The sequence below is a fragment of the Bacillus cereus group sp. MYBK139-1 genome, assembly GCF_051916915.1.
In the GTDB taxonomy this organism is placed as follows: domain Bacteria; phylum Bacillota; class Bacilli; order Bacillales; family Bacillaceae_G; genus Bacillus_A; species Bacillus_A pacificus.
The window spans coordinates 113,933-171,603 of sequence record NZ_JBQAHO010000004.1 but is presented as its reverse complement, the minus strand read 5'-3'; the positions used below and the strand labels follow the sequence as shown (position 1 = coordinate 171,603).

Below are 57,671 nucleotides of genomic sequence, written 5' to 3'. Positions count from 1 at the left end.
CATAAATCTAAAACCATAACGTCTTACTTATTATTTATGAACTGTCCGATATATGGCTTGTCCGCATAATGGAAAAGCTCCGTTACCGGAAAGTGTATATAATATATATCCTATATTATATACTATATACACCTATGTTAACATAAAAATGATTCCTAATTATTTGATATTGAGCGTATAACGTAGTACTGACAAGGTATGGAAGCGTATAAAATATTTTGTTCCAGTTAGAAATGTACATATATATAAACAAAAAAAGGAAAAAACGAACAAATTCATGTTCGTTTTTTCCTTTTTCCTTTTATTCACTTTCTGCAATTAGCATCGATGTCTTGCCTTCTTTTTCAAGATGGCATTCGCCCCAAGTACAAAGGGAATCAAGAATGGATTCTAAAGACCAACCGTAGTCTGTAAGGGAATATTCTACTTTCGGTGGTACTTGATTGTATACCTTTCTTTGAATAACGCCGTCGTCTTCTAGTTCGCGTAATTGCTGCGTTAACATTTTTTGTGTAATACCAGGCATGAGACGTTTTAATTCACTCGTTCTCTTTGTACCTTTCGTTAAGTGGCAAAGAATAACGACTTTCCATTTTCCACCGATAACTTCTAAAGTCGCTTCAACGGGAATGTTATATTTCTTCATATAAAAATCTCCTTTGATGAATCTAGATTGCATTTCTCCAACAAAAGAAGCTAAATCATTTAAATGTTACTAAAAAGTACCTATAGCACTTTAAAGTACGTACTTTTTATCATGTTGAATATGTTCCATAATAGCATACGTAAGAGGGAAATGAGTAGTACGGTACTAAAAAGTGCCTATGTTACTTTTTGGTACCTATCGTACTTTTAAGTGCGTTCTTCAAAAAAAGAGCGAAGCCATTCATAATAGCATATATGAGCAATAAAGTTATTTTTGTAGAAGAAAAAAGGCCTTTTTTCACACTATTATGATTGGATTTCTCGTATTAAGGAGGGGTTCAATTGAATTCATATACAGTATCTTCTTCGGCTATGCAGACGAATCGAAGAAGTATGTTTGCTTTATTAGCACTAGCCATTAGTGCGTTTGGAATTGGTACAACCGAATTTATTAGTGTCGGTTTATTACCATCTATTTCAGAGGATTTACATGTTTCTGTTACAACAGCGGGTTTAACCGTTTCTTTATATGCGTTAGGAGTAGCGTTCGGTGCCCCGGTATTAACGTCAGTAACAGCTAGTATGTCGCGAAAGACATTATTAATGTGGATTATGATTATTTTCATTATTGGTAATGGAATTGCGGCAGTGGCAACAAGCTTTACTGTGTTACTTATCGCAAGGGTTGTATCTGCGTTTGCACACGGCGTTTTTATGTCGATAGGATCCACAATTGCGGCTGCGCTTGTACCTGAGAATAAACGTGCGAGTGCAATTGCATTTATGTTTACTGGTTTAACGGTTGCGACCATTACAGGTGTGCCAATTGGAACATTTATCGGTCAGCAATTTGGATGGAGAGCATCGTTTATGGTAATTGTGGCAATTGGAATCGTTGCCTTAATCGCCAACAGTATGCTCATTCCTTCTAACTTAAAAAAAGGTACGTCTGTATCATTTCGCGATCAATTCAAGCTGATTACGAATGGAAGACTATTACTTGTATTTATCATTACTGCATTAGGGTACGGGGGAACATTCGTAACATTTACGTATTTATCGCCGCTATTACAAGAAGTAACAGGATTTAAAGCAAGTACCGTTACAATTATTTTGTTAGTGTACGGAATTGCAATTGCGATTGGGAATATGGTTGGCGGGAAATTATCAAATCATAATCCGATTCGAGCGTTATTTTACATGTTCTTTATTCAAGCAATTGTATTATTTGTTTTAACATTTACAGCGCCGTTTCAAGTCGCTGGATTCATCACAATTATTTTTATGGGGCTATTCGCATTTATGAATGTTCCAGGACTACAAGTGTATGTCGTTATATTGGCTGAACGATTTGTACCTAGCGCTGTTGATGTGGCATCCGCGATTAACATTGCGGCATTTAACGCTGGAATCGCTCTCGGTGCTTATTTAGGTGGTATTGTAACGAATTCGTTAGGATTAATTCATACAGCTTGGGTAGGCGGTGTGATGGTAGTAGGTGCTGTTATTTTAACGGCGTGGAGTATGACTTTAGAAAAAAGAGATCAAGTGAAATAGAAGGAGAGAAAATATAATGAAAAATTTACAAAGTACAACAACATTGCATAACGGTGTAGAAATGCCTTGGTTCGGTTTAGGCGTATTTAAAGTAGAAGATGGGCCAGAACTTGTAGAAGCTGTAAAATCAGCGATTAAAGCAGGATACCGCAGCATCGATACAGCTGCAATTTATGGAAATGAAAAAGCTGTAGGTGAAGGAATTCGTGCAGGTATCGAAGCAACTGGTATTTCAAGAGAAGATTTATTCATCACTTCAAAAGTATGGAACGCAGATCAAGGATATGAAGAAACAATTGCTGCATACGAAGAGAGCTTAAAGAAATTAGAACTAGATTATTTAGATCTATATCTTGTTCACTGGCCTGTAGAAGGAAAGTATAAAGATACATGGAGAGCGCTAGAAACACTTTATAAAGAAGAGCGCGTACGTGCAATTGGCGTAAGTAACTTCCAAATCCATCACTTACAAGATGTAATGAAAGATGCAGAAATTAAACCAATGATTAACCAAGTAGAATACCACCCTCGTTTAACACAAAAAGAACTACAAGCTTTCTGTAAAGAGCAAGGTATTCAAATGGAAGCATGGTCACCATTAATGCAAGGTCAATTATTAGATAATGAAACATTACAAGCAATTGCGGAGAAACACGGTAAAACGACAGCTCAAGTGATTTTACGTTGGGATCTTCAAAATGGAGTAATTACAATTCCAAAATCAACGAAAGAACACCGTATTATTGCAAACGCTGATGTGTTTAACTTTGAATTAACGAAAGAAGATATGGAAAAAATCGATGCATTAAACCAAAATCACCGTGTTGGTCCAGATCCTGATAACTTTGATTTCTAAGATTAAGGTGAGAAAAAAGAGTGCGTAAAAGCACTCTTTTTTTATGCATAAAAATAGTTTCTAAATAAATACTACTTAGTATTAAGTTTGTTATTAAGGGGCTGTAAACATGAATATAAAGCAATCGTTCAAAATTTTAGCTATGTTTTTAAGTGTTTTATTTGTGTTATTCCCACTTCAAAAAGCATTCGCAGAAGTTATGGACCATACAAAGTATCAAATGGATTGGAGTTATAGTAAGTCCAAGAAGAAACCAATCCGAACAGAGCTTATTAAAACGGCAGATGGCAAAATTGCTTTTTGCTTAAATGTAGATTTGAAATCTCCAAGCGGTCAGGATTTACCGGAAATGGGGAAAGTGGATATTAATGTGTACCGTGTACTATTGAATGGATATCCACAAAAGAGCCCGCAAGAATTAGGTGTTTCTGATTGGAGAGAAGCACATTATGCAACGCAGCTTGCAGTGTGGAATGCATTAAAACAAATCGATATTAACGATTTAGATTTTCGTAATAAAAATGTAGAAAAGGTAACGAAAGATATCGTTGCCAAGGCAAATGCTAGTGAAGAATTACAAGAAATTACGATGAGTGTAACTCCTACAGAAGAACAAGAAGCAGTATTGAAAAATGATTTCTTTGAAACAGGCTTATATACGGTAGAAACAAATGCCAAAAGTGGAACGTATAAAGTGCAAGCAACAGGTGCACCAGCGGGAGCCAAATTTGTAAATGAAAAAGGCGAAGCAAAAACGGAATTTAATGTAGGAGAAAAGTTCCGCATTTTAATTCCAAAACAAACACCAGCTGGTGGATTCAGCTTTAAAGTAATAGGAAATTTAACGAAACTACAAGGCATTGCGCATAAAGGTACACCGACAATTCAAAATGCAGTCGTATTACTTGAGCGTAGTGAGGAAAAAACAAGTCCTGAGTTATCGGTGAGCTGGAAAAAAGGAAATGGTCATGATAATAATAAACCACATACTCCAAACGAACCGCATAAACCGAATCAAAAGAGATAATGAAAAAGCATTGGCGTGTGCCAGTGCTTTTTTATATTTCTTGCATCGCCAGTACTAACGATTGGATGAGTTACGATATAATGAGGATGATAAATTAGAAAGAGAGATAAAAGATGAACCTTCGTATTTGTGAAATAACAAAAGAAAACTGGCATGAAATTGCTAATTTAAAAGTAACAGAGGAACAGCATAAATTCATTGAAAGTACAGTTGCGCATTGTTTAGTACAAGCTGAAACAGAATACAAAGAAGAAGCGGTTTCAGTAGGTTTATATGAGGGTGATATGCCTATTGGATATGCGATGTATGGATGGTTTGATGAAAAAGAAAAGGCTGTATATTTAAATCAATTTGTCATCGATAGTGCATGCCAAGGAAAAGGTTATGCAAAACCATTATTACGTTTGTTAATAGAGCATTTTAAAAAAGAATATAATCGTAAAGTTATGTATTTAAGCATACATCCAGAAAACAAGCTTGCCCAAAAATTATATGAGTCAATTGGGTTCCATTTAACCGGTGAAATGGAAGATGAGTGGCTGCACGGAAAAGGATTTGTAATGAAACGTATACTGGACTAATAAAAAAACTGTCATAAAAGAGTAGCATCTTTTTTTGCAGTTTTTTTATTTTAAAATAATATTAAATTCCTTTAATCGCAACGTTAAGATTAATGAATTTTATTCACAAAATTGTAACATTATTCTGATTGGAAGTGCTATCAAACAAAGTGTAAAGCGTGTACAATTCAGTTGGAAAAACTACCTATAGATGGTCGTGTATGAAGAAAATGTAAATTCCTATTGCTATTTTTATTATTAGATGTATAGATGACAAGACTAAAATATATTTTTTACTATTCTCTTATTATGTATGAAGAGAGCTCATCACAAGTGGAGGGAAGTGAGGAGGACGTAATACATAAAAAATTTACAATGTAAGAAAGCGAATACATTAAGAGAAATGCGGTAGTAATTGATATAGGTGAGCGAGGTATTAGTCTATTCATTAAATGTTTTTATAAAAATAATAGGATCTTTAATTAAATGAATGTATAGGATAGTTTGTCTAAAAACAGGACAGGGGACACAGATTATGTCAAAGAAGAAAAAGAGTAGGGTATTAGTAGCTGGAGTTTGTTTAGCTGCGTTATTAACTCCGTATGGACTCGAAGTGCCTAAAGCATATGCAGAGATGACGATTGAAGATAAGGAGAAAAAGCAAGAAGAGCGCGTGTATCAATTGCTGCCAAAAGGTAATGTAGAAGAGATGCGTGAGTTGCATCAGCGTCGAATGAGTTTTTCTCCTTATGAACCAACGGGCATTTATGTAAAGCCAGGTGAAGAGGTAGTTATTCAAGTAGAAGGGACTCAACAGATTAAAGCTTATATTGGTACATATTCTTATGAAAAAGAAGAACCTAAACAATTCAATTTAAATCCTGGTGAGAATAAAATTTCTTCTTTAAATGGGGGACTATTATACTTTTATAATTATCACAGCAAAGGAGAAGTAGTTGCTAAAGTGAAAAAAGGTGGTACACCAAATCCTTTATTTATTTTAGGAAAGCATACGACAAAAGATTGGAAGCGTATGTTGGCAGAGAACCCTAATCCATATGCAATAGAAATGAAGGGAGAAAATAGTTTATTAACTATGCATCCTGAAACTGTGGCGGAACATTTGAAGCAAGAAGATCCAGCTGAGTTATTAAAGAAGCACGATGAAATAATTAATATAGAACATAAGATATCAGGTTTATCAAAAGATGGTGCGGGTGTTGCGAATCAAGGTAAACATTCTATTCATTTTGTTGAAGACTGGTATACGGACAATTATATGTATGCGACTTATTATCGAACAGCTTATAGTAAAGGGAATTTGGAGCCGGTACTAAATCTAGAAGAGTTAACTAATGATGGATGGGGGCCTTGGCATGAAGTGGGACATCAACATCAACAGGATACTTGGTTATGGGATGGACTTGGAGAAGTAACCGTTAATATTTATTCTTTGGCAGTTCAAACTACATTCGGGCATAAAACAAGGTTAGAGCAAGAGGGGCGCTATGAAGCTGCATTTGCTTATTTAGGTAAACCGGATGCACAAGAGAAGATGAATGTATTTGAGAAATTAGTTATGTTTTGGCAGTTACATTTAGCTTATGGGGATCAATTCTATCCGAATTTACATCAAATGTATCGTTTGTTACATGATACAGAACTGCCTAAATCTGATGAAGAGAAAAAGCAGATGTTTATGTATATGACGTCAAAAGTGGCAGGACAAAATTTAATTCCTTTCTTTGATAAATGGGGATTATTTGCAAATGATGCTACGAAAGAAAAGATTGAAAAATTAAATTTACCAAAATTAGAAAAAGAAATTTGGTTATCTACAGATAGCAATCCAATTCGTGAAAAACAAATTGAGTTATATGAAGTTCCATATGGTGAGCCAAATAATGAAAAAATACAAAATGTAGTAATCGGTACTACATATGATGAGAAAAAAGCAAAGGAACTTGTACAGAATTTAGGAGAAGGTGTAAAGACAACAGGTGTGATTATGCAAGATAAGCCTGGAGTTGGAGAAAAAACTGTAAAAGTAGAAATTGTAGATGAAAAAGGAAATAAGAACTTCATTCCAGTTGTAGTGAATGTTGGATATGGAGATAGCCTACTTGTATATGGATTGAACTATACCGGTGAGGGAGACTTGAAGTCAACCGTAACTCTACATCATGGTACGAAAAAATTTAGTGCAACAGATACAAAAAATTTAATTCACGATTACTTTAAAGATGAAAAGTATTTTGAGTTCACACTGTACGATAAAGAAGGAAGAGAGAAGAAAAATGTAGCGGTAAAGGGCTTGGAGAATACGAAAGCTTTTGCTAAGGAAGTAAATGGACTTTCATTTGAGTACGGAGATGTGGTGAAAGTATACCATGCGGAATCTTCTCGCTTACATTGGTACCAAAAAGACGTATATGTGGGAGAAGGGAAAAATAAAGAAATAAAGGAACTGTTCTTCAAAGTTACTGAAAATGGATTTGAAAGATTAGAAGCCCTGCAAGAAGTAAAAGCAAAACCACAACAAGTAGTAATCGGAACAGACGTTGAAAAGTTAGATCCAAAAGCTTTTGTGGAGGTAAAAGATGGAGAAGTAATTGGATTTGTGGAAAAACCAACTACATTAAAAGTCGGAAAACAAACAGTAAAAGTAGAAACGAAAGATCGTTTTGGAAATAAGCAAGTAACAAAAGTACCATTAGAAGTGGTTTATGGAGATAGTATTGCATATGCAGGATATGGCGATGATATTGCTTCAATTGTAACTTTAAAGCACGAAGAGAAGAGATTCCATGCAACTGATATGGATAGCGAAATTCATGAGTATTTTAATAAAGAGTTATACATGGGAATTACGTTATATGATAGAGAAGGAAAAGAGAAAAAACATGTGACGGCAGAAGGGCAAGAAACTCCAAAGAACTTTGCAGAGCAAGTGAATGGTATGCAGTTCGAGTATGGAGATGTAGTGAAAGTATTCCATGCAGAACCAAATCGCTTGAAATGGTATCAAAATAATAATCTTACTGGTCAAGGTGAGAAAAAAGGAACAAAAGAACTATTCTTCAAAGTAACAGAAAAAGGTTTTGAGAGAATGGACATGTTGCAAGAAGTAATAGCGAAACCGCAACAAGTAGTAGTAGGAACAGAAGTTGAAAAGTTAGATCCAAAAGCTTTTGTTGAAGTGAAAGATGGAGAAGTAATTGGTTTTGTAGAGAAACCAAATACAACAAAAATCGGTGCACAAAAAGTAAAAGTAGAAACGAAAGATCGTTTTGGAAATAGGCAAGTGACAGAAGTTCCTCTAACGGTAACATATGGAGATAGCCTACTTGTATATGGATTGAGTTATGGTGCTGACGATATGAAATCAATTATAACGCTGCATCATGATACGAAAAAACTGAGTGCGACAGACACAAAGAATTTGATTCACGATTACTTTAAAGACGAGAAGTATTTTGAATTCACACTGTACGATAAAGAAGGAAAAGTGAAGAAAAATGTAGCAGTAAAAGGCTTGGAGAATACGAAAGCTTTTGCTAAGGAAGTAAATGGACTTACGTTTGAGTATGGAGATGTGTTGAAAGTATACCATGCAGAATCTTCACGATTACATTGGTACCAAAAAGATGTATATGTGGGAGAAGGAAAAACTAAAGAAATAAAGGAATTATTCTTCAAGGTTACTGAAAACGGATTTGAAAGATTAGAAGCCCTGCAAGAAGTAACAGCGAAACCACAACAAGTAGTAGTCGGAACAGAAGTTGAAAAGCTAGAAGCGAGAAACTTTGTTCAATTGAAAGATGGAGAAGTAATTGGATTTGTGGAGAAACCAGATACAACAAAAATTGGTGAACAGAAAGTAAAAGTAGAAACGAAAGATCGTTTCGGAAATAAGCAAGTGACGGAAGTTTTGATGGAAGTGATTTACGGAGATAGCATTATGTTCTTTGGTACTCATGGTGCTGGTGAAAGTAATGTCAAATCAGTTGTAACATTGAACCATGATGAGCAAAAGTTGAGTGTAACATCGACAAATGGTGAAACGCATTATGTATTTCAAAATGAAAAGTATATGGGAATGACATTATACGATAAAAATGGTACAGAAAAGAAAGAGGCATCAGCAAAAGGGTCTGAAAATACGAAAGTATTTGCAGAGCAATTTAATGGAGTGGCTTTCGAATATGGTGATGTAGTAAAAGTGTATCAAAGAGAAGATGATAGATTTAAAGTATATAAAAAGAACGTTTTAGTAAATCCAGGACCGTTATATATAGGTAAAGAAGTATTCTTTAAAATTACAGAGCAAGGTTTTGAAAAAATAGAAGGTATAAAAGAAGTGGAAGCTTAAAGAAATAAAAAAGCTCGTAAAACATTATGTTTTACGAGCTTTTCTTTATTATTCAGCTTCAGAAACAACTGTGAAGCGTTCGTTTACGTGTTTCGGATTTTCGATTTCATCAAGTGCTGCTACTGCGAAGTCTTCGTAACTTACGTAGCTATCACCTTTTGCGTTCACAAGGAGGTTGTCTTTACCAGCTTTGTAAGAACCAGTGCGTTTTCCTAATGCGAATAGTGCAGAAGGGCTGATGAATGTCCAAGTGATGTCATTTGTTTGTTGTAAGATTTCTAAGTTTTTGCCTTGGTTTTGAGCAGTTGCAAGGTATTCTTTCGGGAAACCTGGTGTATCAAATACACGTGTTGTTTTCTCTTCGTCTACAAATAAGCTTCCAGCGCCGCCAACTACAAGTAATTTTGTGTTAGGTGCACCTTTCATAGCTTCAATTAGTACATTTCCTGCATCTACGTGAAGGTGTTCTTCGCCTGCTGGAGCACCGAATGCATTTACAACTACGTCAAATGCCTGCAGGTCGTTAGATGTAAGAGAGAATACATCTTTCTCTAAAACTTTTACATTTTCTTCTGTAATTTTTGCAGCGTTTCTTACGATTGCAGTTACTTCATGTCCGCGATCTAATGCTTCTTTTAAAATGCGACTTCCTGCTTTACCAGTTGCTCCGATAATTCCGATTTTCATAATAAATCCCTCCAAAGTGTGTTTTGTTAAAGTGTATATCTGAAAGTAAATGAATTTGTTGTAATTAGATTTGTTACAACCTGTTGTAATCATTATAGTTACAGGTTAGTGTTTTTGTCAATAGGGTTGTTTGTGAATTATTTTTTGTTTTAGTATGCACAGTTAGAGGGAGGGTAGTCATAAAGATATTTTTACTGCGAGCCTGGCTAATATTTGGAAATTGCAAATTGTCGAAAAATGTTGATTTTTGAATGTTTTTTAAATATAATTCGTTTTATGGAGAAAAGGAGGGGTTAATTGTATGAATATTTTAGAGCAATTTATTTCATCAACAAATACAATTCTTTGGTCATATATTCTTATTGCGATGTTAATTGGTTTAGGTCTTTATTTTTCTATTAAATTGAAATTCGTACAAATCACTCATTTAGGGGAAATGGTTCGATTAATGAGTGATGGATTAACTGGAAAGACGCGTAAAAAAGGTAGTGTATCTTCTTTCCAAGCGTTTTGTATGAGTTCAGCAGCTCGTATTGGTATCGGTAACTTAGCTGGTGTAGCATTAGCTATATCTATGGGAGGACCTGGTGCAGTATTTTGGATGTGGGTGATTGCGATTATCGGAGCGTCTTCAAGTTTTGTAGAAAGTACGCTTGCCCAAATTTATAAAGTAAAAGATGGCAGTGGCTTCCGTGGTGGTCCTGCTTATTATATGGAAAAAGGTTTAAATAAACGTTGGATGGGAATTTGGTTCTCTATCCTTATTACAATTAGTTACGGTTTAATTTTTAACTCAGTACAAGCAAATACAGTTACATTAGCATTTAAAAATGCTTTTGGTATTGAGCGTTATATTGTTGGGGTTGTATTAGCTGCATTAGTTGCGGTTATTATTTTTGGTGGTGTAAAAAGTATTGCACGTATGTCGGAAATGATTGTTCCGCCAATGGCGCTTATTTATATTGCAGTAGCGATTTTCGTTGTCATTAAAAACTTCTATTTAATACCAGATGTGTTTACGGAAATCTTTAAAGGTGCATTCGGTTTAGATTCAGCTGTAGGTGGCGGTATTGGTGCTGCGATGAAATATGGTATTCAACGCGGATTATTTGCGAACGAAGCAGGTATGGGTAGTGCTCCGAATGCGGCAGCAACAGCTGATGTAACGCATCCGGCAAAGCAAGGTTTTATTCAAACAATTGGAGTGCTAGTAGATACATTCTTAGTATGTACATCAACAGCATTTATCGTACTATGTTCTGGTGCATATAAAGCAACGAATTTAGAAGGTATTGAACTAACACAAAATGCATTAAGTTCACAAATTGGCCCATGGGCAAGTAGCTTCTTAGCGATTATTATTTTCTTATTTGCGTTTAGTTCACTTTTAGGAAACTACTATTATGGTGAAACGAATATTGAATTCATTAAACAAAGTAAAACTTGGTTAACAATTTACCGTATTGCGGTAGTGGGAATGGTATTATTCGGTTCTGTTGCGACGCTTCAAGTTGTATGGAATATGGCGGACTTATTTATGGGACTAATGGTAATCACGAACTTAATTGCGATTACACTTCTTGGACGATTTGCGTATGCTGCATTGGCAGACTATGTAAGGCAAAAGAAACAAGGAAAAGATCCAGTCTTCAATGCAGATTCTATTCCTGGTTTAACGAACACAGAGTGTTGGGATAAGTCAGCGGTAACGGATAAAGAAAAAGCAGTATAATGAAAAGGCGAGCATCGAGATGAATTCGGTGCTCGTTTTTTATTGTAGTAAATGATGAAAAGAGTGAGAGGTAATAATTAATATAATTTTTGTTTGTTCATTTCTCATGTTATTTGTAGGGAACGTACTGTCTTAAAGATATGACTGGTCGCATAGGGCGAGTGATTTAGTATTGGATAAATGCGCGTACTAGTTATAATTTCACGTAAAAAAACATGTGTGTTAGATAAGTTAACTTACCTGTGTTAGAAAACCTAACATAAAGTTCTTGATTACTAAGAGTTTTTAGAATATAATTTTCTTATTGTGAAGAAGAGGGGGCAATGCAATTATGGATTTTTTAGCTAAGGTAATTGGGGATATAAATAATGTCCTTTGGTCATATATCATTATTGCGATGTTAATTGGGTTAGGACTTTACTTTTCATTCCGTGTGAAATTTGTTCAAGTTCGTTACTTCGGTGAAATGATTCGATTGCTTGGGGATGGGGCGAGTTCGAAAACGAGGAAAGCACAAAAAGAGAAGAGTGGTGTATCATCATTCCAGGCTTTTTGTATGAGTACAGCTTCTCGCGTAGGTACTGGTAACTTAGCTGGTGTAGCTATTGCAATTTCAGCAGGTGGACCAGGAGCAGTATTTTGGATGTGGTTAATCGCGGTAATTGGGGGTGCTTCTGCATTTGTAGAGAGCACATTAGCGCAAATTTATAAAGTGAAAGATGGGAATACGTTCCGTGGTGGTCCAGCGTATTATATGGAAAAGGGTTTAAATAAGCGCTGGCTTGGAGCTATTTTCTCTGTATTAATAACAGTAAGTTTCGGATTAATTTTTAACGCTGTACAATCTAATACTGTAGCAGCTGCTTTTGATGGGGCATTCAAAACAGATAGTAGATTAGTAGGTCTTGTAATGGCTGGTTTACTTGCAGTTATTATTTTTGGCGGAGTAAAGCGAATTGCACGCGCAGTTGAAATGATTGTTCCAGTAATGGCGATTATTTATGTAGCAGTAGCATTATTCGTTGTTGTAACAAACATTACGGCAATTCCGTATGTATTTAAAGAGATTTTCTTACATGCTTTCGGAATTAAAGAAGTAGTAGGCGGAGGATTAGGAGCTGCGATTTTATTAGGGGTAAAACGCGGATTATTCTCAAATGAAGCAGGTATGGGTAGTGCGCCGAACGCAGCTGCGACTGCAAACGTAACGCACCCAGTTAAACAAGGTTTCATTCAAACTTTAGGGGTATTTACAGATACATTATTAATTTGTAGTTGTACAGCATTTATCATTCTTTTATCAGATGTGCATAATGCAGCTGATTTAAATGGTATTCAATTAACGCAACAAGCATTAAGTCAACATATCGGACCGTGGGCATCTATATTTGTAGCAGTTGCAATCTTCTTGTTTGCATTTAGTTCATTAGTAGGTAACTACTACTACGGTGAAACGAATATTGAATTCTTAAATGGAAGTAAAGTGTTATTAACAGCGTACCGCATTGCTGTACTTGGTATGGTTATGTTAGGGTCTGTAGCAACAATTCAAATCGTTTGGGATGTAGCTGATCTATTCATGGGTATTATGGCTGTTATTAACTTAGTTGCAATCGTATTCCTTTCTAAGTATGCTTTTGCAGCGTTATCAGATTACGTAAAGCAAAAGAAACAAGGAAAAGATCCAGTCTTCTATGCGAATTCAATTCCAGGTCTGAAAAATACAGAGTGCTGGGAAGAGCAAGTAGCAGATAAAGAAAAAGCGGTATAATGAGGTGAGCATCAAGTGAAACTTGATGCTCATTTTTTTTGTTTTATCCAGATATTTATTGGTAGTAAAAGACGAACATTAATGAGTGTTTTATAATAAAATGTAATTTTTTAAAGAAAAGTGCGGATATGAGTTGTGATTTATGTTAGAATGGAAAATGCCTTTGAAACAAGAGGTTTTATGATTTTTCTTATCCGATTGAAGATTTTGGAGGAGAAATGGAAAGTTCGGATTATTTCTTGTTTTGAGTGGTCAGACGTTCAACGTTAATGAAGAGTTAAATGGAGGATTTTATTAATGAAGTTTGTTATGTTTCTTGTAGGATTACTCGTTGTATTTGTACTCGGTTTTCTTATAAGCTCCGATCGAAAGAAGATTAAGTATAAACCAATCGCAATTATGCTTATTATTCAGCTAGCATTATCTTATTTCTTATTAAATACGCAAATTGGTTATATTTTAGTAAAAGGAATTTCAGATGGATTTGGCGCACTTCTTGGATATGCGGAAGCTGGAATCGTTTTCGTATTTGGTGGTCTTGTTAATAAAGGAGAGGTTTCATTCTTCTTAACAGCGTTATTGCCAATCGTATTCTTTGCTGTTTTAATTGGAATTCTGCAGCACTTTAAAATTTTACCGATATTTATTCGTGCTATTGGTACTTTGTTAAGTAAAGTAAATGGTTTAGGAAAATTAGAATCATATAACGCAGTAGCAGCTGCCATCGTTGGGCAAGCAGAAGTATTTATTACAGTAAAAGATCAATTAAGTAAAATCCCAAAACACCGTTTATATACATTATGTGCATCTTCTATGTCAACAGTATCGATGTCAATCGTCGGTTCTTACATGAAAATGATCGAACCAAAATATGTAGTGACAGCACTTGTGTTAAATTTATTTAGTGGTTTCATTATTATTCATATTATTAACCCGTACGATATTACAGAAGAAGAAGATACACTGAAATTAGAAAATAAGAAAAAACAGTCATTCTTTGAAATGTTAAGTGAATATATTATGCTTGGTTTCACAATCGCGATTACAGTAGCAGCGATGTTACTTGGTTTCGTAGCATTAATTACAGCAATCAATAGCTTGTTTGATTCAGTTTTCGGTATTACATTCCAAGCTATTTTAGGATACATTTTCTCACCATTAGCATTCGTAATGGGGATTCCGCAAGCAGAGATGGTAACAGCGGGACAAATTATGGCAACAAAATTAGTATCAAACGAGTTTGTTGCGATGCTTGATCTTGGAAAAGTAGCTGGTGATTTATCAGCTCGTACAGTAGGTATTCTTTCTGTATTCCTTGTATCATTTGCGAACTTCTCATCTATCGGAATTATTGCAGGTGCAACGAAAGGTATCGATGAAAATCAATCAAATGTTGTATCATCATTCGGTTTACGCCTTGTGTACGGTGCGACATTAGTAAGTATTCTATCAGCGATTATCGTTGGTGTTATGTTATAAAAAAGATGGTCCTAGCTCATAGCTAGGGCTATTTTTTATGGTAAATTTGCATAGAAAAACCAATTAATTAGGAATATATTAACATATAAAAATCTTTTTAAATTTATATTGCTTTTCAGTTAGATAACGCTTACAATTTGATTTGTAGGTGGTATCAATTTCAGACTTTCAAGTATGGTAGGAGAGAAGAGGCTACCTTTAATAAATTGCAATTTATGTAAACGCTTACTGATTTTAGATAACAGTTGAATAGTATTTAGGGGTTTTAAATTTTTTTAACATCAATGGTCAGACGTCATTCGTTATACGTTATACGACCAATAACTCGTGGGAGAAGTGGAGGATTCACATATGAAAATAGTAATGTTTCTAGTCGGTTTACTTGTAGTATTTGTACTAGGTTTCCTTATCAGTTCAGATCGTAAGAAAATTAAATATAAACCAATTGCACTTATGCTTGTCATTCAATTGGTACTTGCATATTTCTTACTAAATACAAAGGTCGGATTTGTATTAGTAAAAGGGATTGCAGATGGGTTTGGCGCTATTTTAAAATTTGCGGAAGCAGGGGTTAATTTCGTATTTGGTGGTCTAGCAAATGATGGACAAGCACCATTCTTCTTAACGGTATTATTACCAATCATTTTCTTAGCAGTATTAATTGGGATCTTACAACATATTAAAATTTTACCGATTATCATTCGTGCAGTCGGTTTCCTATTAAGTAAAGTGAATGGTTTAGGGAAACTAGAATCATATAATGCAGTAGCAGCTGCGATTGTTGGTCAAGGGGAAGTATTCATTACAGTAAAAGATCAATTAAGCAAATTACCGAAAAATCGTTTATACACACTTTGTGCATCTTCCATGTCAACAGTATCGATGTCAATTGTCGGTTCTTATATGAAAATGATTGATCCAAAATATGTAGTAACGGCACTTGTATTAAACTTATTTAGTGGATTCATTATCGTTCATATTATTAATCCATATGACGTGAAAGAAGAAGACGACATTTTAGAATTACAAGAAGATAAAAAGCAAACATTCTTTGAAATGTTAGGCGAATATATTATGCTTGGTTTCTCTATCGCTGTAACAGTAGCGGCGATGTTAATCGGTTTCGTAGCATTAATTACAGCAATTAATGGTGTTTTCGATTCAATTTTCGGAATCACATTCCAAAGCATTTTAGGATACATTTTCTCACCATTAGCATTCGTAATGGGTATCCCAACATCAGAGATGCTAACAGCAGGACAAATTATGGCAACGAAATTAGTAACGAACGAATTCGTTGCAATGCTTGATCTTGGTAAAGTAGCTGGTGATTTATCAGCTCGTACAGTAGGTATTTTATCCATCTTCCTTGTATCATTTGCGAACTTCTCATCAATTGGAATTATCGCAGGTGCAACGAAGAGTATCGATGGTAAACAAGCAAACGTTGTATCATCATTCGGATTAAAACTTGTATACGGTGCAACGTTAGTAAGTATATTATCAGCGGTTATCGTTGGGGTTATGCTTTAATAAATAGTAAAGAAGTCGTTTATCTCTCGCTTAGAGGGATGAACGACTTTTTTGTTTTGGTATGATAAATAATACAGAGAGGGGGAATTAGGTTGGAAGAACAGGATATCTTAAAGGAGTTTGACGAGATTATAGATAACATTGATCAATTAACTGGAGAAGATGCTAGAGCGTTTTTGAAATTGATACATGGATATTTGAGCATAGTAGAAGAAGGCGATGGGACTTTTACTCATAGTGATTTTGTTGAAAAGGTTTCTAGGTTTTATAAGAAAGATGTGGCGAGGGTTATTCAGCTGAGAGAAGAAATAAAAAAATCACCTTAATCCATTTATTAAGGTGATTGAAATACTACTCAGCTGGAGGCGTAAATGTACGTTTCTCTAATTCAGCATCTAACATAAATAATGCGTTTGAATCGCTTGTAATACGTTTTAATTTTTGGATGATGCTATCGAATGAAGCTTCTTCTTCTACTTGCTCATCGACGAACCATTTTAAGAATGTAATTGTTGCGTGTTCACGCTCATCCCAAGCGATATCAGATAAGTTGTAAATACGCTTCGTTACTTCACGCTCGTGCTCAAGTGCTACTTCAAAAGCGTTCAGTACAGAGTCATATTCGTTATTTGGATTATCAAATCCAGTAATAATAGCACGCTCACCGCGGTCATTAATGTAGTTGTAAAGCTTCATTGCGTGGAAACGTTCTTCTTCAGCTTGTACAAGGAAAAAGTTAGCGAATCCATCATAGCTTTCGGCTGTACAGTAAGCAGCCATTGCCATATAAGCGTGGGCAGAGTAAAACTCAAAGTTCATTTGATCGTTTAGTGCATCGTGCAATTTTTTAGATAACATAAAATCCCCCTTAGTATTGTGACAAGAATATTATATCATAATTGATAATATTCTCATTTGGATGTTTCAAACCTTTTCGAAAGCTTTGTGACGTGTGCGTCCATAATGTCTTGCAAATCTAAATCATATTTTTGTGAAAGAATAATAAGATTAGATAGTACATCACCAAGTTCTTCTTTTAGTTCTTGTTTTAGCTCTTCTTCTGTCTTAGCGTCTTCATCAGGACGATCGCGACCGATTTCGATTGCGCGAACAACGCGTGAAACTTCCCCAACTTCCTCTGTTAAGAAATTTAAGCGAATAAAGGCATTATACTGTGACCAGCTTCGTTTTTCGTAAAATTCCTCAACCCATCTTTGAAATGCAACGATATCCATTTCTTTCTCATCCCCTCAATATGTTGTACAATGTTCATTGTATCATAACAATATATAGTTTCGGGGTGTAAGGATGAGAAAGATTTGTGTGTTTGCAGGTTCCAACTTAGGGGAGAGACCAGAATTTAAAGAGCAGGCAATAGCGTTAGGAAAAATGTTTGTTGAGAACGACTATGAGCTTGTATACGGTGGTTCTTGCGTTGGATTAATGGGAGAAGTAGCAAATGAAGTACTTCGTTTAGGAGGGCGTGTAACAGGTGTTATGCCGCGCGGTCTATTCCGAGGAGAGATCGTTCATACAGGGTTAACAGAATTAATTGAAGTAGAAACGATGCATGAACGTAAAGCGAAAATGGCAGAGCTTTCGGATGCTTTCATCGCACTGCCAGGCGGATATGGAACGTTTGAAGAGCTATTTGAAGTAGTATGTTGGTCACAAATTGGTATACATAATAAGCCAGTTGGTTTATTGAACATAAAAGATTTTTATGGACCAATTTTGCAAATGGTTGAACGCGCAGCGGAAGAAGGATTTATGAATCCGTCAAATAAAGAGTTAATCGTTTCAGCTGAGACAGCTGATAAATTAATTCATGAAATACAAAATTACGAGCGTCCTGTTTTAGGAACGAAGTGGAAGCAATTATCATAATACAATTTTATAGAGATTATTGGAAACACATGTCATTTTATCTTCAAAAGGCATGTGTTTTTAATTTGGTTAAATATGTTAATGTTGAGATATAATGTTTTGGGAAAAGGAGAAATAGATGGAGGAGTTTGTGTATTTAAGGCCGGTTTTTAAAAGTATTTTAGCAGCATCTATTCTTGTTATGTTAATTGTTTCAATACAGAAGAAAGAGCTAATTAATGAATTTTCTCTTTGGTTTATTTCGATATTGTGTATCGGTGTTTCGGCGATTACGTTGTTTATGTCTGGGTTTATTGTTGATGAGTATAATTTAGGTGGAGATTCGGTGTCGTTTGATATGTTTATTGGGATAGTTTGTATTAGCGGTTTGAATTTCATTATTTATTATAGGCGGAAATAAAAAGAAGGCATTCCGTATTACTTTGGAATGCCTTTATCATTTTGATTACTTTGTTTTTTATACAAGTACCAGCCACCCCAGCCGCCACCAATTGCTACTACAACGAGGAAAGCGTAGTCTTTCACCTCGATACGTATGTTGAAAATATTAGCTATAAGTAAGACAATCCCAACTGTTATTAACGCAAAAAATGCTCTAATTAAGTAGTCTTTCAACTGAACCACTCCCGCCATTTAAATAGTAAATGATGAATATGGAAAAGCTTTTTTGAATCTATGTTACTATATTTTAACATAAAAGAGATTGTAATATATTGATGAGAGTAGGGGAGAGGGATGCAGATCTTGTCGTGATTTGTCGGTAAGTCGATATCCTATGTCGAATCGTCGATATAATGAAAAAATCGTTGATATATTTGAAAAATCGTCGATATATAGGGAAAATCGTTGATATAAATTTCATGTACTGATACGCGCGACCATTCCATAGAAAAAAGCGACTCTGAACGAGCCGCTTCCGCTTTTAAATAATATCCAGCTCCAGCGGCTAGAATCTCCGGTCATTTCGCTCTCTCGCTCGAAGCAAAAAGCGCTTCAAGGTCGAGAGCTCCAATGCCCTGCGATTCTGAGCAAGCCGCTTCCGCTTTTAAATAATATCCAGCTCCGGTGACTAGAACAGTCGGTCATTTCGCGCCTTCCTGTGAGGCAAAAAACGCCTCTTCGTCAGGAGCTCCAATGCCCTCCAGTTCTGAGCAAGTCACCTCCGCTTTAAAGTCTATTATTGATTTAAGAACGCACGTAGCATCCAAGCGTGTTTTTCTAGTTCTGTGTAGATGCCTAGTAGTAGGTCAGATGTCATTTCGTCGTCAGAGTTTTGAGCGATTTCCATGCCTTTTTTCAGTTCGACTAGCATCATTTCGTAGTCTTTCATGATTGCTTCGACCATCCCTTCTGCAGTTTCTCCGTATGCAGCTTCTTGAATAGTAGAGATTTCTAGGTATTCTTTCATTGTTGCTACTGGTTTACCACCAATTGCTAAAATGCGTTCTGCAATTTCGTCGATGTGAGTAGCTGATTCTGTGTAAAGTTCTTCAAATTTCTCGTGTAATGTGAAGAATTGAGGTCCTTTTACGTACCAATGGAAGTTGTGTAGTTTCGTGAATAAAACGCTCCAGTCTGCTACTTGTTTGTTTAATACTTCGATTACTTGTTTGTTCATTATGATCAATCTCCTTTTGAGTTGTTATGTGATATCAATTACTAATTTATAATAATTATAATATAGTAATTCGTATAAATCAACCCTTTTGCTGGAATTAATTTGAACAAATTATGAACTGTTGTAAATAAAAATCCCTATTACCGTGGAGTAATAGGGATTTGCTTTGATATATAATTTTTTGTTCTAAACGAGCCGCTTTCGCTTTTAGTGATATCCAGCTCCAGCGGCTAGAATCTCCGGTCATTTCGCTCTCTCGCTCGAAGTAAAAAGCGCTTCAAGGTCGAGAGCTCCAAATAGCCTGCGATTCTGGACGAGCCGCCTCCGCTTTTAATTATTACACAGCCTTCTGTTTTTCTTCTATATCCTGTCCATCCCAGCACTCTGTATTCTGTAAGCCAGGGATAGAACTTGCAACGAAAACAGGATCTTTTCCTTGTTTCTTTTGCTTCAAATAGTCTACTAGTGCTGCGTAGGCGAATTTGCTTAGGAATGAGATGGCAATTAAGTTCGTGAATACCATTAGTCCCATGAATAAATCAGCTAAGCTCCAAACTGTTTGAAGGGCAGCGATTGATCCGAAGAATACCATTCCGACAACTGCAACGCGATAAATCATTAACCATGTTTTACTTTCTTTAATGAATGCGATGTTTGTTTCACCATAATAGTAGTTTCCTAGAAGCGAACTGAAAGCGAATAGGAAAATAATAATCGCTAAGAAAGTGCTTGCCCACGGTCCGATTTGTGAACTTAATGCATTTTGTGTTAATTCGATACCTTTTAAATTTGTTCCTTTGTAAAGTCCAGAACATAATACGATAAATGCTGTTGATGTACATACTAAGAATGTGTCTACGAACACTCCTAATGCTTGAACAAGTCCTTGTTTTACAGGGTGAGATACATCTGATGTTGCGGCTGCGTTAGGCGAGCTACCCATACCTGCTTCTGTCGCGAATAGACCGCGCTGAATCCCGAACTTGATTGCTGCTCCAATACCACCAGCGATAGCTTGGTCTAAGCCGAATGCACCATTAAATATTTCCATAAAAATGCTTGGTAACATAGTAAAGTTGTTAATCACGACAAAAATAGCCACACCAATATAAATGATTGCCATTGGAGGAACAATCATTTCCGTAATACGTGAAATGCTCTTAATACCACCAAAAATAATAACTGCAACTAATAAAGCTAATAGAGCCCCTACGATCGTTCGCTCTAGTCCAAAAGCATTTTCAAATGCTATTGTTACTGTGTTTGCTTGTACAGAATTGAAAATTAATCCGTACGCAACTGTAATAAGAAGTGAGAACCAAACACCCATCCAGCGTTTGTTTAATCCTTTTTCCATGTAATATGCTGGCCCACCACGGAACCTGCTGCCATCTTTTACTTTATAAATTTGAGCGAGCGTACATTCTACGAAACTAGTAGCTGCTCCGATAATTGCGATAAACCACATCCAAAATATTGCGCCAGGTCCACCCATTGAAATGGCTAATGCTACACCAGCTAAGTTTCCGATACCAATGCGCGCTGCTGCACTTAAGCAAAATGCTTGAAACGGGGAGATGCTATCTTTCTTTTTTTCTTTTCGATTAAATCCTTTACTAATTAAACTGACCATCTCACCGAAATGAGTAATTTGGACAAATTTTAATTTAAAAGAAAAATAAAGACCGAAGCCGATTAGCATTGCAATAAGAATATATGACCATAAAATATTATTCGTTACCTCAAGGAATCTGCTAAAGATATCAACCATATAATACACTTCCTTTTTTCCGTAATAAGAAAATTATATGCAAAAAATATACGAGAATCAATTTTTCTAAAAAATTATGTTACTTAAACTAATTTTATGTTATGATTATGTTACATCATAATATTTTTAGAATTATTTACATTTTAAAAAACTAAATGTAACGCAAGAAAGAGGGGATAATTTGAAAGAAGAAACTTTATGGAAAGTAAGCCTTAAAAGTTTGAAAATGAGAAGTAATATATTTTTTATCGTTACATCTTTAAGTATCTTTTTAGGAGCCACTTATTATTACAATAAAAGATTTCCAAGTCACAGGTATCCTGAATGGTTAGAGTTTCTAAAGTTGATTGGATGAATAAAAGACAGAAAAACAGAAAATTCAAATAAAAAGTTGTGGAGGAGCTAAATATGAATATTAGAGAAAGTGAACTTCCGGGTATTGGTTATAAGTTTCAAATCGTTACGAAAGGTAACGAGAAGATGGTGATTGTTATTCATGATGACGGGCGTAGAGAAATGTATCATTTTGATTCAGACCATGAAGAAAGTATCTCAAGTATTTCATTACGTGACTCAGAGGCAAGACAAATTGCAGCCATACTAGGTGGAATGGTATATAAGCCGAGAGCATTAGAAAATGTTGAAATGGTTTTTGAAGGGTTGGCAATTGAGTGGTTTAAAGTAGAGAATGCTGCTCCAGCGCTTGGAAAAACAATCGGCGATCTTGAAATAAGAAAAACATATAGCGTAACGATTATTGCAGTTATGAAAAAGAATATGAAAAAGCTATTTAATCCAGGACCAGAAACAGTAATTGAGGAAGGCGATATGCTTGTAGTTTCAGGCGAGAGAGAAGAAATTAAAAAAATTATTAATGAGTTACTTTCGAATAGGGGGACTGACTAGATGGATACGTTAATTTTTGAAGTTGGTACAGCGTTAGTATTAGTTGCAATTGCGGCAGTAATTGCTGGAAAGTTTAAATTCTCAGTCATTCCATTTTTAATTGTTCTTGGAATGTTAGTGGGGCCACACGCGCTGACGATAGGTGTGATCGATTTCAAGTTTATTGAAAGTGCAAGTGTCATTTCTTTCCTTGGACGGATTGGAGTTCTGTTCCTTCTGTTCTATCTAGGACTAGAGTTTTCGATGAAAAAACTAATTAAATCTGGACGTTCTATTGCGATTGGCGGAACGATCTATATTTTAATTAACTTTTCACTTGGATTATTGTACGGATTTATCATGGGATTCCCTTTACTAGAAATCTTAATTATTGCGGGTATTATTACGATTTCTTCTAGCGCTATCGTTGCAAAGGTGTTAGTAGATTTAAGAAGAACTGGTAATAATGAGACCGAATTAATTTTAGGAATTATCATGTTCGAAGATATATTCCTTGCTGTATATTTATCAGTCGTTTCAGGTTTAGTTCTAGGAGATCATGCTTCCTTCCTAGGTGCTCTTACTTCAATTGGAATTGCTTTAGGATATATGCTTCTATTCTTTATTGTAGCTAGAAAAGCGACTCCATTATTAAATAAATTGCTCAATATTAGTTCGGATGAAATTTTCATTATTGTAGTATTTGCTTCATTATTCTTTATTGCAGGATTCTCGGAAACGATTCATGTTGCTGAAGCAATTGGAGCACTTCTTTTAGGATTAGTTTTCTCTGAGACAGAGCATAGTGACAGAATTGAACATCTCGTTGTTCCATTTAGAGACTTTTTCGGAGCTATTTTCTTCTTCAGTTTCGGATTAAGTATTGATCCGTTCTCATTGGGCGGAGCGATATGGTTAACGTTAGGTGCGGTTCTTCTTACAATCATCGGGAACTTTGTAGCGGGGATGATTGCAGGACGACAAGCTGGATTATCTCATAAAGCGTCAACAAATATTGGATTAACAATCGTTTCAAGAGGAGAATTCTCCATCATTATGGCCAATATCGGTATCGCCGGTGGTTTAATGTCAGTCTTGAAACCATTCTCAGCACTATACGTGCTTATACTATCTATCTTAGGTCCACTTCTGACAAAAGAGTCAAAGAATGTATATAAATTTTTAAATAAAGTCTTTAAGTGGGATACGAAGACTAACTAAATAAAAAGATAAAAGTACAAGATATGTATGAAAAAGTGATTACGGAAAAGGAATCTATGTCGGCATAGGTTCCTTTTTTATTGGTATTTTTTCAAGGATGAAAGAATACGTTTAATATTTACCATATTGTGGCATACATATAGAAAAAGGGTGCTTGGAAAGGGGAATAAAGAGAAATGGAACTCCAGTTTCAAAATGTATATCAACAGGTGGAGAATTGGTATGTGTTGGATTCGGAGCTTCCTTGGGATGTCAAAAGGCTTAGAGACGATTTATTTTCACTGATTGAAGTATGTAAAACACCGGTTATTTTTTGTGATACGTGTGATGCGAATCATGTCCTTTTATCACTAGGAGAAGAAGAAGAGGAATTTTTATTCCCGGTAGGTGGTTTTTATCATAAAGAAAAACAATTAATTTTTGTTTGTATGTGGGAAGAGTATGAGCAAGTCCTTAAAACACTACTGCATGAATTTCGTCATGCGATGCAGCATAAGAGCGAAGTATTGTATGTTGGAAGTGAATTGTACGAAGATAGATGGATTGAGAAAGATGCGAGAAAGTTCGCGGAGAGGAAGTTAGATGAATATAAAAATAGAAAGTTAATGTAAAGCATAGTGGAGAAATAGCGCTGTGTTTTCTTTGTTTCTTACTAAAAATAAGTAATTGACTTTTATAAAGTTTAGTTCTAAACTAATGGTATGAAACGAGCGAGGTGATGAAATGAAAACAGAAGATAGACTAGGTTTACTATTATGGTTTCGTTTATCACGTTTTTATAACAAAAGTATTCGTGAGACGAATCAGCATTTGAAAGAATGGAAAGTATCTGCCGCTCAGTTTGATGTACTAGCTCAAGTTGGAGGGCATGATCGTTTAACGCAGCAAGAGCTTGGAAATAAGCTATTTGTTACGAAGGGAAATATTACGCAGCTTTTAAATAAAATGGAGCAGCTCGAGTGGATTCGTCGTGAACAAGAAGGTACTGCGAAATATATTTCGTTAACAGAAAAGGGAAGAGCTTTATATGAAGAAATCGTCCCGCCTCAAGAAACATTCCAAGCGAAGCAGTTTCAAAATTTAAATGTAGAGGAACAACATCAATTACTACAATTACTAAAAAAGTTACAGTGAGAAAAAATTTAAAATAAATCTTGAATTCGAGATAATATGAGGTGAAGGATATGTTTAGAAAAGTTGATCATAAAAATATGGGAAGAGCAAATCACGGTTGGCTAAATACACATTTTCATTTTTCATTTGCAAATTATTATAATCCTAATAACATGAACTTCGGTGCATTACGTGTAATTAATGATGACTTAGTAGCACCGCAAACTGGTTTTGATATGCATCCCCACCGCGATATGGAAATTATTTCGTACGTTGTAGACGGTGCTTTAACACATGAAGATAGCATGGGTAACCGCGGAACAATTGAGCGTGGACATGTTCAATATATGAGTGCGGGTACGGGTGTATTTCATAGTGAGCATAATTTAGGAAATGAAACATTACGTTTACTACAAATTTGGATTTTACCAGATCGCGCGGACCATAAACCAAACTATGGTGAGTTTAAATTTGATTGGAGCAAGCGTGAAAATGAATGGTTTCATATGGTATCTCAAGTAGAAGGCGGGGCACCAATTCAAATTCACCAAGATGCGAATTTATATGCTTTATCGTTACATGCTGGAAAAGAAATTCATTTTCCAGTGAAAGAAGGCCGTCAATTGTATCTTGTACAAATTGAAGGTAGTAGCGTAATAAATGGTGAGACACTTGTTATGCGTGATGCGGCAGAAGCGGTGGAGGAAGATATTCATATTGTAGCGAAAGAGCAATCTCACTATTTAGCAATTGAATTGAAAAAACAATAAAAGGTTTGAAAAGAGGACATCCGATAGATGTCCTCTTTTTTTGAGTGGAATTGTCAGAAAAAACTTTCTCAAATTTTAGGGAAAGGTATCAACTTGAAAAACAAGAATTGTATAAAAGTGTCAAAAATCTTTATGGGAATGGGGAATGTTATAGTGAAAAAGCAAGTCATTTCATCAGCATTAGCGTTAACTGTTATCGCCGGGGGATTTGGAACATTTGGAGCAACGACAACGAAAGCGGAAGAACAAAAAATTCAATACCATCAAGAATTTAAAACGCCTGCATACATAGGTGAAGAATGGAAAGCGCCGGAAGGACTAGATAAAAAAGAGACGGTCTTTCAATATTTAGAGAGTAAGAAAGATATGTTCAAATTAGCAGGAAATATTGATAAACACTTTAATGTCGTTGGGGAAGAAAAAGATGCTGAATCCGGTACAACACACGTGAAGCTAGTTGAGAAACATAATAACATTCCTGTGTACGGTTCAGATCAAACAGTTACACTAGATAAAGAGAATAATGTAAAAGCATTCTTCGGACAAGTTATTCCGAATTTAGAGGATAAAAATATTCCTGCATTTGCAAAGATTAGCGCAGAGCAAGCAGAAACAATTGCAAAGGCAGATATTGAAAAAGAAGTTGGTAAAGTAAAGAATTATGACGGTGTGAAAAAAGATTTATATGTGTATGAAAAAGATGGGAATTACTATCTTGCATACTTAGTGAAAGCATCGATTTCAAAGCCAGCTCCAGGGTATTGGCATTACTTTGTTGATGCGACAAATGGAAATGTGATTGAGAAATATAACGCTGTAGATCACATTACAGGATTTGGTTATGGAGTATTGGGCGGTAAACAATCATTTGAAATTGCTCAAGATACGAAAACAGGAGAATTCAACTTATTTGATGGTAAACGAGGACAAGGTATCCATACATTTGATGCAGAGAATATGGACGAAAACTGGTTTAATCTATTCTCACAAATTCTTGGGTATACGGGAGAAGAAGTTAAGAGTAAATCTAAGTTCTTCGAAGATAAAGCGGCAGTTGATGCGCATGTAAATGCAGGGAAAGTATATGATTACTACAAAAAGACATTTAATCGTAACTCTTTCGATGATAAAGGTGCGAAGCTAATTTCTACTGTTCACGTTGGAGAAAGCTGGAATAACGCAGCTTGGAACGGTGTGCAAATGATGTATGGTGATGGCGATGGTAAAACATTCATTCCATTATCTGCTGGACTAGATGTTATCGGTCACGAATTAACGCATGCTGTCACTGAGCATACAGCAAATCTTGTTTATAAAAATGAATCAGGTGCGTTAAATGAATCGTTATCTGATATTATGGGTGTTATGGTTGAGAAGAAGAGCTGGGATTTAGGTGCTGACATTTATACACCTGGTAAACCTGGTGATGCACTGCGTTCATTGAAAGATCCAGCGTCTATTCCAAACCCATTAAAACCAGGTGAAGGTTACCCAGATCATTACAATAAACGCTACACTGGAACAGCTGATAATGGCGGCGTTCATATTAACAGTAGCATTAATAATAAAGCTGCATACTTAGTATCTGAAGGCGGGGAGCATTACGGCGTGAAAGTAACAGGAGTAGGCCGTGAAGCGACAGAAAAAATTTATTACCGTGCTCTTACGAAATATTTAACTGCAAACTCTGACTTTAAGATGATGCGTCAAGCAGCACTTCAGTCAGCTGAAGATTTATATGGTAAAAACTCTAAAGCTGTACAAGCTGTAACGAAAGCTTATGATGCAGTAGGCGTAAAATAATAAGAGAAAAAGACCTGACTAGGATGTCAGGTCTTTCTTTATCCCGATTGGTGAGGGCTGATAATCAGTGGGGATGAGGAAAACCCCCACTGATTAAAGTTTCACTTTATTTAGTCGCGAATACCTAATGCGATTTTCGCCATACGTGACATACGTTCTTTAGACCAGGGCGGATTCCATACGACATTTACTTCTATTTCATTGACTTCAGGTACGTTCGTTGATAATACTTTTTTAACGTCTGATACAATTTGCCCAGCCATTGGACAACCGATAGAAGTCATCGTCATCGTAATGACAGCATTATTATTTTCATCTGCTGTAACGTCATAAACTAATCCAAGATTAATAATATCAACACCGAGTTCAGGGTCAATAACAGCTTCTAAGTTTGCATATAACTTTTCTTCAAATGCTTGTTGTGACATGTGTAGCACCCCCTACATATTAATGATATCGATTCTCATTATAACGGATATATGCATAAAGTGCAGGAAATGAGCTCAAAAAAATATCCCTCTTGGAAGAGGAATATTTTTGGAATGGCTATTCAGTTTTAAAATGAGATACGAGTTGATCTAATTCTTCAACTGTTTGTTTCATTTGTTTAGCTGTTTGTGTCATCTCATTCATCGTAACGACTTTTTTCTCAGCAGATTGTGCTGTTGCCGCTGTTTCACTAGATACTTCAGTAGAAATAGAAGCGATGTTATTCAGTGAAGCGTTCATTTCTTCAGCACTTGCAGCCATTTCTTCAGCAGTTGCTGAGATGTCTTGCATTTGAGTAGATACTTTGTTTACTTGTTCTACAATTGTTGTGAAAGAATTGCCAGCTTCACGAATAACATGAATGCCTTCAGATGCTTCAGAACGACCTTGTGACATCATAGAGCTCGCAGTTTCAGTGTCTTGTTGAATTTGATGTAATAATTGGTTAATATCTGTTGCCGCTGTTTTAGATTGTTCAGCAAGTTTTCGAACTTCATCAGCCACGACAGCGAAGCCTTTTCCTTGTTCGCCAGCACGAGCTGCTTCGATAGAGGCATTTAAAGCAAGTAAGTTTGTTTGCTCTGCAATATTAGAAATAGATTGTACAGCTGTATCAATATATTTCGTGTGAGTGATTAGACGTTCGACCACTTCTGACGTAGCATTTACCGCGTCGTGTATCGTTGTCATTTGTGAAACAGATTTTTGAATAACAGTACTTCCGTCGTTAGCTTGTTCAGATGTAACTACAGCAAGCTCAGTTACAGATGAAGCAGATTCAGCAATGCGCTGAACGCTTACTGCCATATCGTCCATTGCAGTTGAGCTTTCTTCCATGCTAGAGGCTTGAGATTGAATACTTTCATTTAAGTTGGACATCGAGCTTTGAACTCTTATCGTTGCCTCACGTGATATATTTGTCTTTTCTAGCATATTTTCAGAAGCGTTTTGTACTTCCACAGATGTTTTTTGAACACGATTAATGATATGTTGTAGATTTTCTAACATTTTATTAAATGATGTTGCAATCGTACCAATTTCATCATTACTATTTACTTGTAGACGGGCTGTTAAGTCACCTTCTTGAGATGATAATTCTTTTAGCTTGCTATCAATTTGTTGAATTGGTTTTACAAGTTTACCAGAGAACCACCATGCAAGTGTGATAGCTACGATAATACAAATAACAAGTGATAGGAAGATAACATATTCAATTTGTAACGAAGATTGATCGATTTTTTCGATAGATTGATCACGTAACTTAGCTTGTTCATTACTATAATTTGTGAAGTCACCAATTACTTTATAAACAGTACCATTTTCTGCATAAGCTACTTGTAAAGCTTCTTCCCACTTTTGTTCTTTTGCGAGAGTGAAAACTTTTTCTTCAATAAATTTTCTCCAAGTCGATCCTGATTCCATTGTATCTTTCACGGATTGAGAAATATTTGGATTAGAAAGAAGTTTATCTTTTGAATCCTCCAAACGTTTACTCATCTCATTAAACTTGTCTAATTCGACTTGATCATGTTGTAATAAATAACCTCTTAAAGCAGAAAGTTGTACTTGATAAGCGTCTCCACGTTCTTTCAATTCTGTTGCTAGAGGGGAAATTTCTTTTTGTAAAGCTTCAGCTTGATGCGATTGATCAATAGCAAAAAATAAAATAAAAGCTAAGGCGATGCCAAATAAAGCGCAAATCGTTCCCATCATGAACATTAGTTTTTTTCGAATGCTAATAAAATTCATATGATAAAAAGCCTCCTTTGTGAAATCTTAGTATTAGAATTAATAAATGTAAAAAATTGAAAGAAAGCTTTACTCCGTCTGGAACAAAGCTTTCTTCTTTCCTTTAGGAATTATAGCAGACGGAATGAGAGATAGAAAGAGATATTTTAAAGTGAAAAAAGAGAGATTGTAAATCTCTCTTTTTTCACTTTAAGCATTTGTTTTGAAATGAGAAACGAGAACTTCAAGTTCTTGTACGGTCGTTTTCATTTCAGATGCTTTTTTAGCAACGACACTCATTTTGTTTACTTGGTCACCAGCTGAAGTTGCTGTTTGTGATGTTTCGGCGGCAACTTCATTTGAAATAGAAGCAATGTTATTTAAAGCTGCATTCATTTCTTCAGAACTTGCGGCCATTTCTTCAGCAGTTGCAGACACCTCCTGCATTTGTGTAGAGACTTTGTTAATGTGGTTAACAATTTCTGAGAATGAAGATCCAGCAGTACGAATGACTGTAATGCCTTCAGAAGCCTCTGACTGACCTTGCGTCATCATTTCAGATGCTATTTTTGTATCTGCTTGAATTTGATGAAGTAAATGGTTAATATCAGTTGCTGCTAGCTGAGATTGTTCAGCAAGCTTTCGTACTTCATCGGCAACAACAGCAAAGCCTTTTCCATGTTCACCAGCACGAGCCGCTTCAATGGAAGCATTTAAAGCGAGTAAATTCGTTTGTTCCGCGATATTAGAAATGGATTGAAGTGCAGTATCAATATGATTTGTATGTGTAATGAGTCGTTCCACTACTTGTGATGTAGCGTTCACAGCTTCATTAATGGTATGCATTTGTGTAATAGATTTCTCAATGACTTTATTACCACTATCAGCTTTTTCTGAAGTAGTAACAGCTAGGCTAGCAACAGAAGATGCGGATTCTGCAATACGTTGAACACTCGTTGCCATATCGTCCATTGCAGTTGAACTTTCTTCGATGCTGGAGACTTGTGAACGAATATTATGCTCAAGAGCATTCATAGTTTCTTGCGTTTTTGCTGTATTTTCCATAGAAGCAGTTGTTTCAATAAACACATTTTCAGATGCTTCTTTTACACTTGTTGATGTTTGTTGCACTTGTTTTATTATGCGTTGTAAGTTAGCGAGCATTTGATTAAAGGAATTGGCGATATCACCGATTTCATCTTTACTCGTTACGTGCAACCTAGCAGTTAAATCACCATCTTGAGAAGCTAATTCTTTTAATTTCTCATCAATTTGTCGTATCGGTTTAACGAGTTTACCAGAGAACCACCATGCTAATAAAATAGATGTTACTGTACATGTAATAAGTGAGAAGAAAATAATATATTGAATAAGAGATGAAGAAGACTCTACGTCAGCAATTAATGCGTCACGTTTATCGTTTTCTTCATTTGCATATTTCGTAAAACGGCTTAAAAGGTCATTTACATAATCGGTTTGAGCTAAAGCGATTTTGGATGCTTCGTCCCATTTTCCTTCGCGAGCGAGAGGGAGGACTTCATTATCTATGACGCTGCGCCATTTCCCTCCCATTAAAATGGCTTCTTTCATTCCTTCTGGAAGTTTTTTATCACTTGTTACCTTCTCTCTAGTATCAGCTAGTTTTTTTCCTTCTCGGTTAAACTTATCCAATCCTTTTTGATCATGAGACAGTAAATATTCTTGTAAACCAGCAACTTGTGCTTGGAACCAATCACCGCGTTCTTTTAAAATCGTTGCTCGTTTTGATACATCATTTTTTAACGTTTCAATTTCACTTGCTTGGTTCATAGCGAATGAAAGAATAACAATAAGAGCAATGCTAAATAAAGAAGAAATGCTTAAGAGTGTAAACAGTAGTTTTTTTCGAATACTAACATATTTCATCGTTACCCCTACCTTTAAAAACTATTTATTATAATTTATAAATATTAAGAGCAGAATTAATAAAAACATCATTATGAAGTTATTAATCTGTTCAATGAAAATTATAGCAGATAATGGAAGATGACAGATTGATATGAGTAAATGTTCTTAAAATGTATACATTTGTATATCAAAAAATTCATAAATAAAAATTAGAAATGCTATTGTAATTTGAAAAAACATCATGTATACTTCTAATTAGTTGATAACGATTATCAGTATCAACTAATGACATTACTCTTCGTTATGTTGGTCATACCCCTTTTTGACGACGTAAGTCAGAGACGAAATGTTGAAATATCTTGTGTCCTATTCTACAGAATTATGGTAATCTCCAACCTCAACTTATATGCGTGAGCATGCAAAAAGGATCCTATCCGTGAAGGGATCCTTTTTTGCATGCTGTTGCAATTAATGTATATAGACCTGGCACACGTTCTTCCATTCCTTCCGGTGCAGTAGGAGGGAAGACCCATCTTTGATGGGGCCCATGTTCTTCAACTAGTTTTTCAATTTTAAAATGTGCTTCCGCGAGCGTTGTAATGATTTCTCCTAGCGTCCAGCGACGGATAGTTGTTTTAGGTAGCGATTCTTTCTGTGCTTCTGTAAGAAGGATGCTATAAGCAACATCATCTTCAATCAATTCTTCATCAAAATAATTTCCATTGGCCTGAAATGATGGGTGGTCGACTCCTAATAATTTCGTGTAAACAGGATGATAGTCACGAAGGATAAGCATTCCATCTTGCTTAAGCAAGGTAGCAATTTTTTGAAAAAGCGGTTTTAAATCGAGAAAGTAATGGAGTACACCAAGTTCCAGCAATACGACATCGAATGACTCTGATAGTTGCACATGTAATACATCAGAAACGACATACTGAATAGAGACACCTGCTGCGTCCGCAAGTTCATTTGCATATTTTGCATTACTTGTTGAAATATCAACAACCGTTACGTCAGCTCCTAAAAGGGCGAGAGCAACAGCTTTATTTCCTTTTGACCCGAGTAAATTAATAATACGTTTTCCTTTTGGAGATTGTATGTAGGGTAAATAGTGATCTACCTCGCGCATGGGATCTTCCATAAGCTTTTTTGCATAATCTGCTGGCGCCCCGTGGCGATTCGTCCAAGCTTCATAAGCAGCTGCATTCCAGCTTTTTTCATTCCGCGCGCTTAGTTGTTTTTGATTCAATCATATCACTCCTTTTGTGAACGTATAGGTATTCGGCGGGAGGATGGGATTTCCTTTTCTTTTTGGATAAAAGTTTGATTTTTCTGTTATTAAGTCGTAAAATACGTGTTATACGTAAAAGCGTTGAAAAGGAAAAGTAGGATGAACACATTCTTTCCAGAGAGCTTCGGTAGCTGAGAAGAAGCAAGAATATTCATTTGAACAATGGCCTTTGAGCTTCGTCCTGAACTTATGAAATGATAATAGTAGGCGGCGACGAGAGTTGGTACTCGTTATCAAAACCACAGTATAAGAGCATATAGCTCCGTACTTGTTAAGGCTAATTATGTGAGTAATTGGCGAAATAAGGTGGTACCGCGACTGTTTATACAGCCCCGCCCTTATCTTTTTTTAGATAAGGGCGGGGCTTTTTATATTTTAAAGGAGGAATGTAAGATGAGTATTTTTATTGGAGGAGCTTGGCCATATGCAAATGGCTCATTACACCTTGGGCATATTGCGAGTTTGTTACCTGGAGATATTTTAGCACGTTATTACAGGGCAAAAGGTGAGAATGTGTTGTATGTGTCGGGAAGTGATTGTAATGGAACACCGATTGCAATTCGGGCAAAACAAGAAGGTGTGACGGCGAAGGAAATTGCTAATAAGTATCATGAAGAGTTCCAGCGATGTTTTCGTAACCTTGGTTTTACGTATGATTGCTATACACGTACAGATAGTGAGCACCATCATAAAACGGTTCAAAAAGTTTTTTTACGTTTATTAGAAGAAGGCCATATTTATAAAAAAACAGTGGAACAAGCATATTGCGAAACGTGTACGCAGTTTTTACCTGATCGTTATGTAGAAGGAATATGTCCGCATTGTCATGAAGCAGCAAGAGGAGATCAATGTGATGCGTGTTCAGCTATTTTAGATCCACTCGATTTGTTAGAAAAGAAATGTAAGTTATGTGGTAGTACACCATCCGTACAGGAAACAGAGCATTTCTATTTCGCGTTGCATACATTTCAGGAGCAAATTAAAAGGGCTGTAGAAACCGCAAAGCAAACAGGAACATGGCGCGACAATGCGATTCAACTAACAGAGAGATATGTAAAGGAAGGATTACTAGATAGGGCTGTGTCACGTGATTTACCAATTGGGGTACCAATTCCAATAGAAGGGTATGAAGATAAGAAAATTTACGTATGGATTGAAGCGGTGACAGGCTATTATTCGGCGAGTAAACATTGGGCTGAAAAAACAGGGAAAGATGATCAAGAGTTTTGGGATAGAGAAGCGAAAACATATTATGTACACGGAAAGGATAATATTCCGTTTCATTCCGTCATTTGGCCAGCGGTATTGCTTGGAATAGGAGAAGGGGCAATTCCTCGTCATATCGTTTCGAATGAATATTTAACAGTGGAAAAAAGAAAATTATCTACGAGTAAAAACTGGGCAGTATGGGTGCCTGATATATTAGAACGCTATAATCCGGATTCTATTCGTTACTTTTTAACAGTGAACGCACCAGAAAATCGTGACACTGACTTTTCATGGCGGGAATTTATTTACAGTCATAATAGTGAATTGTTAGGTGCATACGGAAACTTTGTGAACCGGACATTAAAGTTTATTGAAAAATATTATGGTGGTATCGTGCCGAAGGGAAGTATTGATATAGAGCTGAAAGATAAAATAGAAGGATTATATAAACATGTAGGAGAGGCGATTGAGCAAACTAAATTTAAGGTGGCGCTAGAATCAATATTTGATGCAGTACGTTTTGCAAATAAATACTTTGATGAGAGGCAGCCTTGGAAAGAAAGGGAGGATGATCCAGTTTCATGCGAAGAAACGATTTATAATTGTGTGTATCTCATCGCTAATTTTGTAAATCTTCTTGAACCGTTTTTACCATTTTCATGTGAAAGAGTTAGAAACACATTAGCAATTGTGAAAGGAAATTGGGAGCCTCAAAACACGTTGCCGAATAGAATTGATAGTGTACAGCCACTATTTGAACGGATTGATGTAAAACAAATTGAGCATGAGATAGAAAAGCTATATGGAGCGGTAAAGTGAGATAGAGAAAAAGACCTTTCAAATATATGAAAGGTCTTTTGTTATGCAGTAGGATTCTCTTTCATATCCTTTAAGAAGAACAGCACAGCAAGGATTACGAGAATAATAGCTGCAATATCATATGTTATTTTGAATGTGGTATTAAAGTTTAAGTACTCCACCAAAGGGGTTTTGACTGCCCCAGCATATATGCAAATGGGAATGAGGAGCGCATCGTAAAATTTCTTTTCTTTCATATATCTTATTAGGAAGAAGATACACATAATGGCAAAAAAGGCTACGCTTAAAATAGTCATTTATACCTCCAAATAGATTTGAAATTATACCACATTGTAACTGTATTTACATTTATATGCAAGTTTCTATTTTCATGCACTATGCACGCTACTATGTTTCTTTTCTTTCCTAGCGGTAAGTAGCTGAGGAGTGAAAATCCCAAGTAGTATAAAGATGATCCCAATCCACTGCATAAACGTTACGACTTCATGTACAAGTGTAATAGAAGCGATAATGGCGGTTGGTAATTCAGCTGCTCCTAGTATTGTACTAAGTCCTGTTCCTACTTTCGGTACGCCAATTGAAAAACAAATGACAGGTACGACAACGCCGAACAACCCGAGGAAGAAAGCATATTTCCAAAGGCCGGCTTCCAGGGCACCATCGGTTAAAAAGGTTGGCGGGAAGAATAGGCATACGATAAGAGTAGCGCTTGTTGTCATAAGAAAGCTTTTCGTATAAGGCGGAACTTCTGTAGCAACACGCCCGCTTGCAAAAACATAGAATGAAAAAGAGACAGCGGCTAATAGACCAAAGATCATACCTTTCGTGGAAAAGTTTTGTCCGAGGCCTTCGAAGACACCGCCTGCAAACAATGTACCAGTAAATAAAATAATGATAGATATAACTTTCTCACGGCTTGGAAATGTTCGGTTTGCAATTGCTTCAATAACGACACCAATCCATGTGAACTGGAAAAGTAGCACGACAGCGATAGATGCTGGTAGTTCTTCTACAGAAATAGCGTAGAAGATACCGGTCATACTCATCGTTGTGCCAACTGTTAGTAAGGAAAAGAATTGCTTTTTTGTTACTTTATGACGTGAAACGAAAAGAACGAGCAGAAGAAGACCGATCCATCCGAAGACATATTGACCTCCTAATAGTTGATGGGCTGAAAATCCATCAATGAATCCGAGTTTGAAAATAGTTGAAAGTACGCCGTAGCTACAAGCTCCGAATAAAACGAGTAATGAATACTTAAATTTCTCCATGAAAATCCTCCTTTTACATAATAAAAAACGCCCGCTATCCAAATAAGGATAACGGGCGAACGAAACAGAGTCATATACTCTACAAAATTCCGCCACTCATACGAAGTATGAATTTGGGATATGAAATTGTAGTAGGTTTTTACATTGCTTTTGGGAATACAATAGAACATTTTACACCTTGAGGCGTGTTTTGTATACCATAAGGAAATTGATGTTTATCTAGTATTTGTTTTACAATGTATAACCCAAGACCACTACCTTGTACTAAGCCGTGTTTGTCAGGGTTTGCGCGATAGAATGGCTCAAATAAATGGGCAAGTTTATCCTCATCTATTTGTGAACCTGTATTTAATACTTCTAATGCGTAACCGTTTGGCTTTTCATAAAGCTTTATATATACATGCTGATGGTCAATTGTATAATGAATTGCATTTGAAATAATGTTAAAAATGGCAGTTTGAATAAATTTAGGATCAGCTAAAACTTGTACATCTTGTTTAATGTTAGATTGAACATTTAACTGCTTTACAGATACGAAATAATCTACTTTCTTCATAACGTCCTCAATAATATTAGTTAATGAGATAACTTTTAAATCAGGTTTAAATTGAGGGTTTTGTATTTTGGATAATTCCGACATTTTTTCCGTTAATATGTTAATGTCTTGCATCATTTCATAGGAACGTTTTAAATATTTATCTCTATCTTTATAAGCTCCAATTCCGTGAATCATGCCATCTAGTTGTCCCATAACGGCTGCGATTGGTGTTTTTAATTCATGGGAAACCATAGACATAAATTCTTTACGAGATTGTTCTAATTGTTGCTCCTTTTTGAGTTCATTTCTTAAATCTTGATTGCTCGCATGTAAATTCTTCACTATATTTGGTACTTGTGAAGCAGCTACTTGTAAATTAAAATCTGTTTGATCAGTATTTTTGTTGAGTAGTTTTTTATCTGAGAAATCAAGATTCATAATATCTTTTAAAGCATCACTCATATATTGAAAAGGTTTAGCAATTAGTTTTGCATAAATTAAAGATCCAAGCAGAGAGAGTGCAAGCATTGTTGCGCCAATATGTGGAGCTAATTGCTGCAGTACATCTGTTAATTTTGGATTATCTTGTGCATCATTTGCTTTACTTGCTGCATTTTGTTTATGTAAGGCATCATTAGTAGCGACTTGCTTTTCCGTTTCTGTAAGTGGAGCAGAAGCGCTATTTTTCCCCGAAATATTTTGAGTATGTTCTTTTGCTTTTGCAGTTTGGCTAGGCTGCAAAAGGTGATTGATAGCTGTAGAGAGAGAATTATAATCTATAATAGAAGATTGGAAATTAAACATGTCCCCCTGTGATACAGCTTTATTTTGATTCGTTTTACTTTGGTCGTTTTGTTTATCTGAATCCGCTTGTTCTGTAGTATGCGTTCCATTTTCTTTCGCAAAACGTTCTTTATCGTAGTTTGAAGCTAAGAAGTAAATAACTTGATAAAGACAAAGTGATAAAAGAATACAAAATAATAAGGTTTTGATGAAAATATTTTTGGTGATGTTGTCTTTGCTACGATTCGATTTTGTAGCCAATGCCTTTCACCGTTTTAATATAAGGAATTCCTAATTTTTTTCGTAAGTTTTTAATGTGTGTATCTATAACTCTTACATCACCATAATGTTCATAGCCCCATACCTTATTCAACAAATCACTTCTTGATAATACTTTTCCTCGATTTTGCAGTAAAGTATAAATAATTTCAAATTCTTTTGTTGTCAATTCAATTTGATTACCATGAACATAAGCGGCGTATGCTGTAGAATTTAACATCAATTCATGGAATTGTAGTATAGTCGCAGCTTCGGCTTCCTTCGTTGCTGCCCTTCTTAATACAGCTTCTACACGTTTAATAAATACGGTGTAATGGAACGGTTTCGTAATATAGTCATCAATACCTAATTCAAATCCTTTAATTTCACTTTCTTCATTATGTAAGCCTGTTAACATAATGATTGGTACATCAGATTGTCCTCGCATAATTTTACAAATACTATAGCCATCTATATCTGGTAACATCACATCAAGGAGGACAAGATCGTATGAATTTTTTTGGAAAAGAAGTATACCTTCTGTTCCAGCACCAACGACATCAACAGTAAAGTTTTGTGCCATTAGAAATTCACGAATTAGTTCTTGTATATCTGGGTTGTCTTCAATCACCAGTATATGCGTCATAGTAACACCTCCTAAATAACGCTTTTAACTGCAATATTCGAATTCATCATTTTTCCGATGACTCAGATTGTTTATACATATAATAAGCCCCCGCCATAAAATAATCATGAAAGTAGCAAGGGGAGTTGTTTAGTGAAACTGAATATTTAAGAATTACAGTAATTCTATTATAGTATGTATTGTAAAATTTATAAAATATTATAACTGTATAATTTTAATATCCATGTTTATCAATGTTTGGATGTTACCTAACACAATCTATTCCTATTATATATGTAAATACAGTTGTTTTGCTACTGTAAATGAAGAAATAAAATAAGCCAAGACATAAAATTCTTGGCTACATGTAAATCGCGCTTTGAGGTTATTTTACAGTGACAGTAGCTTGCTGGGGAATACGCTCAAATAACCAGTGTATATCATTGTTATACATACGAATACAACCTAGTGTTGTCCACTTACCAATTGCCTGGTTATTGTTCGTACCATGAATCGCATAAGTTGTTCCGTAAGTTCCTGCCATGTTTAGTCCGAGCCAACGGTCACCAAGTGGATTACGTGGATCGCCGCCTTTAATTTTGCCTGTGTAATAAGGACGATTTTTAATTTTATTTACGATTTGAAAAGTACCTTTAGGTGTAGGAGTAGCTGCTTTTCCAGTAGCGACAGTAAAACTTTTTATGAATTTTCCGTTTTGATAGTAATCCATTTTATTTAACTGTGTATTCACGATAAGCTGGTCATTTGTTGTAGCTGCCTCAGCATTTGTGAATGGAATAGTTAAAAATCCTAATGATAATAGTGCGCTTAATAATAGTTTTTTCATTTTATTCTCCTTTTTACTATTGTAATAGTCTTACATACAATGAATTTGCAATCCTCGTAATACTTTATTTACATTTTCATCTAATGTTTCAAAGAAGGTAGTAATTTTGGCATTGTGTTTGTTGTTTTTATCAATAAGTAATCTTTCATTTAATAAAAGTTCGCCATGTAGTCCAAAACTTTGAACTTGAATATTTAATTCATCTTCCGTTTCAGAAATAATTGGTAAGAAGTAGTGAAAAGCTTTCGTTGGAATGATGTAGCTTTTGCCAATCATGCTTTCTTGATTTGAATTAATCCATTTTTTCGTAACAATCTTAATGTTCTTTTTTGAAACGATAAAAGACAGTGTTGTAGACTTTGTTAAACTTACGTCAAATTCATTTGTTTCACATATGTGTAAATTAAAAACGGTTTCATTTTGGTGAGATTCAACATTTGTATTAATAAAATCGTGCATTTTATAAGCTTCCATTTTTTATTCACCCTTTTTTCAATTTCGAAAAGCGATTAATATTTATTCAAATTAATGTTTAGTCATATATTGGTTAAATTTTTCAACAAATTCCGATATAATCTTACAATACGTATATGAAGCTAATATGAAGTTAGTATGAGTTTGTAGTGGTTTTTTATTAAGAACAAAATATAACGATTTTTAAGTGTTAAAAAATGGATAAAAAATGCATATTAAGGCCCTAATTTTTCGCAGTATATACTTGTTAAATTGTTTCAAAATGAGAGTACATAATGAACGTAAAAGTTTAGTGAGAGCCTTACAAAAATGTAATAAAAATGTAAGCTATTGTGATAGTTATTTCGACAATTTTTTTATACAATATTAGTAAGAAGTTGCACGTGATTGAAAGGAGAGATGACATGGAATGGATTCATGAATTATTTCAGCAATACGGGTACTATGTTGTACTTGTTGGTTTGCTGTTAGAATATATTGCACTTCCGTTTCCGGGAGAGCCAACGTTAGCATATGCGGGATTTTTAGCACATAAGGGTGATTTAAGTTTACCGATTTTAATTATCCTATCCTTTATTGGGACAAGTGTAGGAATGACAATCCAATACTTTTTAGGAAATAAATTAGGAATGCCCTTTGTTCAAAAGTATGGGAAATACGTATTTTTAACACAAAGAAAAATCGACTTAACAAGAATGTGGTTTGATAAGTATGGATACTTCTTGATTTTTATCGGTTTCTTTATTCCTGGTGTACGTCACTTTACAGGATACTTTGCAGGAATTATTAACTTACCATTCCGCCGGTTTGCAATTACAATTTACTCAGGTGCTCTATTTTGGGTATCATTCTTCTTAATCGGTGGTTACTGGTTAGGTGGAAACTTGCATGATATTTTTGGAGCGCTAGAAGGTCACATTGGTAAAATTATTTTTGGAGTGATTGCGATTGTAGCAATTACGTTAGGAGTTCGTTTCCGCAAACAGTTAAAACGAGCATTCTTACAAAACGCAAGTTAATATGGAATCCATTCTATGTAAAAAATTAGGGAGGCAGTGCAGATGCACGGCCTTTTTTATTTAATGTTCCAATCTATTTTCAACTTTCCTTTTAATTGATTTCCGCTAACTATAATGTAATAAGTACCTGTCTTAATTGCTGCGAAATGGTACGTATTAGGACCAGCTGGAGCTAAATAAATTTCTTCCTCTTGAAATTCACTAGCCATTTTTATGTCCCCTATGTAGCCATTCGAATTATCAGTTCGTGATTCAATAGTGAATTCTAATATGTCACCTCGTTTTAATTCAATTGGGACTTTATGTTCACCACTAAAATGTTGAAAAGATGCTTCGAAAGAGTTATCGGTTTTTGTTTCGATCCATTGTTCTTTTGATATTCCAACCCTTTCTATATCTACTAAGTTAATTGTGATAAATATAATAAGCATAATGCTTGGTACGAAATACGGTATCCACTTAAATTTTGTTGCTATGACTGTACATAAATAGAAAGAAAGAGAACATACTGCTCCGATTGATCCGAGGAACAAGAACTGTATTAGATCAGCTTCTTTAAATATTAAAAAGGGAAGAAAAAATAAATAGCCGCAAAAAATATAAAGTAATAATGTCTTCAGTCTTGTATGTGTTTTTAATTTCAATTTATCTATGCAAATAGAACAAAAAATTGCATATACCGCAAGGACAGGAACGAAGGGAACATATAGTAGTTCTCGTAATCCAGCTAAGAAACTATATAATGTTGGTTGACTAGTTGTTAAGAGAAGCGTGCTAATAAGTGATAATAAAAAGAAAGTCGCTGTAAGCTTAGTAAGAATATAGAAAAAAGTAGATGTTTTATTCATAAGTCACTTCCTTTGTTTAATATTTCACATTCATTATATAGGTTATTTCCACCATAATATATCTTTATTTTTGTCAATTATTAACGTCAAAATGACAATTATAATTGACAAAAATAAGGATATTATTTACAATTCTAATTAAATAAATGAAAAAGAGGGAAGACATGAAGCTTCAAAATCGAGTGAGGGAATTGCGGGCAAAGCATCGTTTATCACAAGGGGATTTAGGGAAAGCGATTGGATCATCGCGGCAAACGATTAGTTTAATTGAGCGCGGGGATTATGCACCATCAATTGTATTGTCGTTAAAAATTGCACACATTTTCAATGTACCGGTGGAGGAAATATTCACGTTAGTGGAGGGGGAAGAGGATGATGAAGAGTAAACGAAAAAAACAATTTGATTTTGTGGGGAAAATGGCATTAAGTATGATGGGTGGATTTTTAACATCGTATATAGCTTTAGATTTACTCTCGCATGAACCGAGAAAATTATCATCTAATCTATTTATAGGTATATGCACCATTTTTGGAATCTTAATGATGTACTACACTTGGAAGAATACACGTATGTTAGCGGAGACACGTGATGAAGAAGAGAGTGTACAAGGCAGAAAATTAGGCATTATAAGTATATATTTACGTGTAGGTGATATAGTTACGCAGGCATGGTTTGTATATGCAGTTATTGCATGTAGACGTGCACTGTTGCAGGATACAAATGTTTCATTTGCAGTGTGGAATTTAGTAGCTTCTATTGTTTGTTTAACTATTGTAGTGATTAGTGGGCTGATAACAAAAAATCGTTATAACAAGCTATATCCTGAACAAGGTGTAACATATATGGAATCTATGAAAATGTGGACGAAAAACGCAGATGAAGGATTAAAGCACATTGTGCATGAGGCTGGATATAAAGCGTATGAATTTACGAATACAATATTGGCATATGTATGGTGGGCTGCCGTTATATATACGGCGGCTAGTGATATCGACTTTGTATTAATTGGTTTAATCTCATTTATTTGGATATTGCATCTCGGAAAGTTCATGTACGAAATGCAGAGAAAAATGATTTACTAAGGGGAGAAAAAGGTGGATATTTTAAGAAGGCCAGCTGGTTCAATGACGGCGGCGTTGGTTTTGTCCATTTTATACGGAGTAATCCGAACTGGGAAATTAGAAGTAATATTGGATGTATGGGAATTATTTGGGATTTTTTTATTAGTGCTAGCTATTCATGAGCTAGGACATGTAGTGTTTGGTTTAATAGGTGGTTTGAATTTTAAATTTATGACAGTAGGGCCGATTACTTTTCAAAAAGAGAAGGGGAAAGTACGCATTCGAGAAAATAAATTGTGGATGTACTTTGGAGGCGTGGCGATGTTAGTGCCTCCTTCTATAGAGACACCGAATCTTTCAAAAAAATGGGCGTGGATGACTTTAGGTGGACCGATTACGAGTTTATTATTTGGTATTACTTTCGGTTACATATACATGATGAGTTATTATCAATATCTTTTATATTTTTCTGTTTTACACTTTGTGATTTTTGCAGCTACAATCGTACCGATAAAAGGAACGTTTTTGAGTGATGGCATGCAATTTCTTATTTTAATTAAAGATGATGAAAAGGCTAGGCAGCATTTATATAACATTCAAGTATCGAGTGAATTATTTAGTTATAAAAGGCCGAAAGATTGGGATGAGAGATTAATAGAGCTTAGTGAGGAAAAATTAAAAGAGGATAAAAGTATAAGAGATATAATGAGTGGACTTATGCTCGTTTTTTATGCCAGGGCGGATCAAGAGGGAATGGAAAGAACGATACCGTATGTAGAAACAATTGTTCAACTACCTGTAACGAAAGAGAATAAATTTTTCGTTAGTAGTTTTCATAGTTGGTATCTTTTATATAAAGCTCTTTATGAGATAGATCGTCTTTCTTTAGAAGAAGCGAAAGAACATGGGAAGGCTATTACAAAAATAGACTTACAGGGGTATTATCGTACACAAGGAATTGTGAAATATGTAGAGGGCGATATGGAAGCTTCCAACGTTTATATGAGAAAAGCGGATAAAGAATTGAAGAGTGCTGAGAATAGTGAAATGGGATATTTACAATTAGAGAGAGAATGGTTTGAGCAGCTAAAGAAGAGGGTATCTTACGATGGGTGAGGTATCCTCTTTTTTCTATGTCGTCTTATGCCGTTCCATAAAAAGTGTGGGGCGAGTAAAATAAGATAAGAAGAGCAAAGCTTGGAGGAATTCTAGATGGAAATTTTAACGATTATTTTAATCGTCTTGCTCATTTATGCTGTTTTTAAAGTAGCGTATGTAGCATTAAAAATACTCGCGATCCTATTAATTATCTTTTTAATCGTAGAGTTCGGCAGTAAATTGCTTGGGGGATAGGGTATGTTGAGCGTCTTGATTGTCGAAGAATGTCGGTAAGTCGATATCCTGTGTCGAACCGTCGATATAATGAAAAAATCGCTGATATAAGTGGAGAAATCGTCGATATATTTGAAAAATCGCTGATATAATCCGGTTGATACTGGATGGGGTATATGGAAAAGAAGTTGCCGTGAGGGTAACTTCTTTTTATTTGTTTATAAATTGTTTATTTTTACCTTCTATTCTTAGAGTAAGGAGGCGGTAGAGATGAAAAAAGCGGTTTTAGAAGTAAGAGATGTGACGAAAAAGGTGAAGGGGAGAACGTTGCTAAGTCATATGTCTTTTTCTGTTTATAAAAATGAGATTTGTGGTTTTGTTGGGCCAAATGGTTCTGGGAAGACAACTCTTATTCGAACAATTATGGGGTTAATTCGACCAAATGAAGGAGAGATATTAGTTAATGGTATTAGCGTACAAAAAAGTCGAAAAGAAGCTCTTCAGCATGTAGGTGCAATTGTAGAAGCTCCAATTTTCTTCTCTTATATGTCAGGAAGAAAAAATTTACGGAATTTAGGGAGGATTACGCTACGCACTGATGGAGAAGTTCTTGAAAAAAAGGTGCAGCAAGTATTAGAAATCGTCGGTTTAGAAAATCGTGCTGACGATAAGGTTGGTACGTATTCGTTAGGGATGAAGCAGCGTTTAGGTATTGCACAGGCACTTCTTGGGGATCCAGATTTTATCATTTTGGATGAACCATCTAATGGATTGGATCCAGTTGGAATTAAGCAGCTTCGTAAAATTGTACTCGATTTACAGCGTGAGAAGGGAATTACTTTCTTCATTTCTAGTCATTTAATTCGTGAATTGGAGCTTATGTGTGATTCATGGGTCATGATTCGAGAAGGATCATTAATATGGCGGGGAACGACGGAAGAAGTACAAGGAAGGAATAAAGAATTAGAAGATATTTTCGTGGAGATGATGAGCTCATGATGATGTTAGTACGCTCGGAATGGGAGCGGCTTTGGGCGAAGAAAGTAACATGGCTTTGTTTTTTAATGATACCAGTGATGTTACTTGGGGCTGCTAAGTACTATTTAAAACATAATCAAGAGGTCGAAAGGATAGCGGTTGATTATACATATGCGAATTCGTTCCCTGTCCTTGCATTATCTGAAATGCTTATGAGTATATGTAATCTTGTTTTACTCGTTTTAATTGTTCTTGTGTTTGCTCAAGAGTATCATAGCGGTCAAATTAGGATGATAATCCAAAGATCATATACGTATTCGGAGGTTCTGATTGCAAAAATAATTACGATAGTAGCGGTAAGTTTGCTATTTATAAGTGTTTATTTTATTTGCAGTTATTGTATTGGCTATATTTTCTTTGAGCATGAACCGAATATTCTTTTGTTTTATCATACGGAAAAAACGAATGCACTTGGCGTGTTCTTATACTGTATTTCTTATTACGGAATTGCTTATCTTACTTTAATAGCAATGGCTAGCATATTAATTATGCTGTCGGTTATAAGTAAATCGACAACAAGTGCGACTCTTCTCGGTATGGGATTCATTATATTTTCCTTTGGATACCCAGCGATGGCGTTAGTGATAGGCAAATCCCCGACTGTTCTTTATATTAATTATTCTTCTTTAATTAAATTGCAACATGAAGGAATTGCTATATCTTTATCTGGTAGTTCAAGAATGATTTTTTTTGGATCTGTAGTTTTACTACTATATATTGTTGTTTGTAATACTGTAACAGTTTATTGGATAGGGAAAAAAGATAATTTTGTGTGAGGTGTGAAGAATGAGACAAATACTTATAAGTGAATTTGAACGGATTTTTAATAGAAAAAAGACGAAAGTATTAATAGTTATTTTTGGGCTGCTACTTATTTTGCATAGCGTATGGGTTCATACTTTTGGAGTTGCTATTTATGATACAAAAGGAACAGAAGCAATCTTAAGTAATTTAAACTTTCCTGTCGCAGTTACAAGAGAATGGTATTTTACGTTATTCTTATTAATTTTTCCAATCTTATTTATTGATAGTTTTAATGGTGAAATTTCATCTGGTGCGTATCGGCTTGTTATGATTCGTCCCGTAGGTAGATGGGAATTATTATTGGCGAAATGGATTACTCAAATGAGCATTGTAAGTTTGTTTTTGTTAATGGCATTCATTGAGAGTTATATATATGGAACATTTTTTATAAGGCGTGCAGAAGAGACATTCTTTTTAGATAAACAAGTCATTTATAGTGCGAATGCTTCTATTTTATATACTGTAAAATATTATTTAATACTATGGTTTATAGCAAGTGCTTTAACAATGTTGAGTAGTTTTGTAAGTCTGTGGTTTCAAAACGCTATCATTACGTATTTTGTAATAGTTGGTTTATTAGTAGCAAGTTTATATGTGAATGAAGAATTAAGTTATTTTGTAATTGGAAGTGGATCAATTCTAAGAATATTAAGTGAGGGGAAAGGAACATTTTACCTGATAAATGGTACAATTTTAGGAGGATGTGCAATAGCGGCTATGTTTAGTTGGTGTAAAAAAGATATATTTAATTAGGAGGGGCTTGCCGTGACGAGCAAAATACTACTTGTAGACGATGAACCAGATATTCTTACATTTATTGAAGATAGTCTTGTCATGGAAGGGTATGAAGTAAGAAGTGCATTAAGTGGTGAAGAAGCTTTGAAAAAATTAGATAATAGCGTGGATCTCATTATTTTAGACGTTATGTTGCCAGATATGAATGGGTTTAAAGTTTGCGAGAAGATGAGAGAGTCTTATGCATGCCCAATCTTATTTTTAAGTGCGGATAGTAGTGAACGGTCTCGGATAGAAGGTTTATTGATTGGTGGAGACGATTATATTAGTAAGCCATTTAGTTTAAAAGAGTTGAAAGCGAGAATTGTTGCCAATTTGCGCCGTACGACAGATTTAAGAATGGTGGATCAAAAGGAATTTTTACGCTATGGAAGTATATTAATAGATTTGCAAAACTACGAAATAATGACTGGGAAAGAAAAAATTCATTTTACAAAAAAAGAGTATGAAGTTGTGAAAATGTTAGCACTTCATGCTGGTCAAGTTTTGACGAAAGAGCAGCTGTTTGAAAAGATTTGGGGATATGATAGTGAAAGTGATGTCTCTACTGTAGTTGAGCATATAAAGAAAATTAGAACAAAGCTTAGTGTATATGACAGAGAAAATACATATATTCAAACGGTGTGGGGAATTGGATATAAGTGGAGTGTACAGAATTGATGCAAAGGTTAAGGATTAAACAACAGCTAGTAGCTGGCTTCTTAATAGTTCTACTTGGTAGTTTAATACTAACGGTTTTAACAGCGGCTAGTGGTTGGTATTGGCTAACGAAGAATGGGAAAGTATTTCCTGCGAATTATTATGAACAGAAAATACCTATGATAAAAGAATATGTAAAAGATAAAGGCATACTATTGTTAAATGAGAAAGAGCGAAATGGATTAGAGAAAATTGTCCCTAAAGAGGGAATTAAATATCAAATTGTTAATAGGCAAGGAGATATTTCTTATGGTACATATAACAAGAAATTAATAACAAATGAGAGACCGATTTCGAGTGTTATTAATACAAATATTTATGGTGAAGAAGATGATAATGAAGTTACGACATATCTGCCTTTAGTAGATAGGAATGGAGATTTACAAGGAGCGATAGGGTTTAATTATCATTTAACAATATCTACTGCTTCGGCAGTTGATTCCTTTTTTGTAATCTTATTTTTAGCTGCACCCTTTATATACATTACAATTTTGTCCTACATTATTTCAAATCGAATGGGAAAAAGAATAAAGAAACCACTAGTTGAACTATCAGAGGCCTCAAAAAGAATTCAAGAGCAGGATTTAAATTTTCATTTAGAGTACAACGCGAAAAATGAAATTGGTGAATTAGTCAGTTCGTTTGAAAATATGCGTGCAGCGCTAGCTACTAGTTTGTCACGACAATGGGAGTTAGAAGAAGAAAGGAGAGAATATATTAGAGCTATTTCTCACGATTTAAAAACGCCATTAACGATTGTGCAAGGTCATACAGAAGGCTTGCAAAGTGGTTTATGGAAAAATGAAGATTTGTTACATCGGTATTTACAAACGATTGAAAGAAACACAAACAGAATGACAAAGCTTCTTGAGGAGTTCCAAATAGTAAATGAGCTAGAGAGTTTCTCATTTCAATTACGTTTAAATAAAGTACATATAAATCCATTCTTTCTTAAAAAACTAGAAGAATATGAATGCATAGCTAGAAAAAAAGAAATTGATTGGGATGTCATCTTTGAAAATAATGAGGATATACAAAGCTTAGTATTTGATCAAGAGCGAATCAGTCAAGTAATGGACAACATCGTAATGAATGCAGTTCGATTTACTCCGGTGTCAGGGAAGATGCTTTTGAAAGTATGTGCTTGGCAGGATGCAATAGAGTTTCATGGATATGATTCAGGGCCTGGTTTTCAAAAAGGAGATTTAAAAAAAGTATTACAACGTTTTTATCAGGGAGATCAGTCGCGTTCAGGAAACAAGGAACATTTTGGACTCGGGTTATATATTGCTAAGACAATTGTTGAGAAGCATGGTGGTAAAATTCAGGTAGAAAATAGTGAGGTGAGAGGCGGGGCACACGTTTCGTTTCGGATTCCGAGCGGAGGTATATAGATGAAAATTGATTGTCGAAGAATGTCGGTAAGTCGATATCCTGTGTCGAACCGTCGATATAATGAAAAAATCGCTGATATAAGTGGAGAAATCGTCGATATATTTGAAAAATCGCTGATATAATCCGGTTGATACTGGATGGGGTATATGGGAAAGAAGTTGCCGTGAGGGTAACTTCTTTTTATTGTGATGCCGTGGTATGCAAACCAACATAAAAAAAGCTGGAAGAATCCCTTCCAGCTTACGAGTTACTTTCAATTTGGCGACCGTTTTCTTCTTCGTTGTCTTGTAATAGGTTGAATACATCTGCTAGACAGAATGCAATGAACCAAGTCCATAGACCGTGGAAGAAAGCTGAGCTTAATTGAAGTGGTAATGTATAGTTAGTCATTGAGTAGGAAATACATCCGCCAACGATTCCGATCATTGTTAATAACATTGTTTTTTGCGCATTTTCTTCTGGATTAAAGAGGAAGAAAATGTATCCACCTAAAATTGAAGCGCTTACAAGTGTTTCGATTCCATTAAAAATGATATTCTCTCCAAGCTGAGTGTTTGTCCAGAAGCAGATTGTTCCGCCGATAATAGCAAACAGGACAGCTATTGTATATCGTATATATTGATTCATATGTTCATCTCCTTATGTAATAAGATGATTTGGAAGTCAAAAAGGTAGGTATAGTATATTGAAGTGAGTTTTAGTTGTACGTATCTTTTTATAAAAAGATCATTGAAGAGTGATCGGTTTTTTAAACCGTTACGTGTATGGTGTCTGAAATATACCCGACTGCTCGTTTCTTTTTGCTTGTAAAATAAGAGAAACTTCCAAGTCTATATACTCTTTTTTTGTGAGTCTGTTTTCATTATAACACATTTAGAGGCATAATAATAGAATTATCTGATTTTGTAATAAGTGTAAAAAATAAAAAGTGCAAAGAAATACCAGTAACGGTGCAGTTTAGAGGAAGAAGGATTTTCATTTACTATGATGAAATATGTAATCAAGGTGGGATATAAGAAGGGGACTTAAATACTATAAAAAAATGTTTTATGCCATGAATGGAAGGGAGGAGAGCTAACTTGGAATTCACAACAGAAAGATTAACAATTAGACCTTTTAAGAGTACCGATTTACAGGATGTATTTGCTATTTATAATAATGATGATACATGTAAGTTCCTATTATATAATAAGTGGACTCATGAAGACATGCAGAAAAGATTTAATAAGAAGCTAGAAAATAATGTACTTACTAAAGACTCAATATTAAGTTTAGCAGTTATATACAAAACGAAAGTAGTTGGTGATTTATCTGTATGGTACACAAATATGAAAGACACTGTTGAGATTGGTTATAGTTTTTCAAATGAAGTAGCTGGGAGAGGTTTGGCAACAGAAGCAGTAAGTAGTTTGGTATTTAAATTATTTAATGAATGTAATGTACATCGCATACAAGCTAATCTTGATGCGCGTAATACAGCTTCACAAAAATTGTGTGAACGAGTAGGCATGAGAAAGGAAGCACATTTCATACAAGATTTTTGGAGTAAAGATGAATGGACAGATAGTATTGTATATGGAATGCTATCCTCCGATTTGTAGTAATAAACTTAATGATTGTATTATGCTAAAGGGTACGTGAGTTGAATAACAAAGGGCATAACATATTATATATGACTAATATGTTATGCCCTTTCATGTATTGACCTTTTTTATCCCACTTTAATGGGCAGTAAGACCCCCACCTCAAAATTCAGCGAAAGCAAAGAAGTTAGGTGGGGGATCAACTGCCCATAAAAGTCCGATTGGTTCAACTATTAATCAGTGGGGGATGAAGAAAACCCCCACTGATTAAAGTTTCACTTTATATACGTTTGAAACGGCCGACAATTTCAACTGTTTCAGTAATGTTCATAAATGCTTTGTTATCCACTTGACGGATAATACGTTTCATTTCGCCTAACTCATAGCGAGTCACGACAGTGTAAATCATTTTTTTCTTATGGTTTGTATAGCCGCCGACAGCATCTACCATCGTCACGCCACGTATGCCGTGATGTAGTAGGGCGCTTTTTATTTCCTCGCCTTTTTCTGTAATTGTCATTATCGTCAATTTAATATGTTTCGTATGCACAGCATCGATCACTTTGCTGACTACAAATCGACTAATTAACGTATAAAGTGTAATATCCCATCCGAAAATAAATCCTGCTACAACAAGTAAGATTAAGTTGAATACAAATATAATTGCTCCAATTGAAACATCGCGATATTTCGCTACAATCAATCCAACAACATCAAATCCACCTGTTGAAGAAGCAAATCGGAATATGATTCCTGAAGCTGCTCCGCAGATTACACCGCCGAATACAGAAGATAGTAAAATATCGTCTGAAACTTGGTGTACAGGGATAATGTTCATCGCTAATGATGATACAGCTACAAAGTACGCTGTTAAAAAGGTTGTCTTCTTGCCTAAGTAAAAGTGACTTAAAATAAGAAGAGGAATGTTTAGTAAAAAGATAAGTGCACCGATATTGTAGTGCATTAAATAACCGATAATCATCCCTACTCCAGCGAATCCACCGCTAATCATGTTATGCGGGATAAAGAACATATTCATAGAAATTGCATACAAAATAGAAGCTATGAAAATAACAACCAACTGTATGATAAATTCTAAGTGAAATGTTTTAGCTGCTGGGAAGGATAAAAAGGCGGTGTCGGGAACGTAATCGGCGTCTCCTAGTTGACCCATAGTATGTTTCATCTCCATATTCATTTTTGATTACAAGAAGAGAATAAAGGTTTTTTCAAAAACTGGCAATAGTTTTATTATAATGCAAAAATTTTATAAATTTCTAATAAATCAAACCTATTCATTGATGTGTGTGAATATACTAAAGAAAGCGAATACAATGTTTCTTAATTATTGTTTTCTTGAGAAAATATGCAAAATACTTTTTTTGACGATAAAAGGAAATAGAGAATGTTTGCCGAATGTGCTAAAATGACCTTATTAAGGATGTGAAGCGATGGAATTTTTATTGCAGGATGCGATTCTATATATATCGTTTGTAACGACAGCACTTTGTTTATTAGAAGTTTTCTTCCTTGCTAACGTTTCTCGCTTTGTGCGTCAGCAAGCATCAAGCGGTAGACAAAGAGCATTTGCGTTAGTTGATACGTGTGAAGATAGTGCGGGGAATGTACCGCTATTTTCGATTTTTTATAAATATGGAATGATTCGTTCTGTACGCAGACAAGAATCAAGTGAAGAGAATGACGAGGTCGGTCCGTATACACCAATGTTTCGCTAAATAATTACGAAACATTGGAGGAATGAACATGTTAAAATCATACCGAACTGCGCTCGTTAGTTTATCATTATTACTTGTTTTTGTTTTATCTGGTTGTAGTAATGCAGCCCCAATTGATGCACATAGTACGGGAATTTGGGATCATTATTTTGTATATCCAATCTCGTTTATGATTCAATTTGTTGCTCATCATATACCGGGAGCTAGCTTCGGGATTGCTATCATTATTATGACGCTCGTTATTCGTTCAGCAATGATTCCATTAGCTGTTTCGCAATATCGTAGCCAAGCGAAAATGAAGAAAATGCAACCTGAATTGCAGAAGTTAAAGAAAAAATACGGTGATGTAAGTAAAGATCTTGAAAAACAAAAACAGTATCAAAAAGAAATGTCAGAACTAATGAAATCAGGCGGTTGGAATCCACTTGCTGGTTGCTGGCCAATCTTTATACAAATGCCGATTTTCTCTGCTTTGTATTATGCCATTAGCCGAACAGAAGAGATTCGCACATCTTCGTTTTTATGGGTGAACTTAGGACATGCAGATCCTTATCATATATTACCGATTATTGCAGCATTAACGACATTTATTCAGATGAAAGTTTTCCAATCTAATATTACACCTGGAGAACAAGTACAGATGCTAAAGATGCAGCAAATTATGATGCCAGCAATGATTCTATTTATGGGATTCGCAGCACCATCAGGACTTGTGTTGTACTGGATAACAGGTAACTTATTTACAATGACACAAACAATTGTATTAAGAAAAATAATGGAACGTGAAGAATTACAATTACAAAAAGCATAGAAAAACACCGCTCATCATGAGCGGTGTTTTTTTTGTTAAGTCGTTAAGGAAATTTTAAGAAACCAACATTACTATAGGCATTGTATACGAGAGTGTACATGCATTAGAAATATGAAGGAGGAAATTTCCTATGAAGAAGAAAACAGTTGGGTATTTAGCGATTGCAGGTGCTTTATCATTCGGAATCATTGGAGGAGTCGGCATCCCGGCATTCGCGGCAACGAATACTCCAGCAGCTGAGCAATCTACAAAAACGGCGAAAAAAGATTTAGATGACGCCACAAAACAAAAAGTAAAAACGATTATGGATGATACAAAGAAACAGTTAGAGGAGCTAGGTGTAAAACTTCCAGAGAAAGAAAAACGTAAAGAAATGTTTGCGGGATTAGATGAAGCGACAAAAGAAAAAGCGAAATCAATTTTAGAGCAAGAAAAGTCCGGCAAATTAACACGTGAACAAGCAAAAGAAGAATTAACAAAATTAGGCGTGAAGTTCCCGGAAAAGGGTAAACACAAAGAAATGTTTGCGGGATTAGATGAAGCGACAAAAGAAAAAGCGAAATCAATTTTAGAGCAAGAGAAATCCGGCAAATTAACACGTGAACAAGCAAAAGAGGAATTAACGAAGTTAGGCGTGAAAATGCCAGAGAAGAGTAAGCATAAAGACATACTTGCTAACTTAGATGAAGTAACAAAGGAAAAAGTAATGTCTATTTTTGAACAGGAAAAGTCCGGGAAATTAACGCATGAGCAAGCAAAAGAAGAATTAACAAAATTAGGTGTGAAACTCCCAGAGAAAGAGAAGCATGAAGACATCTTTGCGGGATTAGATGAGGCAACAAAAACAAAAGCAAAAGCGATTTTAGACAATGAGAAGAAACAATTAGAGGCATTGAATGTTGATTTACCGCACCATAAGTTTTTTATGAAAAAAGATGAGAAATAATTGAATGAAGTCGTATCTTTCGTGTGGGCAACCGGAAGATACGTGCGAGGACCGATTTCTGCTGACAGAAATCGGTCCCCTTTTAATGATTCAATAAAATTCTTTTCATTGTTAGTATGTATCCAAAGACGCAGTAGAAGATTGCAAAACCGATAAACACTTCCGTATATTGATATTTACCTAATACGTAGAAGGAAACAGCTGGTATAATAGCTACCGCTAAAATGCTATAACCAGGATACTTGTACCTGAACATGATAGCGAATAGAACAGAAAGAAATGTAGCGATGATACAAAAAACAGCAATCATGGTTGATGCACCTCCTATATAGAGTATACCATTTTTAGGGAATTAGAGAAGTGTCGTAACTTCTGTTATAATATAAGAAGAGAAATATTTCATATGTTATATAAAAAATATATTGATTTTTTCTAACAATTCAATATAATGAACAATAACTACAAAATTCGACATCAAGAAGTGATGATGAGGACACGATCAATTTTTTACGATTCTCAGAGAGGGAGGCCTTTGGCTGTGAGCTTCCTAATACGGAAAAATAGATTACCACCTCTGAACTGCAGCAGTGAACGAACATCTAGTAATTGCTTGCCGGCAAAAACCGTTATGTAGACTTGAGAAATTGGTGAAGTGTGTTACTTTACGAATTGAAACAAGGGTGGAACCACGAATACAACACTCGTCCCTTTTTTAGGGAGGAGTGTTTTTTTATTTCATTTTTGCATCACACTAGGATTGGAAGGAGGATACGCAGCATGCATCATGATGAGAAGAACAAAATTGGTTTAACGGTAGCACTTTCTATCGTAGTAGGAACGATTATTGGGTCTGGTGTGTTTATGAAACCAGGCAGCGTATTAGATTACTCGGGGAGTTCTAATATGGCGATTCTTGCTTGGGTAATTGGTGGTCTGTTAACGTTAGCAAGTGGTTTAACAGTAGCTGAAATTGGAGCGCAAATCCCGAAAAATGGTGGGTTGTATACGTATTTAGAGGAGATTTACGGAAGTTTTTGGGGATATTTATCAGGCTGGATGCAAACGATTGTTTATGGGCCAGCTATTATTGGAACATTAGGGTTATACTTTAGTTCTTTAATGATTAATTTTTTCTATTTAGATAAAGTATGGAATTTACCAATCGCAATTGGAACAGTTGTGTTCCTTGGCGTTGTAAATAGTATGGGAACAAAATACGGAGGTATCGTTCAAACGATTACGACAATCGGGAAGATGATTCCAATCGTATTAATTGTTGTGTTAGGTTTTTGGAAAGGAAATAGCGATATCTTTAACGTAGTTGTGCCTATATCAGAAAATCAAAGTATCGGGATGGCAATTTTAGCAACGTTATTTGCTTATGATGGCTGGATTTTACTTGCTTCGATTGGTGGAGAAATGAAGAATCCAACAAAGTTATTACCGAAAGCTATGACAGTTGGGATTTTAATTGTAACAGCTGCTTACGTATTAATTAATTTGGCGTTACTGAATGTATTACCAGCAACACAAATTGTAGACCTTGGAGAAAATGCAACAGCGACAGCTGCAGGCATGCTACTTGGAGAATATGGCGGGAAAATTATTAGTATCGGTATTATCGTTTCTATTTTTGGTTGTTTAAATGGAAAGATTTTAACGTTCCCACGTATCCCGATGTCGATGGCAGAACGTGGACAACTTCCATTTGCTAAGTTTATTGCGAAGGAAAGCCCAAGATTTAAAACACCAGCAAATGCGATTACTGTTGAAATCATTTTAGGAATTATTTTAATGATTATTAGTGATCCGAATAAGCTATCTGAGATTTCCGTATTCATTATTTATATTTTCTATGTAATGACGTTTATTGGTGTCTTCATTTTAAGAAAACGTAATAAAAATAAAGAGCGTGCATACAGTGTACCGTTATTCCCAATCGTACCAATCGTTGCGATTTTAGGTTCGTTCTTTGTAATTGGTAGTGCCATTATCAATGATCCGATAAGTTGTTTCTTATCCATTGGAATTGTCTTTACGGGGCTGCCGGTATATTGGTATTTAAATAAGAAGAATAAAAATGAAGTATCATGAGTGAAGGGTAGGCGTATAATACGCCTACCTTTTTTACTGTAAAAAAATTGTACTTGTGTTCAACTTCTATTTTGGTTACTATAGTCGTAGTAACCAAAATAGAAAGCGTGGGGAAAGACTTGAATTTTCGTGTGTATATTTTAGCTATCGCGGCTTTCGTAGTCGGAACGGTTGAGCTAATTATAGGAGGAACGCTTGATTTAGTTGCCAATGATTTAGGAGTATCTATTAGTGCAGCTGGTCAGCTTATCACAATATTTTCAGTAGTATTTGCTTTATCAGGTCCTGTTTTATTAGCATTAACAGGGAAATTTGAAAGAAAAACATTGTATGTTGGGGCATTATCAATTTTCTTAATCGGAAATATTATTTCAGCATTTAGTGTGAATTATGGGATGTTAATGTTCTCAAGGGTGATTTGTGCGGCGAGTGGTTCGCTTATTATTGCACTGTCAGTAACACTTGCTTCTAGCGTTGTAGAACCGCATTTTCGTGCGCGTGCAATTGGAATCATTTTCATGGGGATTAGTGGGTCACTTGTACTTGGAGTACCGCTTGGCCTTGTGCTCGGAAATGCATATGGATGGCGTGCACCATTTGTGCTCATTTCAATCTTAACAGTGATGGCAATCGCTTGTATTTCATTATTCTTAACGAAAGTACCACCGACATCGGTATTATCAATAAGAGAGCAAATTGCTACGTTAAAAGATAAAAAAATCGTCAGTGCACAGTTAACGTCGTTCTTATTTTTAACGGGTCATTTAACACTATATGCATATTTAACACCATTTTTAAAAGATGTTATGCATGTGGAAGCGAATTGGATTAGTGTATTTTATTTCATCTTCGGAATCGCAGCAGTAATTGGGGGCGGCTTCGGAGGCTGGCTTGCTGATAAATGGGGATCGAAGAAAAGTATTATCTCAATTATTATCGTATTTGCGTGTGCAATCTTCCTATTGCCAATGATGACATTCTCATTCCCACTGTTCATTATTATGATGGGACTTTGGAGCATGCTGAGCTGGGCTATTTCACCAGCACAACAAAATTATTTAATTGAAATTGCACCGGAATCAGCTGGTATTCAGCAAAGTTTAAATAACTCTGCCCTTCACTTAGGGATTGCGCTCGGTTCAACAGTAGGTGGAGTTGTTATTGAAAAATCATCTGTTATATATAACGCTTGGGTAGGGGGCGGTTTTATTATATTAGCGCTACTTTGTGCGATTTTCTCGATTACGAGAGGACGTTCTACTCAGTTTGCAAAAGAAGAATCTATCGTTTGATAGGTTCTTTTTTTATTTGTAAAAAATGGAAGGGTTTGGTGGGTGGATGGAGAAAGGTGTATATAGCGAGGTGATGGAAAATGATGTCTAATTTCTCGGTATTCGGCATGATAATTGCGCTACTACCGATATTGATAGTTGTTTTTATATTAAGATGGGTCCGTTTCATCTATCAAAATTCAGAGAAACAAGTGGAGCAGAATGAGAAAATGATTGAGTTGTTGACGGGGATAAAGGAAAAAGATAAGTAATATGTATTCGTTTGAAATTTGTTTTCCGTAAGTTAAAAAGGCACTTATAAAGTGTCTTTTTTATTATGTTTGAAAATTGAAAACATGTAATGTTTATTTGTCAATAGCACTATGACAGCAAACAGTTTTAAAGTTGCTTATTACTTTGGAACTTTCTCAACAATTCGACAAGATACTACAAAAAAACCACCTATTCTCTTTTTTTCACTATAAGTACAATGAAACAGTAAGATTGATTCATGTAGAAATTTATATATGGTGGTGGAGAGAATGAAACGAAAGATGGCAGGAAAATGGTTTAGTTTTTTAAGTGCTCTTATTATTTTATTAGGAATTGCAATGCCACAAGTAAAGGCAGAAGTAATGAACAGAGAAACATATAAGATGGATTGGAGCTATAGTAATTCGAAACAGCGTGAAATAAAGACCGAAATAATTAAAACGGCTTCGGGGAGTATTG

58 protein-coding genes and 2 other annotated features (1 of these 60 cut by a window edge) are annotated in these 57,671 nt (G+C 35.3%); of the genes, 37 read left to right on the top strand and 21 right to left on the bottom strand.

The features are described 5' to 3' along the window. Positions 1 to 301 precede the first annotated feature (301 nt). A complete protein-coding gene (locus tag ACTFRS_RS21440; protein WP_000760472.1) occupies positions 302 to 646 on the bottom strand; it encodes a winged helix-turn-helix transcriptional regulator in 345 nt (114 codons plus the stop codon). 371 nt (positions 647 to 1,017) lie between these two features. On the opposite strand from ACTFRS_RS21440, the gene ACTFRS_RS21435 reads away from it, so the two are divergent. The 5 genes from ACTFRS_RS21435 (at position 1,018) to ACTFRS_RS21415 (ending at position 9,017) form a co-directional block, all read left to right on the top strand. Further along, positions 1,018 to 2,202 (top strand): MFS transporter, encoded by a 1,185-nt coding sequence (locus tag ACTFRS_RS21435; protein WP_161945776.1) that lies wholly within the window; start codon positions 1,018 to 1,020, stop codon positions 2,200 to 2,202. Positions 2,203 to 2,218: 16 nt separating this feature from the next. Then, on the top strand, positions 2,219 to 3,058 hold the full coding sequence (locus ACTFRS_RS21430; protein WP_139868303.1) for an aldo/keto reductase: 840 nt from the start codon (positions 2,219 to 2,221) through the stop codon (positions 3,056 to 3,058). 109 nt (positions 3,059 to 3,167) lie between these two features. After that, positions 3,168 to 4,085, top strand: a complete 918-nt coding sequence (locus ACTFRS_RS21425; RefSeq protein WP_049110840.1) for a thioester domain-containing protein — start codon at positions 3,168 to 3,170, stop codon at positions 4,083 to 4,085. 113 nt (positions 4,086 to 4,198) lie between these two features. Further along, the gene (locus ACTFRS_RS21420; protein ID WP_431085099.1) at positions 4,199 to 4,666 is read left to right on the top strand and encodes a GNAT family N-acetyltransferase; all 468 of its coding nucleotides are present in this window, start codon (positions 4,199 to 4,201) and stop codon (positions 4,664 to 4,666) included. A gap of 514 nt (positions 4,667 to 5,180) precedes the next feature. Next, the gene (locus ACTFRS_RS21415) at positions 5,181 to 9,017 is read left to right on the top strand and encodes a putative mucin/carbohydrate-binding domain-containing protein (protein WP_139868299.1); all 3,837 of its coding nucleotides are present in this window, start codon (positions 5,181 to 5,183) and stop codon (positions 9,015 to 9,017) included. A gap of 48 nt (positions 9,018 to 9,065) precedes the next feature. Here the strand turns inward: ACTFRS_RS21415 and ACTFRS_RS21410 are convergent, their stop codons facing one another. Continuing rightward, a complete protein-coding gene (locus ACTFRS_RS21410) occupies positions 9,066 to 9,704 on the bottom strand; it encodes an NAD(P)-dependent oxidoreductase (protein ID WP_139868297.1) in 639 nt (212 codons plus the stop codon). A 301-nt stretch (positions 9,705 to 10,005) separates the two neighbouring features. On the opposite strand from ACTFRS_RS21410, the gene ACTFRS_RS21405 reads away from it, so the two are divergent. From ACTFRS_RS21405 to ACTFRS_RS21385, 5 genes are all read left to right on the top strand, one after another. Continuing rightward, entirely contained in the window at positions 10,006 to 11,436 is a 1,431-nt protein-coding gene (locus ACTFRS_RS21405) for an alanine/glycine:cation symporter family protein (protein WP_139868295.1), read from the top strand. 331 nt (positions 11,437 to 11,767) lie between these two features. Beyond that, entirely contained in the window at positions 11,768 to 13,207 is a 1,440-nt protein-coding gene (locus ACTFRS_RS21400; protein WP_000346387.1) for an alanine/glycine:cation symporter family protein, read from the top strand. 297 nt (positions 13,208 to 13,504) lie between these two features. After that, entirely contained in the window at positions 13,505 to 14,686 is a 1,182-nt protein-coding gene (locus ACTFRS_RS21395) for a NupC/NupG family nucleoside CNT transporter (protein WP_000673860.1), read from the top strand. A 351-nt stretch (positions 14,687 to 15,037) separates the two neighbouring features. Next, positions 15,038 to 16,219, top strand: coding sequence for a NupC/NupG family nucleoside CNT transporter (locus ACTFRS_RS21390; RefSeq protein ID WP_000706846.1), 1,182 nt, complete (start codon positions 15,038 to 15,040; stop codon positions 16,217 to 16,219). Positions 16,220 to 16,311: 92 nt separating this feature from the next. Further along, positions 16,312 to 16,545 (top strand): hypothetical protein, encoded by a 234-nt coding sequence (locus tag ACTFRS_RS21385; protein ID WP_000392429.1) that lies wholly within the window; start codon positions 16,312 to 16,314, stop codon positions 16,543 to 16,545. 25 nt (positions 16,546 to 16,570) lie between these two features. On the opposite strand, the gene ACTFRS_RS21380 is transcribed toward ACTFRS_RS21385, so the two are convergent. Together ACTFRS_RS21380 and ACTFRS_RS21375 are read right to left on the bottom strand one after the other, a co-directional pair. Next, entirely contained in the window at positions 16,571 to 17,077 is a 507-nt protein-coding gene (locus ACTFRS_RS21380) for a ferritin (protein WP_000949389.1), read from the bottom strand. A 53-nt stretch (positions 17,078 to 17,130) separates the two neighbouring features. Then, positions 17,131 to 17,454: a MazG nucleotide pyrophosphohydrolase domain-containing protein gene (locus ACTFRS_RS21375; RefSeq protein WP_000355748.1), complete on the bottom strand. Its 324-nt coding sequence runs from the start codon at positions 17,452 to 17,454 to the stop codon at positions 17,131 to 17,133. Between the two features lie 88 nt (positions 17,455 to 17,542). On the opposite strand from ACTFRS_RS21375, the gene ACTFRS_RS21370 reads away from it, so the two are divergent. Both ACTFRS_RS21370 and ACTFRS_RS21365 read left to right on the top strand, forming a co-directional pair. Beyond that, entirely contained in the window at positions 17,543 to 18,106 is a 564-nt protein-coding gene (locus tag ACTFRS_RS21370) for a TIGR00730 family Rossman fold protein (RefSeq protein WP_029141228.1), read from the top strand. A 118-nt stretch (positions 18,107 to 18,224) separates the two neighbouring features. Further along, the gene (locus tag ACTFRS_RS21365; protein ID WP_088106300.1) at positions 18,225 to 18,506 is read left to right on the top strand and encodes a hypothetical protein; all 282 of its coding nucleotides are present in this window, start codon (positions 18,225 to 18,227) and stop codon (positions 18,504 to 18,506) included. Positions 18,507 to 18,523: 17 nt separating this feature from the next. On the opposite strand, the gene ACTFRS_RS21360 is transcribed toward ACTFRS_RS21365, so the two are convergent. From ACTFRS_RS21360 to ACTFRS_RS21350, 3 genes are all read right to left on the bottom strand, one after another. Continuing rightward, positions 18,524 to 18,721: a hypothetical protein gene (locus ACTFRS_RS21360; protein WP_000656322.1), complete on the bottom strand. Its 198-nt coding sequence runs from the start codon at positions 18,719 to 18,721 to the stop codon at positions 18,524 to 18,526. 562 nt (positions 18,722 to 19,283) lie between these two features. Continuing rightward, a complete protein-coding gene (locus ACTFRS_RS21355; RefSeq protein ID WP_001041892.1) occupies positions 19,284 to 19,724 on the bottom strand; it encodes a Dps family protein in 441 nt (146 codons plus the stop codon). A gap of 337 nt (positions 19,725 to 20,061) precedes the next feature. Further along, a complete protein-coding gene (locus tag ACTFRS_RS21350; RefSeq protein ID WP_139868293.1) occupies positions 20,062 to 21,495 on the bottom strand; it encodes an alanine/glycine:cation symporter family protein in 1,434 nt (477 codons plus the stop codon). Positions 21,496 to 21,903: 408 nt separating this feature from the next. Between ACTFRS_RS21350 and ACTFRS_RS21345 the strand changes: the two genes are divergently transcribed. The 6 genes from ACTFRS_RS21345 (at position 21,904) to nprB (ending at position 27,287) form a co-directional block, all read left to right on the top strand. Beyond that, positions 21,904 to 22,401: a cation:proton antiporter regulatory subunit gene (locus ACTFRS_RS21345; RefSeq protein WP_001026071.1), complete on the top strand. Its 498-nt coding sequence runs from the start codon at positions 21,904 to 21,906 to the stop codon at positions 22,399 to 22,401. Beyond that, on the top strand, positions 22,402 to 23,601 hold the full coding sequence (locus ACTFRS_RS21340) for a cation:proton antiporter (protein WP_440025057.1): 1,200 nt from the start codon (positions 22,402 to 22,404) through the stop codon (positions 23,599 to 23,601). A gap of 176 nt (positions 23,602 to 23,777) precedes the next feature. Beyond that, positions 23,778 to 24,212 (top strand): DUF3920 family protein, encoded by a 435-nt coding sequence (locus ACTFRS_RS21335; RefSeq protein ID WP_000422825.1) that lies wholly within the window; start codon positions 23,778 to 23,780, stop codon positions 24,210 to 24,212. A 112-nt stretch (positions 24,213 to 24,324) separates the two neighbouring features. After that, entirely contained in the window at positions 24,325 to 24,735 is a 411-nt protein-coding gene (locus ACTFRS_RS21330) for a MarR family winged helix-turn-helix transcriptional regulator (RefSeq protein WP_139868289.1), read from the top strand. Positions 24,736 to 24,785: 50 nt separating this feature from the next. Beyond that, the gene (locus ACTFRS_RS21325) at positions 24,786 to 25,484 is read left to right on the top strand and encodes a pirin family protein (protein WP_000488943.1); all 699 of its coding nucleotides are present in this window, start codon (positions 24,786 to 24,788) and stop codon (positions 25,482 to 25,484) included. A gap of 153 nt (positions 25,485 to 25,637) precedes the next feature. Next, positions 25,638 to 27,287: a neutral protease NprB gene (nprB, locus tag ACTFRS_RS21320; RefSeq protein ID WP_139868287.1), complete on the top strand. Its 1,650-nt coding sequence runs from the start codon at positions 25,638 to 25,640 to the stop codon at positions 27,285 to 27,287. A 110-nt stretch (positions 27,288 to 27,397) separates the two neighbouring features. Here nprB and ACTFRS_RS21315 read toward each other — a convergent pair whose 3' ends face one another. The 4 genes from ACTFRS_RS21315 to ACTFRS_RS21300 all read right to left on the bottom strand — a co-directional run bounded on the left by ACTFRS_RS21315 (position 27,398) and on the right by ACTFRS_RS21300 (position 32,640). Then, the gene (locus ACTFRS_RS21315; protein ID WP_000082521.1) at positions 27,398 to 27,715 is read right to left on the bottom strand and encodes a metal-sulfur cluster assembly factor; all 318 of its coding nucleotides are present in this window, start codon (positions 27,713 to 27,715) and stop codon (positions 27,398 to 27,400) included. Between the two features lie 118 nt (positions 27,716 to 27,833). Further along, on the bottom strand, positions 27,834 to 29,525 hold the full coding sequence (locus ACTFRS_RS21310) for a methyl-accepting chemotaxis protein (RefSeq protein ID WP_139868285.1): 1,692 nt from the start codon (positions 29,523 to 29,525) through the stop codon (positions 27,834 to 27,836). Positions 29,526 to 29,714: 189 nt separating this feature from the next. Further along, a complete protein-coding gene (locus tag ACTFRS_RS21305; RefSeq protein ID WP_242294318.1) occupies positions 29,715 to 31,409 on the bottom strand; it encodes a methyl-accepting chemotaxis protein in 1,695 nt (564 codons plus the stop codon). Positions 31,410 to 31,821: 412 nt separating this feature from the next. Then, positions 31,822 to 32,640 (bottom strand): class I SAM-dependent methyltransferase, encoded by an 819-nt coding sequence (locus tag ACTFRS_RS21300; RefSeq protein WP_139868281.1) that lies wholly within the window; start codon positions 32,638 to 32,640, stop codon positions 31,822 to 31,824. Positions 32,641 to 32,754: 114 nt separating this feature from the next. Further along, positions 32,755 to 33,025 (top strand) — a binding site (T-box leader). Between the two features lie 50 nt (positions 33,026 to 33,075). Between ACTFRS_RS21300 and metG the strand changes: the two genes are divergently transcribed. Continuing rightward, positions 33,076 to 34,710: a methionine--tRNA ligase gene (metG, locus tag ACTFRS_RS21295; RefSeq protein ID WP_431085103.1), complete on the top strand. Its 1,635-nt coding sequence runs from the start codon at positions 33,076 to 33,078 to the stop codon at positions 34,708 to 34,710. 41 nt (positions 34,711 to 34,751) lie between these two features. On the opposite strand, the gene ACTFRS_RS21290 is transcribed toward metG, so the two are convergent. The 6 genes from ACTFRS_RS21290 to ACTFRS_RS21265 form a co-directional block, all read right to left on the bottom strand. Next, entirely contained in the window at positions 34,752 to 35,006 is a 255-nt protein-coding gene (locus tag ACTFRS_RS21290; RefSeq protein ID WP_431085104.1) for a hypothetical protein, read from the bottom strand. 72 nt (positions 35,007 to 35,078) lie between these two features. Continuing rightward, entirely contained in the window at positions 35,079 to 35,981 is a 903-nt protein-coding gene (locus ACTFRS_RS21285; protein ID WP_440025061.1) for an EamA family transporter, read from the bottom strand. 139 nt (positions 35,982 to 36,120) lie between these two features. After that, positions 36,121 to 37,563, bottom strand: a complete 1,443-nt coding sequence (locus ACTFRS_RS21280) for a sensor histidine kinase (protein WP_440025062.1) — start codon at positions 37,561 to 37,563, stop codon at positions 36,121 to 36,123. Next, on the bottom strand, positions 37,541 to 38,206 hold the full coding sequence (locus ACTFRS_RS21275; protein ID WP_000148833.1) for a response regulator transcription factor: 666 nt from the start codon (positions 38,204 to 38,206) through the stop codon (positions 37,541 to 37,543). Before ACTFRS_RS21275 ends, ACTFRS_RS21280 begins: the two co-directional genes overlap by 23 nt. Before the next feature lie 364 nt (positions 38,207 to 38,570). Further along, positions 38,571 to 39,032, bottom strand: coding sequence for a L,D-transpeptidase (locus tag ACTFRS_RS21270; protein ID WP_000735052.1), 462 nt, complete (start codon positions 39,030 to 39,032; stop codon positions 38,571 to 38,573). 30 nt (positions 39,033 to 39,062) lie between these two features. Further along, entirely contained in the window at positions 39,063 to 39,506 is a 444-nt protein-coding gene (locus ACTFRS_RS21265) for a DUF3978 domain-containing protein (RefSeq protein ID WP_000388752.1), read from the bottom strand. 404 nt (positions 39,507 to 39,910) lie between these two features. Here ACTFRS_RS21265 and ACTFRS_RS21260 point away from each other — a divergent pair, with 404 nt between their 5' ends. Continuing rightward, the gene (locus ACTFRS_RS21260) at positions 39,911 to 40,525 is read left to right on the top strand and encodes a DedA family protein (protein WP_000454756.1); all 615 of its coding nucleotides are present in this window, start codon (positions 39,911 to 39,913) and stop codon (positions 40,523 to 40,525) included. A 56-nt stretch (positions 40,526 to 40,581) separates the two neighbouring features. On the opposite strand, the gene ACTFRS_RS21255 is transcribed toward ACTFRS_RS21260, so the two are convergent. Beyond that, positions 40,582 to 41,373 (bottom strand): hypothetical protein, encoded by a 792-nt coding sequence (locus ACTFRS_RS21255; RefSeq protein ID WP_440025064.1) that lies wholly within the window; start codon positions 41,371 to 41,373, stop codon positions 40,582 to 40,584. A gap of 164 nt (positions 41,374 to 41,537) precedes the next feature. Here ACTFRS_RS21255 and ACTFRS_RS21250 point away from each other — a divergent pair, with 164 nt between their 5' ends. The 9 genes from ACTFRS_RS21250 (at position 41,538) to ACTFRS_RS21210 (ending at position 48,497) form a co-directional block, all read left to right on the top strand. Further along, positions 41,538 to 41,759, top strand: a complete 222-nt coding sequence (locus ACTFRS_RS21250; protein ID WP_000776157.1) for a helix-turn-helix transcriptional regulator — start codon at positions 41,538 to 41,540, stop codon at positions 41,757 to 41,759. After that, on the top strand, positions 41,749 to 42,456 hold the full coding sequence (locus tag ACTFRS_RS21245; RefSeq protein ID WP_440025066.1) for a DUF3169 family protein: 708 nt from the start codon (positions 41,749 to 41,751) through the stop codon (positions 42,454 to 42,456). Before ACTFRS_RS21250 ends, ACTFRS_RS21245 begins: the two co-directional genes overlap by 11 nt. A 42-nt stretch (positions 42,457 to 42,498) precedes the next feature. Next, positions 42,499 to 43,551 (top strand): M50 family metallopeptidase, encoded by a 1,053-nt coding sequence (locus ACTFRS_RS21240; protein WP_440025129.1) that lies wholly within the window; start codon positions 42,499 to 42,501, stop codon positions 43,549 to 43,551. 96 nt (positions 43,552 to 43,647) lie between these two features. Further along, positions 43,648 to 43,788: a DUF3985 family protein gene (locus tag ACTFRS_RS21235; protein WP_000404782.1), complete on the top strand. Its 141-nt coding sequence runs from the start codon at positions 43,648 to 43,650 to the stop codon at positions 43,786 to 43,788. A gap of 249 nt (positions 43,789 to 44,037) precedes the next feature. Next, positions 44,038 to 44,766 carry an ABC transporter ATP-binding protein gene (locus tag ACTFRS_RS21230; RefSeq protein ID WP_431085109.1) on the top strand — a complete coding sequence of 243 codons (729 nt, stop codon included), beginning with the start codon at positions 44,038 to 44,040 and terminating at the stop codon, positions 44,764 to 44,766. Further along, a complete protein-coding gene (locus ACTFRS_RS21225; protein WP_440025068.1) occupies positions 44,763 to 45,581 on the top strand; it encodes an ABC transporter permease subunit in 819 nt (272 codons plus the stop codon). Before ACTFRS_RS21230 ends, ACTFRS_RS21225 begins: the two co-directional genes overlap by 4 nt. Positions 45,582 to 45,591: 10 nt before the next feature. Beyond that, positions 45,592 to 46,362 (top strand): ABC transporter permease, encoded by a 771-nt coding sequence (locus tag ACTFRS_RS21220; RefSeq protein WP_431085110.1) that lies wholly within the window; start codon positions 45,592 to 45,594, stop codon positions 46,360 to 46,362. 12 nt (positions 46,363 to 46,374) lie between these two features. Then, positions 46,375 to 47,064, top strand: a complete 690-nt coding sequence (locus ACTFRS_RS21215) for a response regulator transcription factor (RefSeq protein ID WP_016718853.1) — start codon at positions 46,375 to 46,377, stop codon at positions 47,062 to 47,064. Next, positions 47,064 to 48,497 (top strand): sensor histidine kinase, encoded by a 1,434-nt coding sequence (locus ACTFRS_RS21210; RefSeq protein ID WP_431085116.1) that lies wholly within the window; start codon positions 47,064 to 47,066, stop codon positions 48,495 to 48,497. Before ACTFRS_RS21215 ends, ACTFRS_RS21210 begins: the two co-directional genes overlap by 1 nt. Before the next feature lie 241 nt (positions 48,498 to 48,738). Here ACTFRS_RS21210 and ACTFRS_RS21205 read toward each other — a convergent pair whose 3' ends face one another. After that, positions 48,739 to 49,125 (bottom strand): DUF3938 domain-containing protein, encoded by a 387-nt coding sequence (locus ACTFRS_RS21205; RefSeq protein ID WP_001077770.1) that lies wholly within the window; start codon positions 49,123 to 49,125, stop codon positions 48,739 to 48,741. Positions 49,126 to 49,577: 452 nt separating this feature from the next. Here ACTFRS_RS21205 and ACTFRS_RS21200 point away from each other — a divergent pair, with 452 nt between their 5' ends. Further along, positions 49,578 to 50,099: a GNAT family N-acetyltransferase gene (locus tag ACTFRS_RS21200; RefSeq protein ID WP_440025071.1), complete on the top strand. Its 522-nt coding sequence runs from the start codon at positions 49,578 to 49,580 to the stop codon at positions 50,097 to 50,099. 262 nt (positions 50,100 to 50,361) lie between these two features. On the opposite strand, the gene ACTFRS_RS21195 is transcribed toward ACTFRS_RS21200, so the two are convergent. After that, on the bottom strand, positions 50,362 to 51,255 hold the full coding sequence (locus tag ACTFRS_RS21195; protein WP_073542279.1) for a YitT family protein: 894 nt from the start codon (positions 51,253 to 51,255) through the stop codon (positions 50,362 to 50,364). A 277-nt stretch (positions 51,256 to 51,532) separates the two neighbouring features. Between ACTFRS_RS21195 and ACTFRS_RS21190 the strand changes: the two genes are divergently transcribed. The 3 genes from ACTFRS_RS21190 (at position 51,533) to ACTFRS_RS21180 (ending at position 53,574) form a co-directional block, all read left to right on the top strand. After that, positions 51,533 to 51,817 carry a hypothetical protein gene (locus ACTFRS_RS21190; RefSeq protein WP_000394930.1) on the top strand — a complete coding sequence of 95 codons (285 nt, stop codon included), beginning with the start codon at positions 51,533 to 51,535 and terminating at the stop codon, positions 51,815 to 51,817. A gap of 28 nt (positions 51,818 to 51,845) precedes the next feature. Beyond that, the gene (gene yidC, locus ACTFRS_RS21185; RefSeq protein WP_139868256.1) at positions 51,846 to 52,628 is read left to right on the top strand and encodes a membrane protein insertase YidC; all 783 of its coding nucleotides are present in this window, start codon (positions 51,846 to 51,848) and stop codon (positions 52,626 to 52,628) included. 130 nt (positions 52,629 to 52,758) lie between these two features. Beyond that, positions 52,759 to 53,574, top strand: coding sequence for a hypothetical protein (locus ACTFRS_RS21180; protein ID WP_440025074.1), 816 nt, complete (start codon positions 52,759 to 52,761; stop codon positions 53,572 to 53,574). 82 nt (positions 53,575 to 53,656) lie between these two features. Here ACTFRS_RS21180 and ACTFRS_RS21175 read toward each other — a convergent pair whose 3' ends face one another. Beyond that, the gene (locus ACTFRS_RS21175) at positions 53,657 to 53,884 is read right to left on the bottom strand and encodes a hypothetical protein (RefSeq protein WP_000562235.1); all 228 of its coding nucleotides are present in this window, start codon (positions 53,882 to 53,884) and stop codon (positions 53,657 to 53,659) included. Positions 53,885 to 54,049: 165 nt separating this feature from the next. After that, positions 54,050 to 54,286 (top strand) — a binding site (T-box leader). Positions 54,287 to 54,351: 65 nt separating this feature from the next. Between ACTFRS_RS21175 and ACTFRS_RS21170 the strand changes: the two genes are divergently transcribed. The 4 genes from ACTFRS_RS21170 to ACTFRS_RS21155 form a co-directional block, all read left to right on the top strand. Next, a complete protein-coding gene (locus ACTFRS_RS21170) occupies positions 54,352 to 55,668 on the top strand; it encodes an APC family permease (protein WP_001974428.1) in 1,317 nt (438 codons plus the stop codon). Between the two features lie 107 nt (positions 55,669 to 55,775). Further along, positions 55,776 to 56,960 (top strand): MFS transporter, encoded by a 1,185-nt coding sequence (locus tag ACTFRS_RS21165; protein WP_139868252.1) that lies wholly within the window; start codon positions 55,776 to 55,778, stop codon positions 56,958 to 56,960. Positions 56,961 to 57,040: 80 nt separating this feature from the next. Then, positions 57,041 to 57,211 (top strand): hypothetical protein, encoded by a 171-nt coding sequence (locus ACTFRS_RS21160; protein ID WP_440025076.1) that lies wholly within the window; start codon positions 57,041 to 57,043, stop codon positions 57,209 to 57,211. Positions 57,212 to 57,466: 255 nt separating this feature from the next. Continuing rightward, on the top strand, positions 57,467 to 57,671 hold the 5' end (the start) of the coding sequence (locus tag ACTFRS_RS21155) for a SpaA isopeptide-forming pilin-related protein (protein WP_440025077.1). The gene runs 1,967 nt beyond the window's last position; 205 of the gene's 2,172 nt are visible here — the first part of the coding sequence; its start codon is at positions 57,467 to 57,469; the stop codon falls past the right edge of the window.

Bases quoted from the DNA above. Each gene is read 5' to 3' on its own strand.
- ACTFRS_RS21440 (WP_000760472.1), bottom strand. From the start codon at position 646: ATGAAGAAATATAACATTCCCGTTGAAGCGACTTTAGAAGTTATCGGT.
- ACTFRS_RS21435 (WP_161945776.1), top strand. From the start codon at position 1,018: ATGCAGACGAATCGAAGAAGTATGTTTGCTTTATTAGCACTAGCCATT.
- ACTFRS_RS21430 (WP_139868303.1), top strand. From the start codon at position 2,219: ATGAAAAATTTACAAAGTACAACAACATTGCATAACGGTGTAGAAATG.
- ACTFRS_RS21425 (WP_049110840.1), top strand. From the start codon at position 3,168: ATGAATATAAAGCAATCGTTCAAAATTTTAGCTATGTTTTTAAGTGTT.
- ACTFRS_RS21420 (WP_431085099.1), top strand. From the start codon at position 4,199: ATGAACCTTCGTATTTGTGAAATAACAAAAGAAAACTGGCATGAAATT.
- ACTFRS_RS21415 (WP_139868299.1), top strand. From the start codon at position 5,181: ATGTCAAAGAAGAAAAAGAGTAGGGTATTAGTAGCTGGAGTTTGTTTA.
- ACTFRS_RS21410 (WP_139868297.1), bottom strand. From the start codon at position 9,704: ATGAAAATCGGAATTATCGGAGCAACTGGTAAAGCAGGAAGTCGCATT.
- ACTFRS_RS21405 (WP_139868295.1), top strand. From the start codon at position 10,006: ATGAATATTTTAGAGCAATTTATTTCATCAACAAATACAATTCTTTGG.
- ACTFRS_RS21400 (WP_000346387.1), top strand. From the start codon at position 11,768: ATGGATTTTTTAGCTAAGGTAATTGGGGATATAAATAATGTCCTTTGG.
- ACTFRS_RS21395 (WP_000673860.1), top strand. From the start codon at position 13,505: ATGAAGTTTGTTATGTTTCTTGTAGGATTACTCGTTGTATTTGTACTC.
- ACTFRS_RS21390 (WP_000706846.1), top strand. From the start codon at position 15,038: ATGAAAATAGTAATGTTTCTAGTCGGTTTACTTGTAGTATTTGTACTA.
- ACTFRS_RS21380 (WP_000949389.1), bottom strand. From the start codon at position 17,077: ATGTTATCTAAAAAATTGCACGATGCACTAAACGATCAAATGAACTTT.
- ACTFRS_RS21375 (WP_000355748.1), bottom strand. From the start codon at position 17,454: ATGGATATCGTTGCATTTCAAAGATGGGTTGAGGAATTTTACGAAAAA.
- ACTFRS_RS21365 (WP_088106300.1), top strand. From the start codon at position 18,225: ATGGAGGAGTTTGTGTATTTAAGGCCGGTTTTTAAAAGTATTTTAGCA.
- ACTFRS_RS21355 (WP_001041892.1), bottom strand. From the start codon at position 19,724: ATGAACAAACAAGTAATCGAAGTATTAAACAAACAAGTAGCAGACTGG.
- ACTFRS_RS21350 (WP_139868293.1), bottom strand. From the start codon at position 21,495: ATGGTTGATATCTTTAGCAGATTCCTTGAGGTAACGAATAATATTTTA.
- ACTFRS_RS21345 (WP_001026071.1), top strand. From the start codon at position 21,904: ATGAATATTAGAGAAAGTGAACTTCCGGGTATTGGTTATAAGTTTCAA.
- ACTFRS_RS21340 (WP_440025057.1), top strand. From the start codon at position 22,402: ATGGATACGTTAATTTTTGAAGTTGGTACAGCGTTAGTATTAGTTGCA.
- ACTFRS_RS21335 (WP_000422825.1), top strand. From the start codon at position 23,778: ATGGAACTCCAGTTTCAAAATGTATATCAACAGGTGGAGAATTGGTAT.
- ACTFRS_RS21330 (WP_139868289.1), top strand. From the start codon at position 24,325: ATGAAAACAGAAGATAGACTAGGTTTACTATTATGGTTTCGTTTATCA.
- ACTFRS_RS21325 (WP_000488943.1), top strand. From the start codon at position 24,786: ATGTTTAGAAAAGTTGATCATAAAAATATGGGAAGAGCAAATCACGGT.
- ACTFRS_RS21315 (WP_000082521.1), bottom strand. From the start codon at position 27,715: ATGTCACAACAAGCATTTGAAGAAAAGTTATATGCAAACTTAGAAGCT.
- ACTFRS_RS21310 (WP_139868285.1), bottom strand. From the start codon at position 29,525: ATGAATTTTATTAGCATTCGAAAAAAACTAATGTTCATGATGGGAACG.
- ACTFRS_RS21305 (WP_242294318.1), bottom strand. From the start codon at position 31,409: ATGAAATATGTTAGTATTCGAAAAAAACTACTGTTTACACTCTTAAGC.
- metG (WP_431085103.1), top strand. From the start codon at position 33,076: ATGAGTATTTTTATTGGAGGAGCTTGGCCATATGCAAATGGCTCATTA.
- ACTFRS_RS21290 (WP_431085104.1), bottom strand. From the start codon at position 35,006: ATGACTATTTTAAGCGTAGCCTTTTTTGCCATTATGTGTATCTTCTTC.
- ACTFRS_RS21285 (WP_440025061.1), bottom strand. From the start codon at position 35,981: ATGGAGAAATTTAAGTATTCATTACTCGTTTTATTCGGAGCTTGTAGC.
- ACTFRS_RS21275 (WP_000148833.1), bottom strand. From the start codon at position 38,206: ATGACGCATATACTGGTGATTGAAGACAACCCAGATATACAAGAACTA.
- ACTFRS_RS21270 (WP_000735052.1), bottom strand. From the start codon at position 39,032: ATGAAAAAACTATTATTAAGCGCACTATTATCATTAGGATTTTTAACT.
- ACTFRS_RS21265 (WP_000388752.1), bottom strand. From the start codon at position 39,506: ATGGAAGCTTATAAAATGCACGATTTTATTAATACAAATGTTGAATCT.
- ACTFRS_RS21260 (WP_000454756.1), top strand. From the start codon at position 39,911: ATGGAATGGATTCATGAATTATTTCAGCAATACGGGTACTATGTTGTA.
- ACTFRS_RS21255 (WP_440025064.1), bottom strand. From the start codon at position 41,373: ATGAATAAAACATCTACTTTTTTCTATATTCTTACTAAGCTTACAGCG.
- ACTFRS_RS21250 (WP_000776157.1), top strand. From the start codon at position 41,538: ATGAAGCTTCAAAATCGAGTGAGGGAATTGCGGGCAAAGCATCGTTTA.
- ACTFRS_RS21245 (WP_440025066.1), top strand. From the start codon at position 41,749: ATGAAGAGTAAACGAAAAAAACAATTTGATTTTGTGGGGAAAATGGCA.
- ACTFRS_RS21240 (WP_440025129.1), top strand. From the start codon at position 42,499: ATGACGGCGGCGTTGGTTTTGTCCATTTTATACGGAGTAATCCGAACT.
- ACTFRS_RS21235 (WP_000404782.1), top strand. From the start codon at position 43,648: ATGGAAATTTTAACGATTATTTTAATCGTCTTGCTCATTTATGCTGTT.
- ACTFRS_RS21230 (WP_431085109.1), top strand. From the start codon at position 44,038: ATGAAAAAAGCGGTTTTAGAAGTAAGAGATGTGACGAAAAAGGTGAAG.
- ACTFRS_RS21225 (WP_440025068.1), top strand. From the start codon at position 44,763: ATGATGATGTTAGTACGCTCGGAATGGGAGCGGCTTTGGGCGAAGAAA.
- ACTFRS_RS21220 (WP_431085110.1), top strand. From the start codon at position 45,592: ATGAGACAAATACTTATAAGTGAATTTGAACGGATTTTTAATAGAAAA.
- ACTFRS_RS21210 (WP_431085116.1), top strand. From the start codon at position 47,064: ATGCAAAGGTTAAGGATTAAACAACAGCTAGTAGCTGGCTTCTTAATA.
- ACTFRS_RS21205 (WP_001077770.1), bottom strand. From the start codon at position 49,125: ATGAATCAATATATACGATATACAATAGCTGTCCTGTTTGCTATTATC.
- ACTFRS_RS21195 (WP_073542279.1), bottom strand. From the start codon at position 51,255: ATGGGTCAACTAGGAGACGCCGATTACGTTCCCGACACCGCCTTTTTA.
- ACTFRS_RS21190 (WP_000394930.1), top strand. From the start codon at position 51,533: ATGGAATTTTTATTGCAGGATGCGATTCTATATATATCGTTTGTAACG.
- yidC (WP_139868256.1), top strand. From the start codon at position 51,846: ATGTTAAAATCATACCGAACTGCGCTCGTTAGTTTATCATTATTACTT.
- ACTFRS_RS21180 (WP_440025074.1), top strand. From the start codon at position 52,759: ATGAAGAAGAAAACAGTTGGGTATTTAGCGATTGCAGGTGCTTTATCA.
- ACTFRS_RS21175 (WP_000562235.1), bottom strand. From the start codon at position 53,884: ATGATTGCTGTTTTTTGTATCATCGCTACATTTCTTTCTGTTCTATTC.
- ACTFRS_RS21170 (WP_001974428.1), top strand. From the start codon at position 54,352: ATGCATCATGATGAGAAGAACAAAATTGGTTTAACGGTAGCACTTTCT.
- ACTFRS_RS21160 (WP_440025076.1), top strand. From the start codon at position 57,041: ATGATGTCTAATTTCTCGGTATTCGGCATGATAATTGCGCTACTACCG.